Source organism: Parasutterella secunda (genome assembly GCF_023336895.1).
Taxonomy (GTDB): domain Bacteria; phylum Pseudomonadota; class Gammaproteobacteria; order Burkholderiales; family Burkholderiaceae_F; genus Aphodousia; species Aphodousia faecalis.
This window is the reverse complement of record NZ_JAMBLT010000002.1, coordinates 230,686-288,356: the sequence shown is the minus strand read 5'-3', so window position 1 is coordinate 288,356 and position 57,671 is coordinate 230,686. Positions and strand designations below refer to the sequence as shown.

Annotated in this window: 46 protein-coding genes, 1 tRNA gene and 1 pseudogene (2 of these 48 only partly in view); 22 read left to right on the top strand and 26 right to left on the bottom strand. The window is 47.1% G+C overall.

Annotated features, from left to right (window positions below; genetic code table 11):
• From dcuC to greA, 4 genes are all read left to right on the top strand, one after another.
• Positions 1 to 886 carry the 3' portion of a C4-dicarboxylate transporter DcuC gene (gene dcuC, locus M3080_RS03990; RefSeq protein WP_249091996.1) on the top strand. It extends 401 nt beyond the left edge of the window, so only the last 886 of its 1,287 coding nucleotides appear in the window; its start codon lies beyond the left edge, outside the window; its stop codon occupies positions 884 to 886.
• A 14-nt stretch (positions 887 to 900) separates the two neighbouring features.
• Positions 901 to 2,172, top strand: a complete 1,272-nt coding sequence (locus M3080_RS03985; protein ID WP_249091995.1) for an amidohydrolase — start codon at positions 901 to 903, stop codon at positions 2,170 to 2,172.
• 221 nt (positions 2,173 to 2,393) lie between these two features.
• On the top strand, positions 2,394 to 2,669 hold the full coding sequence (locus tag M3080_RS03980) for a helix-turn-helix domain-containing protein (protein ID WP_249091994.1): 276 nt from the start codon (positions 2,394 to 2,396) through the stop codon (positions 2,667 to 2,669).
• Between the two features lie 220 nt (positions 2,670 to 2,889).
• Positions 2,890 to 3,363: a transcription elongation factor GreA gene (gene greA, locus M3080_RS03975; protein ID WP_022472388.1), complete on the top strand. Its 474-nt coding sequence runs from the start codon at positions 2,890 to 2,892 to the stop codon at positions 3,361 to 3,363.
• A 99-nt stretch (positions 3,364 to 3,462) separates the two neighbouring features.
• Here greA and yhbY read toward each other — a convergent pair.
• Positions 3,463 to 3,864, bottom strand: a pseudogene (gene yhbY, locus M3080_RS03970) (ribosome assembly RNA-binding protein YhbY); the annotation flags it as partial.
• A gap of 57 nt (positions 3,865 to 3,921) precedes the next feature.
• On the opposite strand from yhbY, the gene M3080_RS03965 reads away from it, so the two are divergent.
• The 4 genes from M3080_RS03965 to sbcB all read left to right on the top strand — a co-directional run bounded on the left by M3080_RS03965 (position 3,922) and on the right by sbcB (position 9,174).
• The gene (locus tag M3080_RS03965; protein ID WP_022472386.1) at positions 3,922 to 4,572 is read left to right on the top strand and encodes an RlmE family RNA methyltransferase; all 651 of its coding nucleotides are present in this window, start codon (positions 3,922 to 3,924) and stop codon (positions 4,570 to 4,572) included.
• A gap of 121 nt (positions 4,573 to 4,693) precedes the next feature.
• Entirely contained in the window at positions 4,694 to 6,625 is a 1,932-nt protein-coding gene (gene ftsH / locus M3080_RS03960; RefSeq protein ID WP_283162528.1) for an ATP-dependent zinc metalloprotease FtsH, read from the top strand.
• Positions 6,626 to 6,699: 74 nt separating this feature from the next.
• Entirely contained in the window at positions 6,700 to 7,641 is a 942-nt protein-coding gene (locus M3080_RS03955; protein WP_249091993.1) for a DMT family transporter, read from the top strand.
• A 63-nt stretch (positions 7,642 to 7,704) separates the two neighbouring features.
• On the top strand, positions 7,705 to 9,174 hold the full coding sequence (gene sbcB, locus M3080_RS03950) for an exodeoxyribonuclease I (protein ID WP_249091992.1): 1,470 nt from the start codon (positions 7,705 to 7,707) through the stop codon (positions 9,172 to 9,174).
• Positions 9,175 to 9,409: 235 nt separating this feature from the next.
• Here the strand turns inward: sbcB and M3080_RS03945 are convergent, their stop codons facing one another.
• From M3080_RS03945 to cuyB, 8 genes are all read right to left on the bottom strand, one after another.
• Positions 9,410 to 10,270 (bottom strand): MetQ/NlpA family ABC transporter substrate-binding protein, encoded by an 861-nt coding sequence (locus tag M3080_RS03945; protein ID WP_022473790.1) that lies wholly within the window; start codon positions 10,268 to 10,270, stop codon positions 9,410 to 9,412.
• A 24-nt stretch (positions 10,271 to 10,294) separates the two neighbouring features.
• Entirely contained in the window at positions 10,295 to 10,975 is a 681-nt protein-coding gene (locus tag M3080_RS03940) for a methionine ABC transporter permease (RefSeq protein ID WP_249091991.1), read from the bottom strand.
• Positions 10,972 to 12,000 carry a methionine ABC transporter ATP-binding protein gene (locus M3080_RS03935; protein WP_249091990.1) on the bottom strand — a complete coding sequence of 343 codons (1,029 nt, stop codon included), beginning with the start codon at positions 11,998 to 12,000 and terminating at the stop codon, positions 10,972 to 10,974. The genes M3080_RS03940 and M3080_RS03935 overlap by 4 nt, the downstream gene beginning before the upstream one ends.
• A 536-nt stretch (positions 12,001 to 12,536) precedes the next feature.
• The gene (locus M3080_RS03930; RefSeq protein ID WP_249091989.1) at positions 12,537 to 12,929 is read right to left on the bottom strand and encodes an RNA-guided endonuclease TnpB family protein; all 393 of its coding nucleotides are present in this window, start codon (positions 12,927 to 12,929) and stop codon (positions 12,537 to 12,539) included.
• A 207-nt stretch (positions 12,930 to 13,136) separates the two neighbouring features.
• Entirely contained in the window at positions 13,137 to 15,215 is a 2,079-nt protein-coding gene (locus M3080_RS03925; protein WP_022473786.1) for a glutamine--tRNA ligase, read from the bottom strand.
• A 404-nt stretch (positions 15,216 to 15,619) separates the two neighbouring features.
• Entirely contained in the window at positions 15,620 to 17,974 is a 2,355-nt protein-coding gene (gene feoB, locus M3080_RS03920; protein WP_249091988.1) for a ferrous iron transport protein B, read from the bottom strand.
• Positions 17,975 to 18,315: 341 nt separating this feature from the next.
• Positions 18,316 to 19,209: an NAD(P)-dependent oxidoreductase gene (locus M3080_RS03915; protein WP_249091987.1), complete on the bottom strand. Its 894-nt coding sequence runs from the start codon at positions 19,207 to 19,209 to the stop codon at positions 18,316 to 18,318.
• 64 nt (positions 19,210 to 19,273) lie between these two features.
• Entirely contained in the window at positions 19,274 to 20,695 is a 1,422-nt protein-coding gene (gene cuyB / locus M3080_RS03910; protein WP_249091986.1) for a cysteate racemase, read from the bottom strand.
• Positions 20,696 to 20,816: 121 nt separating this feature from the next.
• On the opposite strand from cuyB, the gene rfbB reads away from it, so the two are divergent.
• The 4 genes from rfbB (at position 20,817) to M3080_RS03890 (ending at position 25,199) form a co-directional block, all read left to right on the top strand.
• Positions 20,817 to 21,914 carry a dTDP-glucose 4,6-dehydratase gene (rfbB, locus tag M3080_RS03905; protein ID WP_249091985.1) on the top strand — a complete coding sequence of 366 codons (1,098 nt, stop codon included), beginning with the start codon at positions 20,817 to 20,819 and terminating at the stop codon, positions 21,912 to 21,914.
• Positions 21,914 to 22,462 (top strand): dTDP-4-dehydrorhamnose 3,5-epimerase, encoded by a 549-nt coding sequence (rfbC, locus tag M3080_RS03900; protein ID WP_249091984.1) that lies wholly within the window; start codon positions 21,914 to 21,916, stop codon positions 22,460 to 22,462. Before rfbB ends, rfbC begins: the two co-directional genes overlap by 1 nt.
• 64 nt (positions 22,463 to 22,526) lie before the next feature.
• Positions 22,527 to 24,896 (top strand): UvrD-helicase domain-containing protein, encoded by a 2,370-nt coding sequence (locus M3080_RS03895; protein ID WP_249091983.1) that lies wholly within the window; start codon positions 22,527 to 22,529, stop codon positions 24,894 to 24,896.
• Positions 24,897 to 25,122: 226 nt separating this feature from the next.
• Positions 25,123 to 25,199 (top strand) — tRNA-Val (locus M3080_RS03890).
• Positions 25,200 to 25,260: 61 nt separating this feature from the next.
• On the opposite strand, the gene M3080_RS03885 is transcribed toward M3080_RS03890, so the two are convergent.
• On the bottom strand, positions 25,261 to 27,600 hold the full coding sequence (locus M3080_RS03885) for a sulfatase-like hydrolase/transferase (RefSeq protein ID WP_249091982.1): 2,340 nt from the start codon (positions 27,598 to 27,600) through the stop codon (positions 25,261 to 25,263).
• 181 nt (positions 27,601 to 27,781) lie between these two features.
• Here M3080_RS03885 and M3080_RS03880 point away from each other — a divergent pair, with 181 nt between their 5' ends.
• Positions 27,782 to 28,453, top strand: coding sequence for a response regulator transcription factor (locus M3080_RS03880; protein WP_249091981.1), 672 nt, complete (start codon positions 27,782 to 27,784; stop codon positions 28,451 to 28,453).
• 8 nt (positions 28,454 to 28,461) lie between these two features.
• Positions 28,462 to 29,754 (top strand): sensor histidine kinase, encoded by a 1,293-nt coding sequence (locus tag M3080_RS03875; protein ID WP_249091980.1) that lies wholly within the window; start codon positions 28,462 to 28,464, stop codon positions 29,752 to 29,754.
• Here M3080_RS03875 and M3080_RS03870 read toward each other — a convergent pair.
• The 5 genes from M3080_RS03870 to M3080_RS03850 all read right to left on the bottom strand — a co-directional run bounded on the left by M3080_RS03870 (position 29,751) and on the right by M3080_RS03850 (position 34,811).
• Entirely contained in the window at positions 29,751 to 30,962 is a 1,212-nt protein-coding gene (locus tag M3080_RS03870; RefSeq protein ID WP_249091979.1) for an MFS transporter, read from the bottom strand. The two genes, M3080_RS03875 and M3080_RS03870, sit on opposite strands and share 4 nt — an antisense overlap.
• Before the next feature lie 36 nt (positions 30,963 to 30,998).
• Positions 30,999 to 31,592 (bottom strand): hypothetical protein, encoded by a 594-nt coding sequence (locus M3080_RS03865; protein WP_249091978.1) that lies wholly within the window; start codon positions 31,590 to 31,592, stop codon positions 30,999 to 31,001.
• A 295-nt stretch (positions 31,593 to 31,887) separates the two neighbouring features.
• A complete protein-coding gene (locus tag M3080_RS03860) occupies positions 31,888 to 33,399 on the bottom strand; it encodes a tripartite tricarboxylate transporter permease (RefSeq protein WP_249091977.1) in 1,512 nt (503 codons plus the stop codon).
• Between the two features lie 2 nt (positions 33,400 to 33,401).
• Positions 33,402 to 33,863 carry a tripartite tricarboxylate transporter TctB family protein gene (locus tag M3080_RS03855; protein ID WP_249091976.1) on the bottom strand — a complete coding sequence of 154 codons (462 nt, stop codon included), beginning with the start codon at positions 33,861 to 33,863 and terminating at the stop codon, positions 33,402 to 33,404.
• A 6-nt stretch (positions 33,864 to 33,869) separates the two neighbouring features.
• Complete coding sequence (locus M3080_RS03850) at positions 33,870 to 34,811, bottom strand: Bug family tripartite tricarboxylate transporter substrate binding protein (protein ID WP_249091975.1); 942 nt, start codon at positions 34,809 to 34,811, stop codon at positions 33,870 to 33,872.
• A gap of 122 nt (positions 34,812 to 34,933) precedes the next feature.
• On the opposite strand from M3080_RS03850, the gene M3080_RS03845 reads away from it, so the two are divergent.
• From M3080_RS03845 to M3080_RS03820, 6 genes are all read left to right on the top strand, one after another.
• Entirely contained in the window at positions 34,934 to 35,674 is a 741-nt protein-coding gene (locus M3080_RS03845) for a class I SAM-dependent methyltransferase (RefSeq protein ID WP_249091974.1), read from the top strand.
• Positions 35,675 to 35,726: 52 nt separating this feature from the next.
• Positions 35,727 to 36,977, top strand: coding sequence for an ATP-binding protein (locus M3080_RS03840; RefSeq protein WP_249091973.1), 1,251 nt, complete (start codon positions 35,727 to 35,729; stop codon positions 36,975 to 36,977).
• A 49-nt stretch (positions 36,978 to 37,026) separates the two neighbouring features.
• Positions 37,027 to 37,470, top strand: a complete 444-nt coding sequence (rnhA, locus tag M3080_RS03835) for a ribonuclease HI (protein WP_249091972.1) — start codon at positions 37,027 to 37,029, stop codon at positions 37,468 to 37,470.
• Positions 37,471 to 37,484: 14 nt separating this feature from the next.
• Positions 37,485 to 38,198: a DNA polymerase III subunit epsilon gene (gene dnaQ, locus M3080_RS03830; protein ID WP_249091971.1), complete on the top strand. Its 714-nt coding sequence runs from the start codon at positions 37,485 to 37,487 to the stop codon at positions 38,196 to 38,198.
• Between the two features lie 120 nt (positions 38,199 to 38,318).
• Entirely contained in the window at positions 38,319 to 39,434 is a 1,116-nt protein-coding gene (locus M3080_RS03825; protein WP_249091970.1) for an efflux RND transporter periplasmic adaptor subunit, read from the top strand.
• A 12-nt stretch (positions 39,435 to 39,446) separates the two neighbouring features.
• A complete protein-coding gene (locus tag M3080_RS03820) occupies positions 39,447 to 42,620 on the top strand; it encodes an efflux RND transporter permease subunit (protein ID WP_249091969.1) in 3,174 nt (1,057 codons plus the stop codon).
• 417 nt (positions 42,621 to 43,037) lie between these two features.
• On the opposite strand, the gene M3080_RS03815 is transcribed toward M3080_RS03820, so the two are convergent.
• Genes M3080_RS03815 through M3080_RS03790 form a run of 6 tightly spaced genes read right to left on the bottom strand, consistent with a single transcriptional unit; the run spans position 43,038 to position 51,262 of the window.
• Entirely contained in the window at positions 43,038 to 45,911 is a 2,874-nt protein-coding gene (locus M3080_RS03815; RefSeq protein WP_249091968.1) for a YidC/Oxa1 family membrane protein insertase, read from the bottom strand.
• Complete coding sequence (locus M3080_RS03810) at positions 45,904 to 47,205, bottom strand: CDP-glycerol glycerophosphotransferase family protein (protein WP_249091967.1); 1,302 nt, start codon at positions 47,203 to 47,205, stop codon at positions 45,904 to 45,906. The genes M3080_RS03815 and M3080_RS03810 overlap by 8 nt, the downstream gene beginning before the upstream one ends.
• 5 nt (positions 47,206 to 47,210) lie before the next feature.
• Positions 47,211 to 48,770, bottom strand: coding sequence for an ABC transporter permease subunit (locus M3080_RS03805; protein WP_249091966.1), 1,560 nt, complete (start codon positions 48,768 to 48,770; stop codon positions 47,211 to 47,213).
• A complete protein-coding gene (locus M3080_RS03800; protein WP_249091965.1) occupies positions 48,770 to 49,780 on the bottom strand; it encodes an ABC transporter ATP-binding protein in 1,011 nt (336 codons plus the stop codon). The genes M3080_RS03805 and M3080_RS03800 overlap by 1 nt, the downstream gene beginning before the upstream one ends.
• 4 nt (positions 49,781 to 49,784) lie before the next feature.
• Entirely contained in the window at positions 49,785 to 50,780 is a 996-nt protein-coding gene (locus M3080_RS03795; protein ID WP_249091964.1) for an extracellular solute-binding protein, read from the bottom strand.
• The gene (locus tag M3080_RS03790; protein ID WP_022473761.1) at positions 50,777 to 51,262 is read right to left on the bottom strand and encodes an adenylyltransferase/cytidyltransferase family protein; all 486 of its coding nucleotides are present in this window, start codon (positions 51,260 to 51,262) and stop codon (positions 50,777 to 50,779) included. Before M3080_RS03790 ends, M3080_RS03795 begins: the two co-directional genes overlap by 4 nt.
• Before the next feature lie 471 nt (positions 51,263 to 51,733).
• Here M3080_RS03790 and M3080_RS09280 point away from each other — a divergent pair, with 471 nt between their 5' ends.
• Positions 51,734 to 51,862, top strand: a complete 129-nt coding sequence (locus M3080_RS09280; protein WP_283162527.1) for a hypothetical protein — start codon at positions 51,734 to 51,736, stop codon at positions 51,860 to 51,862.
• 130 nt (positions 51,863 to 51,992) lie between these two features.
• Here M3080_RS09280 and M3080_RS03785 read toward each other — a convergent pair whose 3' ends face one another.
• The 5 genes from M3080_RS03785 to M3080_RS03765 are packed head-to-tail and all read right to left on the bottom strand — an operon-like array spanning position 51,993 to position 57,359.
• Positions 51,993 to 52,793 carry a PI-PLC domain-containing protein gene (locus M3080_RS03785; protein WP_249091963.1) on the bottom strand — a complete coding sequence of 267 codons (801 nt, stop codon included), beginning with the start codon at positions 52,791 to 52,793 and terminating at the stop codon, positions 51,993 to 51,995.
• A 21-nt stretch (positions 52,794 to 52,814) separates the two neighbouring features.
• Complete coding sequence (nadX, locus tag M3080_RS03780; RefSeq protein ID WP_249091962.1) at positions 52,815 to 53,618, bottom strand: aspartate dehydrogenase; 804 nt, start codon at positions 53,616 to 53,618, stop codon at positions 52,815 to 52,817.
• Positions 53,619 to 53,641: 23 nt separating this feature from the next.
• Positions 53,642 to 54,481 (bottom strand): lipopolysaccharide kinase InaA family protein, encoded by an 840-nt coding sequence (locus tag M3080_RS03775; protein ID WP_249091961.1) that lies wholly within the window; start codon positions 54,479 to 54,481, stop codon positions 53,642 to 53,644.
• Positions 54,482 to 54,524: 43 nt separating this feature from the next.
• Positions 54,525 to 55,310 carry an exodeoxyribonuclease III gene (gene xth, locus M3080_RS03770; protein WP_249091960.1) on the bottom strand — a complete coding sequence of 262 codons (786 nt, stop codon included), beginning with the start codon at positions 55,308 to 55,310 and terminating at the stop codon, positions 54,525 to 54,527.
• 9 nt (positions 55,311 to 55,319) lie between these two features.
• Positions 55,320 to 57,359, bottom strand: a complete 2,040-nt coding sequence (locus M3080_RS03765; protein WP_249091959.1) for a M3 family metallopeptidase — start codon at positions 57,357 to 57,359, stop codon at positions 55,320 to 55,322.
• 82 nt (positions 57,360 to 57,441) lie between these two features.
• Here M3080_RS03765 and M3080_RS03760 point away from each other — a divergent pair, with 82 nt between their 5' ends.
• Positions 57,442 to 57,671, top strand: partial view of an MBOAT family O-acyltransferase gene (locus M3080_RS03760; RefSeq protein WP_249091958.1) — the 5' portion only. Its footprint extends 1,234 nt past the window's final position; only the first 230 of its 1,464 coding nucleotides appear in the window; it begins with the start codon at positions 57,442 to 57,444; the stop codon falls past the right edge of the window.

The following is a 57,671-nucleotide window of genomic DNA, read 5'->3' as shown; positions in this document are numbered from 1 at the left end:
CTTTAAGCCCGCCATTGCCGGTGCGGCCATTATTGGCTCCATTATTCCTTCCGCTTTATCGCCTGGATCGAGTCACAATGTTTGGGTAGCAAAGATTTCCAACATGGAAGTGATGGATCTTATCGTTCAATTCGCACCGAAAATCCTCACTCTTTGTGCTTTAAACATCATCATGGTGACGGCTATGATTTTTGTTTTCCGTGATTTTAAGAAACGCACGGAAGAACAAAATGATGAAGTGTTTGAAGTGGCTAGCGACTCTCGCGGTGAATTGCCCGATCGCGTCAATATTCTCTATGCGATCGCACCGATTCTTCCGATCGTCATTTTGATGCTTGGGGCGACCTGTGTTCCGGCTCTGAAAATGGGCGTGGCCGAAGCGATGATTTACGGCACGATCTACACGTTGATTGTGACGCGTGCCAATCCGGAAAAAATTACCAAAGAGTTCTTCGGCGGTATGGGTAAGGGTTATGCCAACATTCTCGGCATTATCGTTGCAGCCGGCTGCTTTGCCGGTGGCTTACAGGCCGCTGGTGTGATCGATGCGTTAATCGTTCAATTGAAAGACTCTAAAGAAATCGCCGCCTTGGCTGCCAATTTCGGTCCGTTCCTTATGGGGGTGTTAACGGGATCAGGTGACGCTGCGGGACACGCATTTAATCAGGCGGTTACTCCCTATGCGGCAGAATTTGGCATGAAGGTACCGAATCTTGGTGTTGTTGCCTCTTTGTCTGGCGCCTTAGGTCGTATGTGTTCCCCAATTGCGGGTGCAACACTGGTTGTTGCCGGCATGATTAAGGCCAGTCCCCTTGAAGTCTCTAAGCGCATGGCAATCCCAATGATTGTCAACGTGATTTTGTTGGGCTTTATCTTCGAACTTTAGACAGGATTTGGAAAATGAGTGAACATCATTACAAAGATCAAATGGTCAAAGACCGCCGTTGGCTTCATGAACATCCAGAAGAAGGGTGGTGTGAATTTGAAACAACGTACTTTATCGTAAAGCGTATCGAAGAGTTGGGGCTTAAAGCACTCTGTGGTATCGAGGTAATTGAGCCAACAGCGGTTATGGGTAGAAATGAAGAAACGGTTCAAGCCGCACAAGCTCGTGCGCAAGAGCATGGTGTGCCTGCTGAATTTTTAAAACGTCTTGGCGGTTACACGGGAGCGATGGCTGTTTTGGAAACGGGGCGTCCAGGACCCGTGACGGCTATTCGTGTGGATATTGACTGTTTGCCGATTGAAGAAACAAATGATCCAAAGCACGAAGCCAATCAAGGTCATTACCGTTCAATCTATCCCGGTTTTTCCCATGCTTGTGGCCACGATGGACACACGGCTGTTGGGTTGGGTGTGGTTGCATGGCTAGCGGATAACAAAGAACACTTGAATGGGACGGTTAAAGTTCTGTTTCAACCGGCTGAAGAAGGGGTTCGCGGTGCGGCAGCGATGGCAGCTAAGGGCATCGTTGATGATGTTGATTGGTTTGCCGGGGCTCACATCGGATGCTCAGCTCGTTTAGGGCAAGTTGGTGTTTCACACCACGGCTACCTTGCTACAACCAAGTTCGACTTGGAATACGATGGCATTCAGGCTGCAGCGGGTTCTCCGGAAAACGGCAGAAGTGCTCTCATGTGTGCGGCAGCAACGTGTATGTCTTTAGGGTCTCTTCCGGGCCACAGTAAAGGCATTACACGAGTGCAAATCGGTAAGTTGATTTCTGGTGTCGGTCGCAATATTGTGGCGCCTCATGCCTATATGCAGTTGGAAGTTCGTGGTGAAAGCACGGAAATCAACGACTATATGGCCGCCAATGTTGAGATGACGGTTAAGGGAATGGCAGCCGCTTACGGAGTGCAATACCGCTTAACCCGTATGGGTGAGGCAGTGACCTACAAAGGTGACGAAGAAGCGGTGGAAGCCGTTAAGCAGGCTGCTCGCACTGTCGAGGGTGTCGACTCTGTGGTTGACATGAATGCGAAGGTTGGGAGTGAAGATTGCACCATGCTTATTCGTCGAGTTCAACAGCACGGCGGTAAGGCAGTCTTTTTCTACTACGGTTGTAACCATCCGGGACACCACCGGGGGGATTTCTGTATTCAGGATGAAGTATCCCTGCCCATCGGTTGGGGAGTGTTTACGGGATTCATTAAAGGTCGAAACAGCTAATGTGACCTAATTGACAACGATCCTCCTCGGCGTAATGCCGAGGACTCTCCACAGGCCGACATGCGCTGCCCACGCCCCCGAACGATAATGGCTGGTGCAGTCATTATCATTAATGTGAACTTTTATTCACATTTTGGTTAAAATTACTAAAAATTGAAGTAAACTACACATTATTGATAATTTATCAAGATGTTGTACTTTACTTCAATTTTTTTTGTGCTATGAAAAATTTTGTCCATGCCAACGCATTAAAACTTGAAGAGATTGGAGAGCGTATCCGCCTTCGTCGCAAAAAATTGAAATATACATTAGAAGATATCGAGAAAGCGACAGGTATAAGTCGTAAGACGTTGATTAAGTTAGAAAAGGGAGGGGATGTCCGCTTTTCTACACTGACAACAGTTCTCAGCATTTTAGGTTTGACATTGGATTGGTCAGATCAAACTAAGTATATGTTTAGTGATCGGCTTGGAGACAGAAATGACGGTTGGTACTAAATGCTTTTTGTGGATGGGGGAAAAAAAGGTAGGAGAGTTTGTATGTAATTCACAATCGAACCAAAATGTTTTCCGCTATTCAGATAGCTGGGTTAAGGATTCGTCTTTTTTCTAAAAATTGATTTTGCGGTAAAATAAGCGGCGTTATGAAGGGATGCCTGAGCTTAAGTTTTGGCTCGGGCTTCTTTGTTCCCTGTTGAGAGAGAAAGAGAAAAATACTATGGCGATTCCCATTACTGTACGTGGTGCCGAATTGTTGAAGGCCGAATTAAAACGCTTAAAGAGTGTGGAGCGTCCTGCGGTTGTGCAGGCGATTAAGGAAGCCCGTGAAAAAGGTGATTTGTCTGAAAACGCTGAATACGATGCTGCAAAGGAACTTCAAGGGCATATTGAAGGCCGTATCGCGGAGTTGGAGGGTAAATTAGCTTCACTGCAGATCATTGACCCGAAGGAGTTGGACGCCGGTGGTCGTATTGTTTTTGGCGCAACGGTTGAATTGGAAAATCAAGATACGGGTGAAGTGGTAACTTATCAAATCGTCGGTGACGATGAGGGCGACATCAAACGTAATTTGGTTTCGATTTCCAGTCCTATCGCTCGTGCATTAATCGGTAAGTTTGAAGGCGATGAGGCTATCGTGCACGCCCCGGGCGGTGATCGCGCATACGATATCTTGACAGTTCAGTATATCTAATCGAATACTGAAGCCGAGGATTTAAGCTCGGCTATCGAAGATAAAAGGCTCGAACTTTGGTTTCGAGCCTTTGTCGGTTTAGAGGTTGGCGTAAGCCTTTTTGGTCGTTCGACCTTTAGCTTGTGCGCGGGTTTTGCGGTGAGCCGTCGGACCGCCGCGCATGCCGCGTCGGGCTTCAGCCATTTTGCGACGCTTGGCCCGTTCAGCTTCTTCTTTTTGCTTTTCGGGGTTTGGACGCCACAAAACCAAGAGCTTGCCGATCATTTGAATTCGAGCGGCATTTAAGCGGTCGGCGATTTCGTTATAAATTGCCTCGCGCTCTTCACGTTCATCGCCGGGAACGCGAATTTTGATTAATTCGTGAGCCAAAAGAGCGCGGTCAATTTCTTTTAAAACCGCGTCAGTGAGGCCATTGGCACCCAATAACACAACAGGATCGAGTCCGTGAGCCTGTCCACGAAGTGCCAAACGAGTGTCGCGGTCAAGTAGAAGTTCAGCCATAATACGGTTTGAGTTGATAAACAAAAATTTAAAAACGACGAATTTTATAAAAAAATCATGCCAGTAGCAACAAAGAAACTGCGTTCCAATCGCGCTTGGATTGAGCGCCACATTAATGATCCTTTTGTGAAGCGTTCACGCCAGGAGGGCTATCGCGCCCGCTCGGTTTATAAACTTATTGAGCTCAATGAGAAGGAGAAGCTAATCCGTCCGGGAATGTGTGTGGTGGACCTGGGAGCCGCTCCCGGCAGTTGGACGCAGGTGGTTCGTGAAAAATTAGCCGGTAAAGACGGAGAAGTTCGCGGCACGATCATTGCCATGGATATTTTGCCGATGGATCCCATTGACGGTGTGACGTTTCTTCAGGGAGACTTCCGTGAGCAGGAAGTGGCTGATAAATTAACCGAAATTATCGGCGATAAACAGGTCGATTTGGTGCTCTCCGACATGGCTCCGAATCTTTCCGGTATTGCGGCAGCCGACGCAGCCCGCTGTTTGCTTTTAAATGAGTTGGCTCTTGAGTTTTGCTTGGAGCACCTCAAAGATAACGGAGTCTTTGTGACCAAAGTATTCCAAGGTAGCGGTTTTTCGCAATATGTCGAGACGCTCAAAAAGCACTTTAAGACCGTTTTGACCCGTAAGCCTGAAGCTAGCCGGGATACATCGGCTGAAGTTTACATGGTGGCCAAACACATAAAGAAACGCTGAGAAAATTCTTGTTAAAAAGGATGAAAAACATTTCCAACTCAAGGAATTGTCGGTATCCTTAACAGTCTGGAATTTGCATCCGGAAAATAGCGTTATCAGAAGAGGCGAAGGAGCCTGAAAATTGAATAGAAATTTCTTTAATCGTATCGGTATTTGGATCATTTTAGCGCTGGTGTTTTTCACGGTGTTTCGGCAGTTTGAGCCTGAAACATCGACCATGGCGACCTCAACGAGCTACACGCAGTTTATGGATGACGCCAAGGCGGGCAAGATTGCTCGTGTGGACATCAAAGGTCGTGAAATCACCGTTACTCCGGTTGAAGGACAAAAATATGTCATCACGAGCCCGGGTGACTTGTGGATGGTGGATGACTTGAGAAAAGACGGTGTGCAGGTGTATGGAACGCCGGAGGAAGAGCCGTCTTTCTGGATGACAGTATTGATTTCTTGGTTCCCGATGTTGCTTTTGATCGGCGTGTGGGTGTTTTTCATGCGTCAGATGCAGGGTGGCGGCAAAGGCGGAGCTTTCAGTTTCGGTAAGAGCAAAGCCAGAAAACTCGATACTTCCAACAATAAGATCACCTTTGCGGATGTCGCCGGTTGTGATGAAGCCAAGGAAGAAGTGCAGGAAGTGGTTGACTTTTTGCGCGATCCCTCGAAATTCCAACGATTGGGCGGTCGTATTCCGCGCGGTATTTTGTTGGTGGGCAGCCCCGGTACCGGTAAGACTCTTTTGGCTAAAGCCATCGCCGGTGAGGCGAAAGTGCCGTTTTTCTCTATTTCCGGTTCAGACTTTGTGGAAATGTTCGTCGGTGTTGGCGCGGCTCGCGTTCGCGACATGTTTGAAAACGCCAAGAAGAACGCTCCCTGCATCATCTTCATTGATGAAATTGATGCGGTAGGCCGTCAACGTGGAGCTGGTTTAGGGGGTGGCAATGATGAACGCGAACAAACCTTAAACCAAATGCTTGTCGAAATGGATGGCTTTGAAACGGGCACCAATGTGATTGTGATCGCAGCCACCAACCGTCCTGATGTGCTCGATCCTGCGCTATTGCGTCCGGGTCGTTTTGACCGTCAGGTGGTGGTGCCTTTGCCTGATGTTCGCGGTCGTGAACAAATTCTCAATGTCCACATGAAGAAAGTGCCCGTTGGCCGTGATGTTGATCCTGAAGTCATTGCACGCGGAACGCCCGGCATGAGCGGTGCGGATTTGGCCAATTTGGTTAATGAAGCCGCACTTTTTGCCGCTCGTCGTGATGCCAAAGTGGTGGAAATGGTTGACTTTGAGCAGGCTAAGGACAAGATCCTCATGGGGGCTGAACGCCGCAGCATGGTGATGAGCGAAGACGAAAAGAATACGACGGCTTATCATGAATCCGGTCACGCTGTGGTGGCTTGGATGCTGCCAAAGAGTGATCCTGTGCACAAGGTGACGATTGTGCCCCGTGGCCGCGCTTTGGGTGTGACAATGCAATTGCCGGAAAAAGATCGTTTCAATTATGACGACGTTTACCTCACTTCCCGTCTGGCGATTATGTTTGGCGGACGTGCGGCCGAAGAAGTGTTCTTGAATCAAAAGACAACCGGTGCGTCAAATGACTTTGAGCGCGCCACCCAGATGGCTCGCGATATGGTTACCCGTTACGGTATGAGCGATGCCATGGGTGTCATGGTCTATGCGGAAAATGAAGGCGAAGTGTTCTTGGGTCGTTCTGTGACCCGTACAACGCACGTTTCTGAAGCTACCATGCAAAAGATTGACGCCGAAGTGCGCCGTATTTTGGAAGAACAGTACGCACGTGCTTGCGACATTCTTAAAGCTAATCGTGAACGTGTGGAAGTGATGGTTCAGTGTTTGATGAAGTGGGAAACACTTGATGAAGATCAGATCACTGACATCATGGAAGGACGAGAAGTTCGTCCTCCGAGACCGGGAGCTTCTGCCAAGGCCGATCAAGAACGTCAGGCACAACCGGAAATGAAACCGGTTGAAAATGAAGCGACGCCGCAAGTTCAAGAAAAAGATAACAACGATCAATCGGGTCAATAACCGATTTAAAGAAAAACAGGGCCGGGAGCAAAAACTCTCGGCTTTGTTTTGACAGACAAAAAAGTACAGCAGCCATGTTCTTGGGTTTACTTTATGCCGTGATTGCCTGTGCGATCTGGGGGCTGATTTATATCTTTCCTTTGATTCTGCCTGAGTACGATCCGGTCATGATTGCCTCAGCCCGCTTTGCCGTTTATGGAATGGCATGCCTGCTTTTTGTTCCTTTCCAAATCAAAGAACTGAAAAAACTAACCCGCAGTGACTGGTTCTTTGCCATGAGACTCGCCTTTTTCGGCAGCCTCGTCTACTACTGGTCTTTGGTGACCAGTGTACAGCTCTCTGGTGCGCCGATTGCCGGGATGTTGATGTGTTTAATTCCGGTTTTAGTGGCGGTGGTTTCTAATTTACGAAATAAAAAAAAGGGCGCTAATGTTCCTTGGAGTCGTCTGATTTTGCCTTTGGGACTGATTTTATGCGGGATGGTTGTGGCCAATTGGACAGAGTTTTACTATGCCGTTCATGAGCAGGCCGCCACCCCTTTACAATTTTGGATCGGTGTAGGCTGTGCGGTTCTTTCTCTGCTTTTGTGGACTTGGTACCCGATTCGCAATGCCGATTGGTTATTGGCTAATAAAACAAAGGGGCCTAAAGTTTGGGCTACGGCGCAGGGCTTGGCTATTTTGCCTTTCACCTTACTGGGATTTGTGTTCGTGAGTATGTGGCTTGAGCCGCCGCAGGTTGGTATGTTGGGACCTAAACCGTTGAAATTTGTGGCGGTCATGTTGGTGGCAGGTATCGTGTGTTCGTGGGTAGGCGCGGCGTTCTGGAATGCTATGAGCGAGCGGCTTCCGACGGCTTTGGCAGGGCAGCTCATTGTATTTGAAACGATTTTTTCAGTGATTTATGCATTGATGTGGCGGCAAGCCTGGCCCACATTATCGATGAGCATCGGTATGGTGATGCTTCTTTTAGGTGTTCTGGCTGCGTTGCGAGTTTTTCGTAATGTTAAAGTCTAACTTTTGGCTAATGGCTTTTTTTTGCCATAATGCGACTGTTGAACCATTTTTCGCGGATTTTCCATGACGACATTTCTTTGGCATGACTATGAAACGTTCGGGCTAAGCCCGAGTCAGGATCGACCGGCTCAATTTGCGGCTATTCGCACCGATGACAATCTTAATATTGTTGAAAAACCGATTTGCCTGTACTGCAAACCGTCGATGGATACCATGCCCAGCCCTCAGAGCATCAACATAACAGGTATTTTGCCTCAGTATTGTGAGCAACACGGTTTAATTGAGGCAGAGTTTGCCCGATTTATCCACAAGGAAATGATTCGTCAGGACACAATCAGCGTCGGCTACAACTCCATGCGTTTCGACGACGAGGTCTCCCGATTTACTTTTTGGCGCAATTTTCTTAATCCCTATGACAGAGAGTATGACAACGGGTGTTCTCGCTTTGACCTTTTTCCTTTAGTCGTTGCGACTTGGGCATTGAGACCACAGGGGATTCATTGGCCGCTTACCGATGAAGGGGATCGACCGAGTTTTAGACTTGAAAAATTGTCTCAGGCCAATGGATTGACCCATGAACATGCCCACGATGCATTAAGTGATGTACAGGCAACCATTGAAATGGCCCGATTGATCCGAGAAAAACAGCCCAAACTGTGGGAGTTTGCTCTTAGAAATCGATTTAAAAATTCGATTGTAGAGATGATTCGCAGCGGTAAGCCACTGCTGTGGGTGAGTCCCATGCACGGAATTGAACGGGGATATATCCGTTTGGTTCGAGCGTTGGGAACGCTGCCCGGCAGAGCCAATCATGTGTTGATGTGGGACCTCAGTGAAGATCCTCGTGAATTGCTGACATTGAGTGCCAAAGAGGTGCGAGATCGCGTTTTTGTTAAAGACGAGGAGTTGCCTGAAGGTAAGAATCGTCTGCCGATTTTTGTTTGCAAAATTAATCAGTCGCCGTTTATTGTGAATCATTGGGGCGTGCTCAGTGAGCAAAGGGCTCAGGAGTTTGGAATCAATAAAGCGGCCGCTCTTCAAAATGACGCTCTTTTGTTACCTCATTTAAATCAGCTGATGGGATTGTGGGCTGAAGCTTTTGAAGAAGATGAGAAGAGTTCGGAAACGACTCCCGATGTTGATGCAGGGTTGTATTCGGGAGGTTTTGCCTCTTTTAATGATAAAAAATTGATTTCGGCGGTTAATCGTTTATCACCTGAAACCCTGGCCGAGTGGGTGCAAGAGGGGCGTTTTGCTTTTGAGGACAAACGATACGAGGAGTTACTTTTCCGATTTAGGGCAAGAAATTGGCCGCAGATTCTGACGCAAGAAGAAAAGAATCGCTGGCACGCATTGCGAGAGGAACGTCTTATGCAAGGAGTGGGCGGCGCCAGAACACTTGAGACTTTTGCTCAAGAAATCGAAGAAATGGCAGAAAGCTGTGGTGAGGAGCCCGATGAACGAATGGAAAATATTTGCGGGGCGCTCTACGACTGGATGGAGATAGTCGGTAATTCGCTGGATGATGTATAACGTAAGCTAATTTAACTTAAATCGGTTTAACGTAAATATCATTGACGTTAATAGGACTCATGTTGAAATTTCCGTAAAAATAGTAAGAGTTTGCAAGCGTTTTTATGGAAAAGTAGAGGAAATTTCAGCGTTGCGGACCTTTTGGGGGAACTGTTAAAAGTCAGAATGTTTCTCAGATGGTTAGTGTCATTTTGCGAAGCGCCGTTAAGTGTTTGCGGCGCTTCGCAACTTCAAATTAATAGGTGTACTTTTCAGCTCCCTTCCAAGCCGGTGTATAGGCTCCCTTATAGGCTTTCATCAAAGTCGTAGCTGTCTCGTGGGTTTGATAGGCCTGGACAACTTTTTGGTAGATAGGATTATCTTTATCGGCTTCACGCGCAGCAATAATGTTGACAAGCTGAGCGACCTGAGGGTTGGTGCTTGGATTTAAGTCTTCAGAAAAAATAGAGTCTGAAAAAGCGTCAAGACCGGCTGTATAGGCATTTCCGCCGTTGATGATGGCCGCTGCGACATCGGGTAATAAGCGAGCGAGGATGCCGGATTCAGCTTCACGGATTTTAATTTTGACTTTGTACTCGGTGATGTCCAGTTTAGTTGGCACGTAACCTTTCGTTGGGTCAACTTTGATGAGACCTGCGGCCTCTAAGAGTTTGATAGCTCGACCGCCGTTGGTCAGATCCGAGGGGATTGCGATGATATCACCGTCTTTGAAGTCGCTCAGTGACTTAATTTTTTCTTTGTTGTTATAGATTCTCAAGGGAGTCAGAAGCGTGTCGCCTATTGAGACGATCTTGTAGCCGTTTCTTTCAATGTCATTGGCAAGATAAGCTTTGTGCTGAAAGGCGTTTAAATCAATTTCCCCGTCAGCCAACGCTCGGTTAGGCGTGGCGTAGTCACTGTATTTGATGAGTTTTACACGGATTTTTTCCGGCGCTAAAAGTTCATTGACAGTATCCCATTGCGCGACGTAGTCGCCGACAACCCCAACTGTCACCTCTCGGAATTCTTCGGCACAGGCAGAAGAAAAAGAACCCAGAGAAAAGGCGGCCACACATCCAGCGGCTACCAAAGACTTTAAAAATGTACGTTTATTCATGATGATCATCTCCAAAGTAAAAAGTTAGTGAGAAGTTTTGCGGATAATCCATTGACCGAAACACTGCACAATCGTGATGACAGCTAAAATGATGATGACGGTGAGCCAAATCATGTCACGGTAACCCATTTGGTAACCATAGCGAATGGCAAAATCACCAAGACCACCGGCTCCGATTGCGCCGGCAATGGCGGTGATACCAATAAAGCTCACAAAAGTGATGAGGGTGACGCGAGTGATGCCAGGGATGCTTTCTCTTAAGTAGACACCAAAGACGATTTGCGGGATGGAAAAGCCCATGGCCTGGCTCGCTTCAATTAGACCATCGTCCAGATCGCTTAACACGGATTCAATTTGACGGGCAAAAAACGGAACTGTGCCAAAAACCAGTGCGACGAAGGAGCCGGTGACGCCGGATCCCGTACCCACTAAAAAGCGACTCAAAGGAATCAAAAGAACGATCAGAATGATGAAAGGGATCGAACGGATAATGTCGATACTTTTGTCAAAAAATAGGAAAAGCCAACGTTTCTCCCACAGACCGTCTTTTCGAGTAATGACTAAAAGGACACCGATTGCAACGCCTAAAAACCAGGCAATGGTGCCGGAGACGGCGACCATGGTTGCGGTCTGCCAGAAACACTCAACAAGTTCCGGGCCGAGTCTTTCAATATGCGGTAAAAGAAAGGCAATAATGTCGTTCATCTGAGGACCTCCACACGGACTTTTTGTTCAATTAAAAAGGCTTTGGCTTGAGTGATTTTTTCTGCCTCACCTTCTATGGCTACGCCGAGTTTGCCGACGATGCATTCCTTGAAATAGTCGATATTTCCGTAAATGATGTTGGCTTTGACTTCAAAGCGCCGATAAAGTTCACTCATTAAAGGTTCTCCGGCGACGCTGCCTCTGTAGGTCAGAAACCAGACCGGCTGATCTGGGTGGATACCGGTGATGGAGCTATTTAATCGGATGAGGTCGTTGAAAGTCTCAAAGTTATCGGCTGCTTGGATAAAGCTTTTGGTAATCGGTGCCTGAGGATTGCTGAAAATATCAACGATATTGCCTTTTTCTACGACTTGGCCGTTTTGCATGACGGCTACTCGATCACAAATTTCTTTGATGACTTCCATTTGGTGGGTGATTACAACAATGGTCAGTCCAAGTCTGGCGTTGACTTCCTTTAACAGTTGCAAAATCGAATGCGTTGTCTGAGGATCTAGGGCGCTTGTTGCTTCATCACACAGAAGAACTTTAGGGTCATTGGCAAGGGCCCGTGCAATGGCAACGCGCTGTTTTTGCCCACCGGAAAGTTGTGATGGATAATTTTGAGCCTTATCGATCAGGCCGACCAATTCGAGCAACTCATTGACCTTACGAGCCCGATTTTCACTACTTAGGGCTGTCAGCTTCAGGGGAAGTTCAATATTTTCAAAAACCGTGCGGCTTGGCATGAGATTGAAATGTTGGAAAATCATGCCTATTTTCTGGCGCAGTTGCCTGAGTTTGAGACCGCTGTAATTGGTGATGTCCTCGTTGTCAATCGTAATCCGTCCGCTTTGAGGCTTTTCCAATAAATTAATGCAGCGAACAAGAGTGGATTTACCGGCGCCGGAAAAACCGATAATGCCGAAGATTTCACCTTGTCGAATTTCTAAACTGACGTCTTTGACGGCTTGAACCGTTTTTCCACCAATTTCAAAAGTTTTGTTGATATGTTCCAGTTTGATCATTTCTTATCCTTCAGTCACACCGAATGCGAAATGCATCAAACTTTTTTGAGCGTCTAATCAACGGTGTCTAACGGTTGATTTCTCATAACCAAAAAATTTGGTGTGACGTTTTAATTGTTTAAGTGAAGGGGAAGAAATATCGTTCGTTATGAGACCTTCCGAACGATACTTGAGCGGAGCGCGGTGCTCCGAAGGTCCTTAGAGCACCATCGTCATCATGCACATTCGCATTTCAAAAAGACGCAAAAAGCATCGAACCGAAGACTCGGCCGAAGCGAAGCGTACATTTTGAAGTGCCTGTTGCATGGTGTTTCCTATGCTCTAAAAATTGAAATCTCGAAAGAGACGGATAAAGGTTAGAGGAATTGAAAGCAATATTCAAGGGGGTAAGGTACAAAAATTTTGCCCACTTGAGCAGTTTGGCCTAGTTTTCAAGGAAAACCTTTAGGTAGTTATACCGAGAGTATTGGCGGCAAGATGGATCCATTTCGTGGACCAACCAGCTAAACAAAACGAAGCAGTAGGTGTACATCTTTTTAAAATATTTCATCAATTCGGAGTTTTCTTTTGAATCCTTGCGGATAGCGAAAGGCATCATTTGCCCCGTATTTTCTATGGAAAACGGGAAAAGCAGTTCTTCCTGAAAAGAAATTGCGATATGCTCGAGACAGATCCTTCATCGATTGCTGCAGGCACTGGGAATAGCATTCTGAGAGCCACAGCATCTCAGGATCTTTTTTCCAATCAGGCAATAAAGCAGAAAGATTCTTATAGGAGGGATGTTTGCCGGTTTTGTTCTCATATTGCTCTTTAGCCCAACTTAATCCTTTGTTGTAGACGAAGCGGCAGCAACCGGCAAAGCGCGACATCAGACGGGCTTGCCGACCGTTGGGTTTGAGTTTGAAGAGAAAACCTTGGCGGAACAACATGAGACATGATTTTACGGGAATTGAAAACAATTTTGCCCCAAAATAGCCTCAACGTAGCCAATTGACATTGGCGTTCCTTATATCCTCGGCATGAATGCCGGGGCTTTACGGAACTCTCGGTAATTTTTCACGTTTTTTCTGAATTTGATAACAAAAAGCCCCGATTGAGTCATTTCTCAGATCGGGGCGGTGGAAATTAACTAGTGATTATTTTTTCATTCGGTTTTCTTTTAATCCGACAGACAGGTTAAAGACCGGATGCTCTTGCGTATGATCTTCGCGGTCGGCCACAAAGTAACCTGTACGTTCCAATTGGAATTTTTCGTCAGGTTGAGCTTGGGCTAAAGCGGGTTCAATATAACCTTCCACAACCTTGAGGCTGTCAGGATTTAAAAGCGTGCGATAGTCCGCATCAACGGCATCCGGTTGAGGCACTGCAAAGAGCCGATCATAGAGTCGGAACTCAGCCTTAACAGCCGTCTTAGCATCAACAAAATGGATTGCAGCTTTTGTCTTAACCGTTTCAGAACCGGCACTGCCACTCTTCGTTTCAGGCAGGTAGCGGCAGTGAACGGCAACGACTTTACCGTTTTCATCCTTGTCAACAGAGGTCGGCACAACCACGTAGGCGTAACGCAGACGTACGGGTTTGGCTTCCGAGCCGTCAGCCGGAATTGTCAAACGACGATAACCCTTGGGAGGCACTTCTGCAAAGTCGCTTTCATCAATCCACAATTCACGCGAGAAACTGAGTTCTCTCGTACCTAATTCGGGTTTTTGCGGATGATTAGGAGCCGTCAGCGTTTCCGTTTGTCCTTCCGGATAGTTGTCGATAATGAGCTTTAACGGATGCACCACACCGATGCGGCGCATTGCACGGCCTTCCAAATCCTCACGCAGACAAGCTTCAAGCACCGAGTAATCAATCAAGCCGCCAGCAACGCGGGATACGCCGCAGCGTTCAGCGAACAATTGAATGGCTTCAGGCGTATAACCTCTTCTGCGTAAGCCGAAAATGGTGGGCATACGAGGATCGTCCCAACCGTTCACCAAATTTTCTTTCACCAATTGAATCAATTTACGCTTACTGACCACCACGTGCGAGAGGTTTAAGCGATTGAATTCATATTGGTGAGACAACAAGAAGAAGTTCGGGCGAACCACATCAAGTGCGGCTTGTAAAAGCGGCGTGTAGTGTTCCGGTTGCGTTAAAAGCAAAGCCCAGAAAGCTTCAGCACGAATACCCAAAACCTTTTCAGGTCCTAAGTTGTCGTTCCATGCGTCAAGAATTTCAGCCAAGGCTTTTTCCGGGCCGCTTAAACCCAATTTTTCACGGTGCTGATAGCAAGCACGCATGAAAGCTAAGGCTCGGTCATCTTCCCCCTTACTCATTTTGAGTAAGATTTCTTTGGCTTCTTCAAATTGAGGCGCGCGCAATACGGGGATGGAACGCTCCAAAGCCCAGTCGTAGAAGGCGCGTTGATCTTCAAATTCAAGCGTGCAGATTGAGTGCGTGATATTTTCTAACGTATCTTCAATCGGATGGGCAAAGGTGTACATCGGGTAGATGCACCACTTGTCACCGGTACGGTGGTGTTCAGCAAAACGGATACGGTAAATGGCCGGGTCACGCAGGTTGATGTTGGGGCTGGCCATATCAATCTTGGCGCGCACCACCATGGAGCCTTCGGCATGTTTGCCTTCCCGCATTTCGCGGAAAAGACGCAAGTTTTCTTCAATCGGACGATCGCGATAGGGCGAATTCTTGCCCGGTTCGGTGAGCGTGCCGCGATTGGCGTGCATTTCTTCGGGAGTTTGCTCATCAACGTAAGCAAAACCGGTTTTTACCAGATGTTCGGCGCAATCGTACATCCATTGGAAATAGTCACTGGCAAAGTAAAGATTGTTCTCTTCACCGTGCTTCCAATCAAAACCCAACCATTGAACGGATTCTTTAATGGAATCAACATATTCTTGGTCTTCTTTAACCGGGTTCGTATCGTCAAAGCGCATATGGCAATAGCCGCCGTAATCACGGGCTAAACCGAAATTCAAGCAGATGCTCTTGGCGTGACCGATGTGCAGATAGCCGTTTGGTTCCGGCGGAAAACGCGTGCGAATGCGTGCAGGGTCTTCAACGCCGGTTTGTGCCTGAATGCCGTAAGGAGCGGGGTGACCGCACCACAAACGCGGGCGATTGGCGTTGCGAGCCAAATCTTCATCAATAATGTTTCGAATAAAGTTGGTGACCTGTGCACCGTTTTCTTTGGTTTCCGTCGTAGACATACGATTGTTTCAAAAATAGCGATAAGAAATTTCTTATTTTAAAACCTTTCGGTATTTTTTGTTTAAAAACAATGACGGCTTCTTCCCTCTGTTTAACGAGGATGAGAAGCCGTATGTTAAAAAGGTTTAAAAAGGGTGTTCAACTTTTTGAAAAGTTTAAGTTTTTAGATGCTGGCAATCATCGTCCCATCTTTTGAATATGGATAATGTGCTCCTCTGAGCCGCTACAGTTGCCTTTTTTCTTTAAAGTTGAGCCGCAGGATGAGCAGGAGCCGCCACAGCCGCTTCCGTCGCGGTTTTTAATTTTGAAAACGATTACCCACACTACCGTAAGTAAAATCAAAATCAAAAGTAACCAGCTGATGCCATTCATCATTATCCCTTTTAAGAACGATTCTCAATAATTAATATCCTAGCATCATTCCGAGAAGTCGGACAATGAGGGCAACAATCCAGGCGATAACGCACTGGAATACGGCAACACCAATAGCCCACTTACCGCCCAGCTCACGATTGATTGTCGCAATGGAGGCTACGCAAGGGGTGTAAAGCAGACAAAATACCAAAAGGGTTAAAGCTGTCAGAGCGCTGAGCGCAGCAGTCAGTGCCTCAGTGGAACCGAAAAGTACGGAAAGACTACTGACGACACTTTCCTTGGCCATAAAGCCGCCGATTAGAGCAGTGGTGATTCTCCAGTCATCAAAGCCCAACGGAGCGAAAACAGGGGAGATCCAACCGGCAACCACCGCCAAAATACTTGTTTGAGAGTCTTCCACTGGATTGAGTTGAAAATCAAAGGTCTGCAAGAACCAAATGACAATGGTGGCCACAAAAATCACGGTAAAGGCTCGTTGCAGAAAGTCTTTTGCCTTATCCCACAACAAAAGCATGACGTTTTTTGCACCCGGCATACGGTAGTTCGGCAATTCCATGACAAACGGAACCGCTTCACCTTTGAAAAGGGTGTTTTTCATCAATAAGCCTAAAAGGATCGCCACGGCAATTCCTAAAAGGTAGAGACCGATCATGATCAGGGCACCGTTTCCCGGGAAAAACGCAGCGACAAAAAACGCGTATATCGGCAATTTGGCTGAACAGCTCATAAAGGGGGTGAGCAAAATAGTCATTTTGCGGTCACGCTCCGAAGGCAATGTTCGGCTAGCCATCACACCAGGCACGGTGCAGCCGAAACCGATCAGCATCGGCACGATGCTTCGTCCGGACAGTCCGATTTTTCTCAAAAGCGTATCCATGACGAAGGCAACACGGGCCATGTAGCCGCTGTCTTCCAAAAATGAAAGGAAGAAAAAGAGAACCACAATGGTGGGTAGGAAACTGAGCACACTGCCCACGCCATTGAAAATGGCATCAATAATCAGTGAATGAATGGAGGCATTGACCTGAAGTGTCGTCAACAGGGCATCCGTATAATCCGTGGCGCACCCAATCAGCCAGTCAAGTGCATCATTGAGCCATACACCGATCACATTAAAGGTGAGCCAGAAAACCAAAGCCATGATGGCAATGAAGGAAGGAATGGCTGTGTATTTGCCCGTCAACACTTCATCGATTTGAAGGCTGCGAATGTGTTCACGACTCACACGTGGTTTTACCACCGTTTGGCGACAGACCTTATCAATAAATGAAAAGCGCATGTCGGCGATGGCGGCTGCGCGATCCAGTCCGCGTTCGGCTTCCATCTGCTTGACAATGTGGGCCAAGGTTCGTTTTTCATTGATGTCTAAATCGAGTTGATCAATGATGAGCGTGTCGCCCTCGGCAATTTTGCTAGCTGCAAAACGAAGGGGAATATTGGCTTTTTGTGCATGATCCTCAATGATATGCATGATGCTGTGCAGACAACGGTGCACGGCACCACCATTATCTTTGGAGTCGCAGAAATCCTGAACCGCGGGAGGCTCTTGAAATTTGGCAACGTGCAAGGCGTGGTCAATTAATTCTTCAATGCCTTCGCCTCGGCTTGCAGAAATTGGCACCACCGGCATTCCAAGAAGCGCTTCCATCTCATTGACACGAACCGAACCTCCGTTTGCCCACACCTCGTCCATCATATTAAGTGCGAGCACCATGGGACGGCCCAACTCCATCAGCTGCATGGTCAGATAGAGGTTTCGTTCAATATTGGTCGCATCAACAATATTGATGATGGCTTTAGGATTTTCCTTCAGAATAAATTCACGCGAAACGATTTCTTCGTTTGTGTAAGGTGAAAGAGAATAAATGCCCGGCAAGTCCGTCACCAGTGTTTCATTGTGGCCGATGATGCAACCGTCTTTTCGGTCAACCGTGACACCCGGGAAATTGCCTACATGCTGATTGGAGCCGGTTAAGCGGTTAAAAAGGGTAGTTTTCCCGCAATTTTGGTTGCCGGCTAAAGCAAAAGTGATGGTTTCGCCTTCTGGAAGCGGGTGCTCGTGTTCCTTGACATGATACTTACCGCCTTCGCCATAGCCCGGGTGCATGATTTCTTCAATTTCAGCTCGCGTTTCTTTTTGAGGCAATTCATCCCGAATATCGGTGATAGTGATTGCTTGAGCTTCAGCGACACGAAGAGTGAGTTCGTAGCTTCGAATTCTCACTTCAATGGGGTCGCCCATTGGGGCGCGTTTGACCATTGTAACCGTTGCCTGGGGGATTAAACCCATATCAAGGAAATGCTGACGGAGGGCTCCAGTTGCTCCGACTGATTCAACGGTTGCGCTTTGGCCGATAGGAAGATCATTTAAGGTAACGGGCATCTTTTATTTTCTTTCGCTTTTTTTTTCGTACGGTCTTGTTGTACGAAATTTTGTTCGTGCATTTTAGTGCAGTCGGACTAGAGGTGCTAATGAGAAACAGGGGTTGTATCACTTACCGATATTTTAAAATTTGAAAATTTCATTAAATGAAAATTAAAAATTAATATCAATGAAAATTCAAAATTATGATCAATGGAAATTAAGAATTTGAATCAATAGAAAAACTGAATTTAACTCAAAGAATTTTGTAATGCATTGATTAATAAAGTAATTGAGGAGAAATGTTCAGTTAATCTAAAGAAAAGGCAGACCGAGCGAGTTATCTCGCTCGGCCACTAAGATTAATGAGGAAGTCGTTTAATGAGAACGGAGGTATCGCTTCTGCCTTCGCCTTTGGCTTGCAGTTCACCGTAAAACTGATCAATCAGTGCCACGGTTGGCAAGCTAGAGCCGTTTTTCTTAGCTTCCGCGAGACACAACCCTAAATCTTTTCGCATCCAATCAATCGCAAAACCAAAATTGAATTGGTTATCGATCATCGTGCCACCTCTATTGTCCATTTGCCAACTTTGGGCGGCTCCTTTGCCGATCACTTCCAAAACTAGTTTCATATCAAGACCGGCATTTAACCCGAACGCAATGGATTCAGACAGCGATTGAACGATGCCGGCAATGCAGATTTGATTGCACATTTTGGCTAATTGTCCGCAACCAACTTCACCGATGCGGGTGACCGCTTGGGCAAAGGCCATGATAACGGGACGAGCGGCCTCAAAAGTGGCTTGTTCAGCTCCGCACATAACGGTGAGTACGCCGTTGACAGCTCCGGCTTGACCGCCAGAGACGGGAGCATCCATGAACCCAAGACCCATTTCTTGGGCTTTCTGTGCCAACTCACGGGCAACTTGTGCACTGTCAGTTGTGCAGTCCACCAAAGTCGCACCGGCTTTCATGCCTGCAAAAGCGCCGTCTTTTCCCAAGACAACGCTGCGAAGGTCGTCATCATTGCCCACGCAGGTGAAAACAAAGTCCGCATCTTCAGCGGCCTCTCTCGGTGTTGAGGCACAAAGACCGTTATATTCCGAAGCCCACTTTTGGGCTTTGTGAGCTGTTCGGTTATAGACCGTGACACGGTGACCCGCACGGGCAAGGTGACCCGCCATGGGATAACCCATGGTTCCTAATCCAATAAAAGCAACGGTTTTAGGATCACATGCTTCATAAACTTTGTCCATCTCGGACTCCCTATATGAAAAGCGCTTGAGAGTTCTCAAGCGCCTTTTGTCTAATGATTAACGATTAACGAACACCGCGTTCCTTGATGGTCGCCTCGGCGATCTGCACGCACTTGCGGGCAAGGGTGGCTGTCGGGTCAACGATGGCAACGGTCTTACCGGCCACTTCAAAATTATCCGTTTCATGGAAAATCAACGGCAATTCCGTGCAACCTAAAATCAAAACGTTGCAGTCGTAGGTCTTCACCAGGTATTCGGCAGCGCTATAGAGGTCGTCATAGCATTCACCGGTGGTGTAGCCTGCCTTGGCACCCTTCGGACCATAAATGGCGCTCATCACGCGCTTTTGATGTTCTTCATCAGGCGTGAACATCTTCATATCCATCTTGGCGGCTTTCTTGCCATAGATACCCGTGGCAATCGTACCGCTTGTGGCCATCAAGCCCACGCGTGCATCTTTGCCGAACTTGGCTTGGATTTCATCGAGCATGGTTTGTTGCATATCGATGAAGGGGACATCCAAGTGGCGAAGCAATCTGGGCAAGAATGCGTGAGCGGTGTTGCACGGAATGATGATGTAGTCACAGCCGTCTTTTTGTAAACGCTTGGCGCAGTTATACATGGCGATTGTAGGATCGGGACCGCCATTTAAGAGGCAAGCCGTGCGGTCATCGATTTGCGGATTTTGTTCAATCACTACCTTAAAGTGTTCTTGGTCGTTCTTGGCAGGCGTTGCCTTGACGATCTTGTCGTAAAGGTCAACCGTTGCGGCCGGTCCTAAACCGCCGATAAGACCAAGCTTAAAGGGCTTCGGAAGCTTCTTCGTGCAGTGGGTCAAGGCGGCCTTGGCAAACATTTCGAAGACATTCATGACGGGCAAGCCCATCTTCACCAATGCAGCGGCATTCAAAGCAAATTGCGTGCAGTTGGGGACGATGACCTGGGTTCCTTTTTCAACCATATGCTGGCAAATAGGAGCCAGTGTTTGAGCCGCCTCATCGCTTGCACCCTCAGCGCGAATCTTTTCGCGCAACTCATCGAGCACCTTCGTTTCCTCTTCTGAGGGGAAGACGAGCTTCATTTGCTTAGAGAGATCACAAGCACCGTCAACGCAAGCCGATGCATTGCCGGCATCAAGCACACCCATAACGGGCATTTCGGTGCCCATTTGGCTCATCAGGGCGCTCTTCATGTCAAGAATCGGCGTTTGAATTTCGCGTTGGATTTCATGAATGTAGGAGCCACACTTGAAGTCGGGGACCAAAATGAGGTCCACGCCCATGTCAGCTAAAAGTTCCGATTCATTGAAGATGAAAATCTTTCGGTCGCTGACAGCGAAAACAGGATCAGGATCGATCTTGAAATTATCTTCGGTCATGACGACACTCAGATCATCATCTCCCAAAGCAAGCAGTTGTGTTTTAACTTCCATGGCGGCACGGCGATTCAAGCCGGCCAGAATGCCTAGTGTTTTCTTTTGGGTCATAGACAGCTCCTCAAGACTTCTCGTAATAAAGTAAGCGCACAAAATCCAACCTGCGGTCGGAATTACTCGCTTCGCTACAATCAAGTGTAATACAATCCGTTCAGTTCAATTAAAGAATTTGTTGGCAAAAAGTAACGCAAGCGATAGGCAGGCCATGATGCAAAAAGAAAAAATACTGGTGACAGGCGGGGCGGGTTTCATCGGATCGCACTTTGTTGACGCCGCTTTGGCAGCGGGCTACAGTGTTTTAACGGTCGATAAACTGGACTACTGCGGCAACCTGCTCAATCTTGAAAAAGCACTTCAAAATAAATCGCATAAGTTTCTTCAGGCCGATGTTGCCGATGCCGATGCAATGCTTGAGGCGATAAAAAGTTTTAAACCGAACGCCATTGTCCACTTGGCAGCTCAAACGCACGTTGATCGTTCTATTGACGATCCTTCGGTTTTTATTGCAAACAATGTGACGGCGACACAAAAGTTGCTGGAAGTGGCACGTACCTATTGGAAGGCGATGCGAGGAGCAAGAAAAGAGTCCTTCCGCTTTATCTATGTTTCAACCGATGAAGTGTACGGATCTCTTCAGGCTAACGATCCTCCTTTTGCCCTCACGAGCCGCTATCGGCCAAGCAGCCCCTATGCGGCAAGTAAAGCTGCAGGCGAAATGATTGCTCTCAGTTATTGGCGAACATTTGGCTTTCCGGTCATTGTGGAGCATGCCTGTAACAATTACGGGCCAAGACAATTTCCCGAGAAATTGATCCCGCTTATGATTGATCGAGCCCGAAGCGGTTTGACTTTACCCCTATACGGCAATGGAGAAAATATCCGCGAATGGATGTATGTGACCGATCATGCGGCGGCTCTCTTGCAGATAGTTAAAAAGGGCAGAGCAGGGGCCACATACAACATAGGAACCGGTGAAGAGGTACCGAACATCAAACTGATTCGTGCGCTTTGCACTTTGATGGATTCAGCCTGCCCGGGTTTATTGCCTCATGAGGAAGCCATCACGTTTGTCAGTGACAGACCCGGACATGATTTCCGTTATGCCATGGATAGCGTGGACAGTGAGCGTGAATTGGGATTTGCTCCGAAAGTGCGCTTGATCGAAGGTCTTCATCGAACGCTGCAGTGGTATTTGGAAAATGATGCCTGGCTTGATTCCGTTAAAAGCGGTGTGTATCCGGATTGGGTAAAACGTTATGGGAAGTTGTGATGAAAATTGAAAAAACAGCGTTTGAAGGTTTACTCAAAATTTTTCCCGATCTGCATCGGGACAACCGCGGTACTTTTTGCGAAGTTTGGCAGGCGGCCCGTTATGAAGATTTGTGGCCGGAATTAACCTTTGTGCAAGATAATTTATCCGTTTCTAAAAAAGGAACGCTCAGAGGGCTGCATTTTCAAAAAAAACATCCTCAGGGCAAGCTGATTACTGTTGTTCAGGGTGAGATTTATGACGTAGCGCTGGACTTAAGGAAAGAATCTGAGACATTTGGACGGTGGTTTGCCACAACACTCTCTGATAGAGATTTCAGCCAACTCTACATTCCGGAAGGCTTTGCCCATGGTTTTCTGACGCTATCTGACGTGGCTCGGGTCTGGTATCGTTGCACGGATTTTTATTATCCAGAAGACGAGGCGGCCATTGTTTATAACGATACTAATTTAGCCATTGATTGGCCTGATGTCGGTCCCTTGACCGTCTCCGAAAAAGACCGATTGGCACAAACATTTTTTGCCTGGCGTCAAAGCGAAAATTTTTGAGAATTTTCCTTTCTTTTTTTGGCACAATACTGCCTTTTCATTGCCTGTTGAATGAGAAGTAAAGATGGTGAGTTTTATCGATAAATTAAATCCTGAACAGAAAGCAGCCGTAACGCTTCCAGCAGAGAGCGCCTTGATTCTGGCTGGCGCCGGATCGGGCAAAACCCGCGTGCTTACAACCCGAATTGCATGGCTTATTGAGCAGTCAATGGCCAGTCCCTTGGAAATTCTCGCCGTGACTTTCACCAATAAAGCGGCAAAAGAAATGCTCACTCGCATTCAGGCGTCCATCCCCGTGAACACTCGTGGTATGTGGGTGGGGACATTTCATGGTCTTTGTAACCGCATGCTCAGACGCCACTTTAAGGAAGCGGGCCTGCCACAGACATTCCAAATTCTGGATCAAACCGATCAGCTCTCGGCGATTAAACGACTGATGAAGGCGCATGGTATCAGCGTTGATGAGTATCCGCCTAAAGACGTGCAAAACTATATCGCCAGCGCTAAAGAAGAGGGGTTGCGTGCGCGCGACATGACCGCGGAATTCGGTAAAAAAGAAAATATGGCCAAGATCTACGCACTCTACGAAGAGCAGTGCAATCGTGAGGGCGTGGCGGATTTCGGCGAATTGTTGTTGAGAAGTTATGAGCTTTTGGCTCGAAATGAAATGATCCGCAGGCATTATCAGGATCGTTTCCGTTTTATTTTGGTCGATGAGTTTCAGGATACAAACCGTCTGCAGTACAAATGGCTTAAATTGCTTGGTGGTTTTTCACCCGCCGGTGTCAGGGAATTTGACGGCAACTGTGTCTTTGCCGTGGGTGACGATGACCAATCCATTTATGCTTTCCGCGGAGCCAACGTCGGCAATATGATGGATTTTCAAAGGGATTTTCAGATCCGTCACCTCGTTAAGCTTGAACAAAATTACCGCTCTTTCGGTCACATTCTCAACGCCGCCAATGAATTGATTGCGCACAATGATGACCGTTTGGGTAAAGACCTTTGGACGAGTTCCGGAGACGGTGAGCGTATTCGAGTGTTTCGTGCCAGCGATGATCGCGATGAGGCACAGTATTGTGTTCAGGAAATCCGTGAGGCCGTGGGGCGCGGTGTTAAAAAACATGAAATCGCTATTTTGTATCGATCCAATGCCCAAAGCCGCGTGATTGAACAGGCGCTTGTGGGAGCGGGTATCCCCTATAAGGTTTACGGAGGATTGCGCTTTTTTGATCGAGCCGAAATTAAACACGCTTTAGCCTATTTGCGTTTGATTGAAAATCCGAAAGATGACACGGCCTTTTTGCGTGTGGTGAATTTTCCGATGCGTGGAATCGGCGCTAAGAGCATTGAAACGTTGCAGCAAAAAGCCATTGAAGCCAGTGAAAGTCTTTATGAGGCCACGCAAAGTCTTGAAGGCGCGGCGGGAACCAAGCTTCGCGCCTTCACGCAGCTTATTGATGCGATGCGCTTTGAGTATTCGTGTTTGCCTCTGCCTGATATGATCGCGGCGGTGACGGATCGCTCAGGACTAAATGATCATTACAAAAAAGACCGTGAAGGGCAGGAGCGCCTTGAAAACTTGGAAGAACTGCAAAATGCGGCTCAGGCCTACCTCAAGGAAGAAGGCATAAGCATTGAAGCGCGCAGCGACGAAGTGGAAGCCGACGGCGCCGATGATGAGATGACTTCATTGGCGGGCTTTTTGTCTCATGCGGCGTTAGAAGCAGGAGATAACCAAGCGCAAAAAGGGGAAGACGCCGTGCAGCTGATGACGGTGCACGCCGCCAAGGGTCTTGAATTTGACATTGTGTTTATTACCGGTGTTGAAGATGGGCTTTTCCCGCACGCAAACAGCGCCAATGACCCCAAGGGACTTGCTGAAGAGCGCCGCTTAATGTACGTGGCTATTACCCGCGCGAGAAAAAATCTGCACTTAAGTTTTGCTCTTTCAAGAATGCTTAGAGGGCAATACATGGATTCCGGTCCCAGTCAATTTATCAATGAAATTGATGAGGAGCATTTACTATTCCTCTACGATCGCAAACGTTCCGTGGCTATCGAAGATGAGGATCAGTCCTTAAGTTGGAATGAGGGCTATTCATCACCTCGTTATGGTCGTTCGGCTGGTTTTCGTTCATCCGCAGGATACGGCGGTCGCTCTGGTTCTTCTTCAGGGTATGGGCGCGCCGGCTCTTACGGGGGTTCCACCGGTTTTGCACGAGCCAAAATGGATCCTGCAGTCAAGAAGATGGTCGCGAAGGCAGAATTCAAAGGGTTTTCCATTGGCAATCGCGTTCGTCACGCCCGTTTCGGAGAAGGTTCTGTAGTGGGCCTGACAGGTTTGGGAGACGATGCGCGCATCCGTGTGCAGTTTGATGATGTCGGAACTAAAGAGCTGCTTTTGTCTCTGGCTAAATTAACTAAACTCTAAATTCTGACAAGACTTGGGGAGGAAAAAATCCTCCCTTTTTCGTTGTTGATCGATTACATATTTTCTGGGAAAAGTCCGACCAATTTTTTGGAGTAATCGGCGTATTTTTTGTGTTGCGATAAAAACGCCTGACTGGATTGCTCCAATTTTTTCTTGTTTAAGTAAATTTTTTAACATAGCCTCTTGCAAACCGAAAAAACCTCTGATAATATACGCAACTCGCAACAGGCACGTAGCTCAGTTGGTTAGAGCATCACCTTGACATGGTGGGGGTCGTTGGTTCGAGTCCAATCGTGCCTACCAAAATTTTTGAAAAAGGAATCTGGATTTCAGGTTCCTTTTTCTGTTTCTAGTCCGCGCTTTCCTAATTTGCCCTTAGTTTCGCATGGTTAGCACTTAAGTCCCATTGGGAGTCATAAGTGTTGGAGCGGACATTCAATAGCCCCAAAATGGTGTGATAAAGGTGGTCGTGTGTGACGGGCTTGTGGCTATTTTCTTCAATCACCCGTGTATCAATGGTGTAGTTTTTCTTAAATGGCTCTGAAAACCACATCACCATCGGTACGATTTTTTGTTCGTCTGGTGCGATGTAGTATGGGGCTCCATGAAGGTATAGACCGTTTTCGCCCAAGCTTTCTCCGTGATCAGATAGGTAGATTAAGGCGGTGTTGATATCCGTTCTATTCTGTAATTTGCGGATCAATTCCGCGACAACACGGTCGGTGTAGCGAATGCTGGAGTCGTAGGCCGCCCGAATGCTCTCCTTTGAGCAGCTCTTAAAGGTTGGATCGGTGCATTCTTTGCCGAATACTTTTTCGGACTCGGTGGAGCGCTTATAGTAAGCGGGGCCATGCGAACCCATCATGTGTAAAAACAGTACGGCGTGGCTTTGAGTGTTTAGGGCATCGAAAGCCTCGTCAATCGAACGGTTGAATACACCGTCCATGCAGGCGCCTGCATGGCAGTAAAGAGGATCCGGAGTGGGTTTGATGACGCGAACACCATCGCACGTTCCTTTGCAGCCGGATTGATTGTCGATCCACGTAACAGAAAAGCCCGCGCGGTATAGCAAAGAAGGCAGTGACTCTTCGGTGAGAATTCTTTTTCTGTCGTAATCCCGACGTCCGACGCGGCTTAACATGCAGGGCAGAGAAACATCAGTGCTGGTGCCGCAAGCCTGAACTTTGGGGATATTGATGATATTGAGTTTTGACAACTCAGGATTGGTCGGTTTTTTGTAGCTTGCCAACTGCCAGTTGGCAGAGCGGGCTGTCTCACCGATCAGAACAACGAACAGGGTCGGCTTATCAGACGTGAAAATAGCTTTCGGGGATGCGTCAACAATCACTTTCTGTGCTTTTTCCGGATTTTGATCTCTAAGCAGGGTGCTGCTTGTCGAGTACACAATGTTGACGGGGGCAAATAAGTACCTCAGGCTTTTATCTCCCCTCATAAGGGCGGAAAAAGGTTGAAGCTGCAGAAAAAGTACAAAGACTCCGCATAAAAGCGTGACAACACATACACCGATTCTTTTCAGTTTGGATTCCGGACGTCTCGAAGAACGAAGTCTATTAATTAGAAACAGTCCGGGTAGAGTAATAAAAATGAAGTTGATGGCCAATGATGGGGACCAGTAACCGCTTGCCTCACGAAAGTCTGTGGCTAAAAAATTTCTGATCATGTCCGGCGTCATGGCAATGCCATAGTAGAGCCAAACGATCAGTGAAGTCGCTCCCAACAGAGTCAGCAAGACCATCAGCCCTTTGAAAATTATCCGCGGCAGCAGTCCGAGCAGGGCAATTACCGTCATTGAAAGGAAATAAACGGCGACACTGACAGCTAAGGCTAGAATAAGTGTCGGTAACAGATGATCTTTATTGACGGATGCGCCATTTAGGATTGAGCTCACGATGGGAGCGTTAAAGCAGACTGTCCAAAAGAGAGCCGTTAAAAATAAAAAATGATTGAAGGCGATTTTGCCAGGTAAGGTGAAAAGGCGCCGCAGAATGTTTGGGCGATCAAAACAAAGTACATAAAGAGCGGCGCAGATTATCCAGTCAATGAGAGCAGTGGCCAGGGTGTGGGAGAGAAAATGCGCGCCTTGTGTGATGCGGGTCAAAGAACAAATGGCTCCGAATAAAAGAACGGCCGCCAGTATTTTTCGGGCCAATTGTGGATACTTGTCTCTTAATGCAAAAAATAGGGCAAAAAGACAAAAACCGGTTCCGGAGTGTCCCGAAGGCCAGCAGTGACCGTCTTGAAAGACCCAAGACCAAGTCGGCTCACGCAAAGCATGCTCTCCGGAAAAATAAGAAACAGACCAAGGACAAAAAACTCCGGTGCTAGCCTTTAACCACCAAACCACTAAAACACAGGCCAGCATGGCGATCAGCACGTAAAGCGAGCGATAAGTCCGAAAAGAATCTGTCGGCAGACCCCTACGATAGGCGATCAGATTTTTCGCTAGAACGTACACTGAAGCCAAAGCAACGGCAACGGGAATGATTTTGCTCGATTTGTATAAAACGGTAAAGAAAAAATTATTTTTCAACGGCCACCCTTGTCCGTCAAAAAATAAACCACTGATGGCTATATCCAAAGACTGGGGTGGGAATAAAATCAAAAGACTCAGGCACCACAGAGGTAAAAAAATCCCGATCCAGAGAGAAAAACTGTTTCTGTTTTCGCTTTGCAAAATATTCATCTCCAAGCAACATTTCAGATGCTTGCAGTATCCATTCCGGATAGCTAAAAGCGCGTCAAAGCGATGTGAAAGAAGTGTCAAAATACTTGATGGGTATCAAGATTGAGCGGTTTGAAATTGAAAGTCGTACGTCTAACGTGCAGACTGTATTGAGAATCGAAATCGTATGGAAGGGGTTGAGATGAACCCGATTGTTTTAGTAGTTGATGACAATACGGATATCCTTTGTAATGTTCGTGACTACCTTGAGATGAACGACATGTCGGTCGAAACGGCGGTCAATGGTAGGCAGGCTTTGGATAGGATGAGCCAAAAATCCTACGCCGTCTGTGTTCTTGATATTGGGTTGCCGGACATAGACGGCTTGTCTGTTTGTAAAACGTTGCGTGCGAACGGTGATAAAACACCGATCTTGATGTTAACGGCGCGTGACAGTATTGATGATCGGGTAAATGGTCTTGGAGTTGGAGCCGATGATTACCTGATTAAGCCTTTTTCGTTGCGTGAATTGAATGCCCGGGTTCAGGCGCTTATTCGCCGTGCCTATGGTGATAACACGATGAAACTTAAAGTCGGAGATCTGGTTTTTGATCTCTCAACAACACAAGTCTGCCGTGGTGGTAAACCGATTAAATTGAATCCGACCGGTTTAACCATCTTGAAAGAACTGATGCTAAGAAGCCCGGCTATCGTGAGCCGAAACCGCCTTGAAGCTCAAGTTTGGGGTGGGGGCGCGCCGGACTCAGATAGCTTGAGAGCCAACATCTATCTCCTACGCCAAGCAATTGACAAAGCCTATGATAAAAAATTGATTCACACGCATCCGGGCTTAGGTTGGTCCATTAATGAATGAGGCGCAAAATGCATAAATCGTTCGGGTTGGCACAGCGAATTTTCTTGGGATTTGCCCTTCAGCTTTTATTAATTGTGGGAATCTATTCGGTGGCGATGATGCAGTCGACCGAATTCATGGAAAATAATCTCGTGAGTGAAATGCTTCGCGAAGAGCTTGAAATGAGTGTGCAGGAGCTCAATTCCCACGAAGAGTTGCAATTGCCGCCGTCGATGAAAATATTCAGCGATGACCCACGGCTTGATCCCATCCCGGCAGCCTTCGCCCATGTCCCGGAAGGTTTTACGGAATTTGTCAATGACGAGTCTTCATTCGTTTATAGGCTGCAGCTCGGTCAGTATTCTTACATACTGATGCGAGATCAGTATGACTTCGAACGAAGTGAACAGATTTATAACGTTGTCATTTTAATATGCAGTACGTTGGTTTTAACCTTAGGGTCGTTTTTCGCTTGGTGGTGGGTGAGCCGTCGTGTGATCAAACCGGTACATGATCTGTCCGCGCAAGTGCGAACAATTGCGGCAACTCGTACATATCACCCGCTGCAAGCGGATTTTGCCGATGACGAAGTCGGGGAACTTGCCCGAATTTGTGATAATGCTTTAAAACGATTTCACGAAGCGCTGTTACGGGAACGACTTTTTACCGCAGATATCAGTCACGAGCTTCGCACACCGCTGACGATTATCCAAACCAGTGCAGAATTACTGCATATGAAGGGCGCCAACGTCGGTGAAGCAAAGCGCGATGAGTTATTAAAAAGAATTTTGGGATCTTGCCAGTCGCTTCAAGATCTCTTGAATATTTTCTTAAATCTTGCCCGTAACACCTCTTTCGAGATTCAGGAAAGTGATACGGTTCACGATACGTTAAATTCGATAGTCGAGTACTACCGCCCTAATGCAAAAGCCAAAGGGTTGGAATTGACTTTTGAAGTCAACGACAATTGCCCGGGATTTTATTCGCCGGTTGTGATCGGTGCCCTAGCCGGCAATTTAATTAAGAACGCCATTTTGTATACCTCAGAAGGGTGCGTGAAGGTGACGGAAACGGCCACAGGGTTTGAGGTGCAGGATACGGGCCCCGGCATCGATTCTGAAAATAAAGATCGTATCTTCAGTCCGCATACACGGGCAACCGATCAGCAGCAAGGTAGCGGCATGGGCTTATCCATTGTTAAGCGGTTGTGTGACCGCTTTGGCTGGACGGTTGAGTTAATGTCCCTCAGGTCACAAGGGTCGTGCTTCAAAATCGTGCTCTTGACCGGAAAGCAGGTGGAACGAGTCGATCAGGGTCGTTAACCGATGAGATGCCTTCGCATTAAAACGGTCAGTAGCAGAAGTGAAAGAAGCGCGAAAATGGCTCCGGCGGCAAAAGTGTAAGCCGGGCTATACAGTTCCCAAAGAAAGCCCGCAAGAAGTCCGGCCATTAAAGTTGCCAAGCCGGACAGAAAGTTAAAAACACCGAAGGCGGTCGCTTTGAATGCGCCCGGAGCAAGCTTAGCGACCATCATGGAGAAAATACCTTGTGATGCGCCCAAGTGTAATCCAAAAAGCGCGACGCCGACGGCAACCGCATAAGGTGTTTGCCACAGCGCGAAGACACAGTCTGAGGCGATCAGAAAGAGAAGACCTAAAGCCAGAAGTTTTGACGACGGGATGCGATCGGCCAGTTTGCCCAGTGGATAGCTCGAGGCGGCAAACACAAGATTGCTTCCGACCAATATGAGCGGAACGAGAGCCGCGGGTACACCACTATCAGCCGCTCTTAAAATCATAAAAGCGTTTGAAAAGCGAGCCAGGGAAAAAACGACTCCTATGACTAATAAGCACTTAAAAGCTAAGGAAGTCTGTAGAAAAAAGGCTTTAAATTTGAGTGGTTCTTTAACGTATTGCTTTTCTGTTTCAACGTTTTCTACACCGAACAGAATGAGCGCTAGGCAACAGAGTCCCGGAATTAAGGCAAGCCAGAAAACGGTTCGGTAATTTTCCGTGAAAAACATCAAAAGGATTGTAGCCAGAGCGGGACCGATAAAAGCACCGGCAGCATCCAAGGATTGACGTAGCCCGTAAGCTGCGCCTCTGACAGATTCCGCAGTGACTTCGGCCACTATAGCGTCTCGCGGCGCACCACGTATGCCTTTGCCGATTCGGTCAAAAAATCGTGCCGCAAATACGACTGGCATACAAGTCGCCAGTGCGAAGAAAGGCTTTGAGAGAACTCCCAAGGCGTAACCGGTAAATACCAACCATTTTTTCTTACCAAACGTGTCAGCAATGACACCGGAAAAAACTTTACTGATCAACGCCGCAGATTCACCGACCCCCTCGGTCAGACCGATCCATACGGCACTGGCTCCCAGTGTCGTGGACATAAAAAGCGGCAAAAGCGCATGGATCATTTCAGAAGAAATATCCATAAGCAGACTGACAAAGCCCAAAACCCAAACGGTTCGAGGAATGCCAGAGTCGGACTGTTTATTCAAACGGAAACGATGAAAAATAAACATCTTGATAACGCACTCCTTCTTGGATTGTAGCGCTGATCAACATATTGATTTAGTTGAAAAATGCGTCGAAATAATGAAGGCAAGGTTTCTGAAAATGGCGTAGCTGATGGAAGCGATGAGCCACATGAATAACCAGTCCTCGGTGGCGATGAACCAAAGATGGCTTTGAAGCATGTCACCATTAATAAGTAGGCTCAGCACGACAAGAACGAGACTTGCAATGAAGTATTGAATAGACTTCTTTGGCCGTGTATCCCAAAAGAAAAAGAATAAAACAATCGGGAGGTAGATGGCATTGACGCCAAAACCGATCCATTTTGCCAATAATCCAACACTCATGGCAAGTAGCGCATAAATGGATCGAAATGTATCCGTGCAATTAACCTGAACAAAAGGAATGTCGCGTTCAGCATTGACAGAACACCAACAGGAAGCGCAGATATCAGCAAAAGCCAAAAGAAAGCCTGCCCACAAAATAACGCTGTCAATGCTTTCCGAAAAGAGGAAAATATTGTCGCAGTCGTCTATCCAATAACAGGCCATCCACAAAAAGAACGGGATCACCGTGAAACGCCAAAAAGGCCAATTTCCCCGGAAAAAAATAGGGAAGTTTTGAATAACAAAAGACATTAGGGATTGTTGCATCTTCTGACCTCTAGCCATCATTTTTATGCAAGCCATTATTTAACGGGTCAGGTAAAAATCGCGTTAAAAAGTCAGGAAATAATTGTTACGCAATGTTCTTCAAGGCTAGACCTCTTAATAGAAAATATAGTGAGGCGCTTTCAATAAGAGATCTAAAAGAACATGGCAACTAATTGAATTTAAGTGTTTTTTATCGTAAAAACCGGCGAGAAAGTTTCAGGTCCTTTTTGTTGCTCGGTACAGTTACTAGGGCTATTAACTTTGACACTAATGCTGTTTCTTAATCTTCAGTAAAAGCCTCTTGTCTTGTTTTTTGCCACTTTGGCAAAAGCGTGACGGCCAACAGAGCAAAAGCCATGATGAGTAAGAGAGCGGAAATGGGACTCGTGAAAAATACTGTCGCGTCTCCTCTGGAAAGAAGCATTGCGCGGCGTAAATTCTCTTCCATCATTGGTCCCAAAACAAAACCCAGGATCAACGGCGCGGGTTCACAGCGAAGCTGATAGAAGATATATCCCAACAGGGAAAAAGCGGCCATGAGCACGATGTCGTAGTTGTTGTAGTTGATGGAATAGACACCCACCGCGCAGATAGCCAAAATGGCAGGGAAAAGGAAGCGGTAGGGGACTTTTAAAATCTGTACCCAAAGGCCGGCCAAAGGCAAATTTAAAATCACTAAAAAAAGGTTGCCGATCCACATGGAGACAATCAGCCCCCAGAAAAGGTCGGGATTGGTGTGGATGACTTGGGGGCCCGGGGTGATGTTTTGAATGATAAGAGCTCCCATCAAGAGTGCCATCACGGCGTTGGATGGAATGCCCAAAGTGAGCATCGGGATGAAGCTGGTTTGAGCGCCCGCGTTGTTGGCGGCCTCAGGGCCGGCAACGGCCCGGATGTTGCCTTCGCCGACCGGTGTTTCGTTTTCAATTTTTATTCGTTTTTCTAGTGTGTAGGAGGCAAACGAAGAGAGCATGGCTCCGCCCCCCGGGAGCAATCCCATGATGCTGCCTAAAAAGGTGCCTCGCGCAATGGCTCCTTGACTTTGAGTAAAGTCCTTTTTCTGCGGCCACGGAGACTTAACCGCAATGGTGCTGTAAGAGCCAGATCCGACAATCGCCTGGAGGTTTTTAAGGATTTCTGCGACGCCGTAAAAGCCCATGGAAATGACGGCAAAATCGATGCCGTCTTGAAGCGTGAGGGTCTCGAGCGTAAAACGCAATTCACCCGTATTGATGTCCGTGCCGACCAATCCGAGCAACAGTCCGACAATGACCATGGCGATTGCTTTTAAAATGTCGCCGTTTGAAAGGGCAACGGCTCCGACAAGCCCCAAGACCATCAGACTGAAATACTCAGTGGCGCCGAAGTAAAGAGCCACTTCAGATAAAACGGGGCTGGCAAGGGCGATTAAAAGTGTGGCCACGGTGCCTGCGATGAAGCTTGCGACAGCGGCAATCCCTAAAGCACTGCCGGCGTGGCCTTTACGGGCGAGCTTATAGCCGTCAATACAGGTGACAAGCGAAGCCGCTTCGCCCGGTATGTTCATCAAAATGGCCGTGGTTGATCCTCCGTATTGGCTGCCGTAGTAGATGCCGGCAAGCATGATGACGGCCGCGGTCGGATCAAGCGCATAGGTTAGCGGAAGTAAAAGCGCGAGTGTGGCAACCGGTCCTAATCCCGGCAATACTCCTACGAGTGTCCCGATCAATACGCCCACGAAACAATAGCCGATATTGGCAATGGTGAGTGCGCTTTGAAAGCCTAAGGCAAGATTGGTAAAGAGATCGGTCATGATCACTCCCACGCTGGCAATAGGTTGATTTCAAGACCGATTGCACCGACAAAAACAGCCGTTACCAGAAGGTCAACAACGACAGTCAGAATCAGCGCCTCACGAATGCTTCTTTGCTCGGAAGCAAATGAAGAAATAAAAACCAAAACGGATAGGGCAATCCAAAGCCCCGCGGGTTCAAGCAAAAAGGCAAAGGCTAGAAGAGCTATGCCAATTAAAAAGACTTTTTTCAGAGCAAAGCGATAAATGATTTCATGAGACTTTTTTTCAGAAAAAGTTCCTCGGATACTGATCACTAAGCCGATAAAAATGAGGCAATAACCTAAAAGGCGGGGGAAGTAACCGGACGCCATGCGGGCGGCCTCTCCCATGGGTAAATGGTTTGAACCCAATACGAAAGCCAGGCCAATAGCGGCAAAAAAAAGTCCACCCACTGTGTCGCGGGCCAATCGAGCATGAAGCATGAATAGTTAGATTTTCAACGCACTGAGAAACGAGCGATATTTTACCTGTTCGTTTTGAATCCATTCGTTAAATTCTTGCGGCCCCAAAAGCTTCGCTCCCCCCGATAGTCTTTCAAACGTATGCATAGTTTCGTTTGACTCAAGAGTTAAACAAATTTCTTTAAATAGGTTTTCTCGGATTTCGGTTGGCGTCCCTTTCGGAGCCATTAGGCCAAACCAAGTGGATATATCGCAGTCAATACCTAAAGAAGAAAGCGTGGGGGCTGGAATCCGTTTATCCGCCGTGCGGCTTGTTTGCGCAAGCACCCTGACTCGACCGTCTTCAATAGCGGAGCGAGCGCTTGCGAAATTATCAAACATGATGTCTGTTTCTGCCGACAGCAATGAAAGCTGCGCGGCCATGGCGCCGGCATAGGGCACATGAACGGTCTTAAGACCTCTGGTGTTTAATAGGGCATTGGCAATATGACCCGCCGATCCTGTACCGCCGGAGGCGCAATTGAGCTGATTGGGATGCTTTTTGACAAAATCGATAAAGTCTTCGGCTGAATTAATCCCCCGCTTTTTCATGGTTGCCGGGGTCATGATCAGGACATTGGGGGTATCGCTTAAAAGGCAAACCGTCTCAAAATCTTGAGGCCTATAGGGCAAGTCATTAAACATCAGCGGATTAACCACCAGTGTGGCCAGTGCCCCGACAACAAGCGACTGTCCGTTGGGTTGGGCATTTTTAACTTCCAACATGCCACGGGCGCCGGCGGCTCCCGGACGGTTTTCAACAATGATCCGACCTAATTTTGTTTTGAGTTTATCGGCTAGGAGCCTAGAGCAGGCGTCAAGAGGGCCTCCCGCAGGATAAGGTACAACAATCCTCATCTGCTTAGGTTTTGCCCAAGCAGGTAAGGCGGCAGCAGCTAGTGTCAGAGCAAATGAACGTCGACTGAGCATCTTTAAAAAGGATTTAATTAACGAAGTTTATCCCATTTGAAAACGAAGTTTTTCAATTATGGACTGTTAATGCTCGAAACTTTGTGTTTTAATTCTTCGTGTGATTAACGAGCTTATAAGCGATGTCGTCTTTTGCTGAATTTTTCTCCACTTCTGCCGGTATGTTACTCAGGCGCTGGGAATTAGCCCAGATGGATGCTCTTTTGGCAGAGTGCGCGGGCGAGACGGCACTTCAGCTCGGGGCACCCTACGGCAGCTTATTGAGAAATGCTTCCCATGACAGCAGGCTTTTAGGAGCGAGAAACTTTATGCAAACTTCGCAAGCCTGTGCCAATGTTCGTTTGGATTTTGACTCGTTGCCTTTTAGAGAGTCCACTTTTGACTTAGTGGTTAGCGTTCACGCGTTGGAGTGGTCTAAAAATCCCTCGCAATTTTTTAGCGAAGTTTTCCGCGTGCTTGCGCCGGAAGGCCGATTGATTGTGCTTTGCATAAATCCATGGGGTCCCTGGTGGGTGAGAAAGAAGGAAAAGCTTTTTGAGTGTCCGACCGAGACGTCGTTTTCTCCCTTAAGCGTCACCCAGGTTAAATCATTTTGTGAGCGCTACGGCGTTGTGGATCGAGGCCGTTTTGGTGTTTATTGCCCATCGTTAAGTGACAATCCTCAGCATTTGGCACGGTGGGGGTGGTGTGAGAAAGCTGGAGATCGTTGGTGGCCTGCGCTAGCCAATGTCTTCATGTTAAGTTGTGTGAAAAAAGTCGAGAAACCTGGTTTGTTTGGAAAATTGATCCCGGAAGGTGGTCTTTTGAAAAAGAATTGGGCTGGTCAAACCATCGCAACGCGAAACCAGACCAAAAATTTTTAATGCCATTGATTTTTTCACGTAAAATTACGTGAAAAAATCAATCTATGTAATCATGCTCATTAATCGTAATCTTTATCTTCAGCGTTTGGTTTCTCGAATGCATAACGGCATGGTGAAAGTCATCACCGGTATTCGTCGGAGCGGAAAGTCATTTTTGCTTTTTGAAATTTTTAGACAATACCTTTTAGATCATGGTGTTAGTGCCGATCATATTTTAGGTCTTCAACTGGATCGTTTTGAAAATCGTCGTTACCGAGATCCGGAAGAATTGCTTGCTTTTATGAATGCTCAAATTGTTGATGATGGTCGGTATTACATTCTGCTTGATGAAGTTCAGATGTTGGAACATTTCTCGGAAGTTTTGAATTCATTCTTGTATAGAAAAAACGTTGATTTATACGTGACAGGAAGCAATTCAAAATTTCTATCTACCGATGTTTTAACGGAATTTAGGGGGAGGGGAGACGAAGTTCATATTTTCCCACTCTCATTTTCTGAGTTTATGCAGGTTTACCGTGGTGAGTCCGCTGATGCTTGGTTGGAATACGCGACTTATGGAGGATTGCCTCAAGTCGTTTTGATGTCTGAATATGAACAAAAATCGGGATTTCTCAAGCGGCTTTTTGAAGAAACTTATATTAAAGACATTATTGAACGCAATGGAATTTTAAAGACTCAGGAAATAGAGGATGTGGTTAACATCGTGGCTTCATCTATAGGATCGCTCACCAATCCTACAAAAATAGCGGACACTTTTAAAAGCAAACTTAAATCATCGATTAGCCCGAACACGGTTCGTTCTTATATTAAGTGCCTTAAAGAGGCTTTTTTGATTAGCGAGGCTCAGCGTTTTGATGTCAAGGGCAGAAGGTATATTGGCTCGCCGACGAAGTTGTACTTTGAGGATGTTGGCCTTAGAAATGCTCGGTTGAATTTCCGACAAATGGAAGAAACGCATTTGATGGAAAACATCATCTATAACGAGCTGAGAATGTGGGGATATTCTGTGGATGTTGGTTCAGTAAATAAAAGACAAATGCTCGAAGGGAGGAACTTAAGTCATCAGCTTGAGGTTGATTTCGTGGCGAATTTGGGCAATCGACGGTGTTACATCCAATCGGTATTGAGTTTGCCCGATCAGCGCAAACGTGATCAGGAAAAGGCTTCGTTATTGGCTATTAAGGATGCGTTTAGAAAAATTATCATCATCAAGGACGGACTTGAACAAGGCTATGATGAGGACGGTATTCTGTACATCAATTTAAAAAAGTTTTTGTTGAATCCTGAAGCTCTTTTAGAATAGAGATTGATTTATTTGCGTAAATTTACGCAAATAAATCAAAGTGCTAAAAATGAATAAAAATCGAAAATTACAAATTTGGACAGACGGCGCTTGTAAAGGCAACCCTGGCCCCGGTGGTTGGGGAGCCTACCTCGTATGGGGAGAAAAAGCGTTGGAACTTTGCGGCGGAGAAGTTGAGACAACCAACAATCAAATGGAATTGACAGCGGTTATTGAAGCTCTTTCGGCCATTAAGCGTCCTGTGCCCATGGTGGTGAGTCTGGATAGCCAATACGTGAAAAACGGAATTTTGGAATGGATGCCCCAATGGAAAAAGCGTGGTTGGAAAACGGCGGCCGGTAAACCGGTGAAAAATATTGAGCTGTGGCAAAAGCTTGATCAATTGGTGAGCACTCACAACATTGAGTGGAAATGGGTCAAGGGACACGCGGGAGAACCCGGCAATGAAAAGGCCGATGAACTCGCCAATCGCGGTGTTCCTAAAAAAGCGTGAAGGATAGAAAACAAATGGCAAAAACTTACAACCGTCAGGTTGCGTTGGATACCGAAACGACCGGTATGGAAATTGAAGCGGGAAACCGTTTGATTTCTATTGGCTGCGTGGAGATTGTGGGGCGCTCGATCACAAAGCGCACGTTCTACAAACTCATTAATCCAGAGCGTGAAGTTGAGGAAGGCGCCGCAAAGGTTCACGGCTATACGTGGGACAAGTTAAAGGGCAAGCCGCTTTTTGTCGACATCGTGGACGATTTCCTTGCTTTCATCAAAGGCAGTCAGCTGATCATTCACAATGCGGCTTTTGACGTGGCGTATCTCAACATGGAATTGGAACGTCTGGGTAAAGGGCGGGTGACGGATTACTGCGAAAGCGTTCTCGATACTTTGCCGTTGGCCAAGTCGCTTCGTCCGGGGCAGCGCGTGAGTTTGGATGCTCTGTGTTCAGCCTATGGCATCAATAACACAGATCGTACGTTGCACGGCGCCTTAATTGACGCGAAACTGTTGGCTCAGGTGTATTTGGCCATGACTCGCGGTCAGGAGTCACTTGATATCACATCGGTGGATATGAAAAGTCTTCCGCCGATGCCGGATGTGACTAAGCTTCGGGTGGTCAAAGCCAGCGCTGAGGAGGAAGCTCTTCACGCGGAAACGCTTAAAGCGATTGAAAAAGAAAGTAAGGGTAATTTGGTTTGGAAGACCGAAGAGACCCCTGTTGCTTGACTTCCGACATATCTATTAGAGAGTTACAAAATGTCACTTTAGGGCCGTAGTGGCCCTAATGTGCTTTCAGGTTGCATTCGGTAACATTGATTTGTTAAATCATTGAGAGTTTTGCGAATAATGCAGTTAAAAACCGTTTTTGTTATTTCAGTTATGGCGGCCGCGGTGCTTGCCGGATGCGGTGATAAAAAAGCATCGGTTGAGCGTGCCCCCATTGAAGTGGCGACCATGACGGCAACGCCCACGACGGCGTTTCGTTGGGTGGATACTTTCGGGCAAACGGAAGGTGCAGAAGAAGTTGAGGTGCGTGCTCAGGTTTCCGGAGTCTTGCGTAAGCTCAATTTCAGAGAAGGCGAACGAGTCAAGGCCGGGCAAACGCTTTTTGAAATTGAAAAAGATCCCTATGAGGCCCAATTAAGACAGGCTCGAGCTCAAACACAACAAGCAAAAACGCAATTGATTAAAGCTCGTCGAGATGCCAAACGAGCTTCAGAACTCATCAAAGTCAACGCCGTGAGCCGTCAGGAGTATGACGATGCGCAAAGTGCACTCGCGGTGGCTAAAAGCGCCTTAGCCTTAGCCCAGGCTCAGGAGCAGAATGCGGAAATTGATCTTTCCCATGCAATGGTTCCCGCGCCGGTTGACGGCATTGCCGGTAAAAGTGAAGTCAATATCGGTTCATTGATTTCAGCCGGTACAACACTTTTAACGTCTATCACACAACCCGATACGCTACGCGTTTCGTTTGCAATCGGTGATAAGTCGCTTGCCGGAGCAACACTGACCAAAGATAATCTGGTTCGAGTCTTTTTGCCCGACTCCAAAGAATTTTTACCGGCTAAGTTGGATTTCATCAGTCAACAAGTCGATGCAAATCGCGGCACGCTGAGACTGCGTGCGGTTTTGCCTCCCACGGATAAATTCCTTCCCGGCCAGTATGTTCAAGTTCGGCTTATGATGGGTGAGTATCAAAATGCCTATCTTGTGCCGCAGGGTATTGTGCGTCAGAAATCCGACGGCACTTATTCGGTCTACGTGATGGAAGAAGGCGTGGCGCGCGAGCGGGGTGTTTTACTTGGAAACTGGGAAGGCAAAGACTGGATTGTCACTGGTGGCTTAAAGCCGGGCGATAAAGTGATTACCAATCAGATTCTGCGGCTTAGAGAAGGAATCAAAGTGAAGGAGAAAAACGTTTCCGAGCCTCAGAACGCCGCCACCGGGGACACCAAGCAGTAGCCGGAGGACAAGATGCTGTCGCAATTTTGTATCCGCCGTCCGATTTTTGCATCCGTGATGTCCATATTGATTGTGCTCGCAGGCTTGGTTTGCGCGCGCATTTTGCCTCTGTCTCAATATCCGGACATTTCTCCTCCAAGTGTATCCATTTCAACAAGCTACGAAGGGGCAGACGCTCAGACGCTTGCTCGTACCATTGCCGCTCCAATTGAAGATCAGCTCTCGGGTATTGAGGGACTGCAGTATTACACCACTTCTTTGCGCTCTAACGGTGATGTGCGCATTTCCTGTACGTTTGAAGTCGGCATTGATCCGAATGACGCCATGCTTGAAATCAATAACCGTGTGCGTACAGCCGAAAGACGGCTACCCGAGACGGTTCGTCAAAACGGCGTGACGGTGAGAAAGCGCTCCGAAGAAACCCTTTTGATGATGGCGTTAACATCGCCCGATGGGTCGATGAATCCAACGCAAATGGCTGACTATGCGACGCTTAACATTGTCGATGACTTAAAGCGTATTCCGGGCGTGGGCGACGTAAGTATCTTCGGTAACGTTCAAGGGGCCATGCGTATTTGGCTCAATCCCGACAAAATGGCTCTGTTGGGTGTGACGGTGGGCGACGTTGAAAATGCCGTTGATATTCAAAACCAACAGTATGCGGCCGGCCGCGTGGGCGCAGCGCCGACGGCTCCCGATCAGCAGCTTTTTTACACGGTGACCACCGAAGGTCAGCTTTTAACTGAAGAGGAATTCGGAAACATTACGATTCGCTCCGATGGTCCCGATGGCATTATTCGCTTAAAGGATATCGCTCGGGTTGAAGTCGGTAAACGCAGCTACGATTCCTACAACCTTTTAAACAGTGCGCCGGCTATTACCGTGGCTGTGTACCTGCAAACGGGTGCCAACGCCATGAGTACGGCTGAGCTTGTGAAAGAGCGCGTGGCAGAACTGGCTCAGCACTATCCAAAAGGCCGCATTACCCACACCATCACGGACGATACGACGATCTTTGTGTCTGCCTCATTGCACGAGGTGGCAAAGACATTGGTTGAAGCCGGTCTTTTGGTGCTCCTTGTCGTTTACCTTTTCTTGCAAAGCTGGCGCGCAACCCTCATTCCGATGATCGCGGTCCCTGTCTCTTTGATTGGGACGATGGTGGGATTGTGGGCGTTTGATTTTTCACTCAATACGCTTACGCTTTTTGCCATGACGCTAGCCATTGGTATTGTGGTCGACGATGCCATTGTGGTGCTAGAAAACGTCGAGCGCATCATGGTCTCTGAGGGGGTCTCAGCGCGGGTGGCTGCCAAACGGGCTATGAAGGAAGTGGCCGCTGCCCTGGTGGCTATTGTGTTAGTGCTCTCGGCAGTGTTTGTGCCGGTTGCGTTTTTGGGCGGCATGGCCGGTGAACTTTATCGTCAGTTTGCTGTGACGATCACGATTTCCGTCGCCCTTTCAGGCTTTGTGGCCTTGACGCTCACACCTGCGCTTTGTGCCATTTTGCTTAAACCCCGAACCAAAGATCCGGCGAAATTCTTCCAACGCTTTAATTTGGGCTTGGGACGCTTTACGAAGTTATTCCAACGCCTGGTGGGTTTGGCTCTTCATCATCGAGTGGCAAGCGGCGTGTTGCTTTTAGCGGTCATGGCGGCCTGCTGGCAGATGGTTCAGATTACACCGACCTCTTTTGTGCCCAGAGAAGACCAAGGGGTTGTTCGTTTGAGTCTTTCGTTACCGGAAGGTGCTTCACAAACCCGTACCGAGCGAGTTTCCGATGAACTGCAAAAGAAAATGGGTCAAATCGAGGGGGTGGAATCCGTTTTGACCCTGACGGGCTTTGATACGGTTGCCAATGACACACGACAAAACGCCGCCACTTTTGTGCTGAAGCTTAAGCTTTGGGATGAGCGTAAGAATACGGCCAATGACGTTGTTCAAATTCTCACGAAGATGGCCGAAGACATTACCGAGGGCAGAGCCACGGCTTCAACCCCGGCGCCAATCAGAGGTCTGGGGTCTTCGGGCGGTTTCTCAGGATTTTTGCAATCTCGAGAAAGCGATGATCCGGTTCAGTTGCAGCAAGTGGCCGATAACTTTATTGATGAGTTGAGCCGTTCGCCCCTTTTAACCGGTGTTCGTCACACGGCCATGGCCGAATCGCCCATGTTATTGGTCAATGTTGACGAAGCAAAGGCCTTGGCCATGGGCGTATCTATTTCAGACATCTACGATACGCTCTCAGCCTTTATGGGCAGTACCTATATCAATGACTTCACGCGTAACGGCAAAATTAATCGCGTAATTATGCAAGCGGACACCGACTACCGTATGAAGCCTGAGGATTTGGGGCGCTCATGGGTAAGAAACAACGTCGGTGAAATGATTCCGATGTCTACATTGGTGTCTTGGGAGAGAACATCAGGTGCTGAGACCATGTCGCGCATGAATGGCTATCTTGCTGCGCGCTTTATGGGTGAGGCGGTTCACGGGGTGAGTTCCGGTGAAGCCATCGCGGAAGTGGAACGCATCGGAGATGAAATGCTCCCGGAAGGTTACGCTATCGGTTGGACCGGTCAAGCCTTCCAGGAAAAGCGTTTAGGAGCTTCAGCTTCCACAGCTTTCATTTTCGGCATTATTGTGGTGTTTCTCATTTTGGCTGCTCAGTATGAGCGTTGGTCGTTGCCGATCGCCGTTGTGCTCGCGGTGCCATTTGCCGCGTTGGGGGCGTTGCTCGCAACTTATTGCCGGGGACTCTCGAACGATATTTACTTCCAAATCGGTTTATTGGTATTAGTGGGCCTATCGGCCAAGAATGCCATTTTGATTGTGGAATTTGCCGCCCAGAAGTTAGAGCAGGGTAAGAGTGTCTTTGATGCGGCTCTTGAGGCAGCCTCTTTACGGTTGCGTCCGATTTTGATGACCTCTTTTGCTTTCATTCTTGGTGTGGTGCCTCTGGCTTTGGCTACCGGTCCCGGTGCGGCTGCTCGCCAATCCATGGGTACCGGTGTGTTAGGCGGAATGTTGGTTGCCACATTTATCGCCATTATCTTTGTGCCGGTCTACTTTACTTGGTTCGTCTCTAAGAATCCGGTACGGCGAGATGATGACGATGAGGATGAACGTGCTTCACCTTTCTTGAGTCATCCGGAAAAGCCGGAAGAACCAAGCGACGGTAAATAAAGAGAGTAAAGAGGCCCGTGCGAGTGTACGGGCCTTCTCTTAGGAAAATTCTATTTCAGAGGCTTCTCGGTCGACAGACTTGTTTTTTTCAGAAATTAACAAAGCTTCAAAACTATAACCAAATGGTTCGCTAAAAAAGCGCCAAGTAGTGTGTTAAAAAATTGCCAAATAGTTCGATGAAAAATCGTCAAATAGTTCGTTGATTCTGAATGAATTGCAATAATGTTATTCCAATATGTATTAAATCATGTATTAGATCATGTAGATGGTGTATTGGTTGTCCCCATTGGATGCCTGAAAGATTAAAAAATCGTCGGTTTTGTCAAAGTACGTTATCTCTTTTGTTTTCAGTATTAAACCGTTAATCAAAAAGCCGCCGACAATGCTTTGAATTTTGTTTGTCGGCGGCATTACTTGTCAATGGGAAATATCCTTCCAAGAGCGCTCATCAAACATTGAGCCTTCAACTTTCCAGAACTTCTCCTCGCGGTACTGATTGGCGGTCAGCCCATCAGGGACAAACGTATAACGAGTCGCTTTGTTGACGCGAATGTTTTGGTTATTGAGCGATGCAAAGATAAATTTCATCGTATCCACAATCCCGACGTAATCATCACTAATTTGCAGCGGAGCATTGGCGTTTGCTTTTTGCGGTTTAATCAGTAAGAGCGAGCTTGGACGGCCCACAGAGCCCTTTCGGTTAACGGCGGATAACTCCGGCACGAAGCCAGAGCTATGGTCCGATACCACCACAATTGTGGTGTTATCAAAGATTTTTTCTTTTCTCATCCAATCAAACCAATCACCCAAGGCTTGGAGGGAACAAGTTTCTGCCGCCATTTGCCCAATCGGAATTCCATCCGGACGCGTTCCGGGGGTTTCGTAAGGCAAGAGTTTGCAGCTACCCGGTTCAGAAAACCACGGGTAGTGACTTAATTCCGAATCGATGAACTTGAACGTATTTTTTTGCGCACGGATGTTGGATACCGAGGGCAGGAGCTTGAATAACGCCAGATCACGGTAGGTGTTGTAAACCAAAGCGGCAGTACTTTCACCCATCAGACGTTCAATCCAACGGCCGTCCTTGTAGATCATGTTTTTAAGTCCCCAAGGAACGGCATTAAAGAAACTCACAGCAATCAAGAAACTGTCGCTGTTGCCGCGGTCAATTTTGAGATTGTTTTCGGCCGCATAACGGCGAATGTAGCTGTCGCCGATGTTGCGGATTAATAATGGCTGATGGCTTGTGTATTTGGCCAAGCGGTTTCTTTCCGTCCAGTTTCTTTCGTAAAGCGAGACATCAAAAGACGGTCCGAAACGATTAAGTGTATTGGCAAAGCCACGATTGACTTTTTCAGCCAGTGTCAGGTTTTCGTCCTTATTTAATTCCCAAGGGGTACAAGCTTCTTCACAAATAATGGACGGAAGGCTCGAAATAGTGGAAGGACCGGTTGCCAACGCTTCGCGATACCAAGTAAAGCCTTTGTATCGGTTTTTTAATGCTGGTGTTTCTTGCATGATGCGATCTAAGTGACGTCCCGCGAAAGCATCAAGCATCACGACAACCACATTTTGCCCTTCTTTGCTAAAACCGAACAGTCGATCATTATAGTCCGGTAAATCGACTGTTTGTGTGTTTTCGGCGTCTCGAGACCAGGCTTCCTGTGTGGACCAGAGAATAAAGACAGAATTAAAGAGACTGCCCGCAATGCACAGTATCAAAATATTTTTAATCCAGACGACTTTATTGCTGCGGATAAGCCAAACGAAAACAATGGAAAATAAAGTGATCACCACGACATCAACCACAACGTTGACATTGCGGAAAAGGGGCTCTGGGTTGGCGATGATAAACGCATTGATCGTTCCGACGTTCAAAGGCAGCAGGAACGCATAGACGGTCATTAAAAGCGAAATGAACGCAAAGGTGTAGCCAGCGAAATCCGCGTAACGGGTCAATTCAAAAAGCTTAGTCAGGCACCAGAAAATGACGCCTGCGACGCACACACAGGCTAAAAGCATGGCGAGCACTTCTTCAATACGCGAGAAGCCTTCCGGAGCCGTGCTGAAAGCTTGAATCGGCAGATAAAACGCTAAAAGAATAACAAGCCAGATAGCACCCGGTGTTAAGAGCGCAGCGGGCTTGGACTCACTCGGATAGAGCAGATTCTTTAAGCCAAACTTGAAATTAGTAAGCGTGAGCGAAATGATCAGGAACGCAAAAGAGGCGCTCAGAGCAAAGTAGCGTCGATTTAAGCCGAGACAGCTCCATTTGTACCAAGTGTTGAGTTCATAGTACAAAAGCAATGCAATGAGAATCAGGGCAATGGGGTGCTTCCACATGCGCAGTCTGACGCATTCGATAACGGCGCATGCTGCGAGCAAAAGAAAAGCGTAGTCAGAATAGGCACTTAAAGAAAGCTTGAGACCATCGCTAAACCAAGTGATCTGATTACTGCTTAAAACGGCCAGAGCGACAGCCAAGCCCCAGAGGTAGACAAGATAACCGTTTACGATAGAGGGGCTGCTTTGAAAGGTTGTGCCGCTATCGGTGAAGGCAAAAATCTTAAGCCAAGTGCTTTTAATAAGAAGACCCAACCCACGAAGTTTGTTGGCAAAGTGGCGCACCAGGTCATAAACAATATTCTTGCCAAGCGAGAAGATATTGTTGAAGGTCCAGTAAAGCACCAGGCCTGAGGCGGCGTTATATAAAAGCACCAAAAAGAGCGCGGCCATGCCGTAGAGTTGGTACTTGTCACGCTTGGAGAGATTTTTGGTGTAAATCAGGGCACTGGCGATATTGATGACCGTCATCAGTATCGGCATGAAGTTGATCGCAAAGTCTCCGATTTTGAAAAGTTCGTCAGGCTTTGAAAGATCGGTCAATCCTAAAAACGAAATGCCTTGTAACGGTTCAAAGTGGCTTAGGAAATGGTAAGCCGCAAAGAAAAACGGAATCTGCAGGAAAAAACCGATGCTTGATCGCAGGGTCAATAGCGGTGAGTAACCGGCCTGTCGATGCATCGTCGTGATCATGGCAAAGCGCTCTTGACCCTTATAGGCGCGCTTAATCATTTGCTCCTTAGCTTCAAAGCTTTTGCGAAGAGCTCTTTCTTCTTCCTGCCAGGCTTCAGCCTTCATGTAGATGGGCAGAATCACAAAGTTGACGATAAGACTCATCACGATGATGGCCCATCCCCACTGTTGGGTGATATCGAATCCCCAAAGCAGGGCCTTGTGCATCCAATATTCAAGCGGAGCGATGAAAAGGGTATATAAAAAGTCAATCATTTTTGTGAGTCTTCTGAGTGTGAACGGAGTTAGCCATATCAATCAAGGCTTGGGCGATCGGTTCTCCCGCGTGCCCGAAATTGACAACGTTTTCACGTCGAATGGCTTCAATGCGGCTTGCCATGTCTTCGTGACGCATCAAGAGATCTTTAACCAAAGCGGGAATATTCTCTTCATTTCCCGGCAAAACGCGTTTGCCGAGACTATCGAGCGCTTGCATTTCCCAGGCTTCGTGAGGAATTTCCCAGGCTTCAAAGCCATCCTTTAAGGGACCGTTGCCAACGGAGATAACCGGACGCAGGAAGATGAAAGCAAAATCAAAAATAACGCCCGAGACGTCAGAAATCATCAGTTGGGCGCGGCTCAAACTCTTAAAGCCATCGGGATTTCTATCCCACTCGATGTTGTCAAACGCTTTTAATTCCGACTGAAGTTTTTCCATAAGCTCTTTATCGGAAATAAAGCTTTGCGGGTGGGGGCGCAAAATGACGTGATAGCCCGCCTGCGCTAAAAGTTTCGGAATCATGGATCCCGTTCTGGTCAATAAGCCGTTTTTACCCCACGTCGGCGCAATAAGGATGGTATCGTCATCGGGCTTTAAGTCGGCTGTTTTTCGGCTAAGCATGCCATCGAAATAGGGGCAGCCCAAGAGAGGCAATTCCTTGGGTTTGGTGTGCCTTAAGGATTCCAGTGCACGAAGGCTTTTGGCCTGTGCGGGGCCCGCGCAGAAAAAGGCATCATAGTAGTCGAAGCTATAGAACTTATAGGTGTGGATGTCGCCTGCGGCATGGACAATGTGGACGTACTTTTTAACGCCAGCGGAACGTCTGATTTGAAGAACGTCAACGCCCGGGGTTGTCAGAGCAAACACATCGGCTTCTAAAAAGCCCAAAGCGGTGTAGGCGGTTTGCCCTTTACCGATAAATTTCGCGTGAACCCATTTATCCAAGCCGTTTTTAAAAACGGGATCGTTTTCATCGCTGGTGAGATAGGTGCAGCGAACATTTTTAGCGGCAAGCGCTTCCAAAACCGGTTTAAAGGTTGACCAGTAGGCAGCCGACTCGGCGTAAAACACGATGGAATTATTCTTCAGATCGTCTTTTTTACCCGTGAATTTAAAAAAGACTGAACGCACCATACTCGGCAGTTTTCTCACCAGAAAGTAAGCGCTCGAAGTCAATCCGATCAATACAGACAAAAGCATGCTGCCCGTGCCAGGATCAAGATAGGCATAGGCATTAATCGGTAAGTAAACGAGCAAACCGATGGAGACGAATTGAAGTGCTTTATCCAAATACATCATTTTGTTTGAGAGATTTGCAAAACAATTATTCTGACTGCCAGTGCGGAGACAAAAATCAAAGTTGACATGGCGGCTCCTTCGGAAATAAAACCGCTGTCAATCATTTGAATCGCTGCCACGGCAGCGGGCATTGTCTCCGGCGTATACAAAAACACCACCGCAGAAATCGTTGTCAGGGCGGAGGCGAAAAGGTAGCAGAATACCTCACCAAGCCCAGTTTTGCATAACGGCAAAATAACCTGCCTGATGGTCGAAAGGGGACTTACTCCCAAACTTTCCCCCACGGTTTCGTAACGAGGATCAATTTGGTTGAAAGTATTGCCGGCTGTGATATGGGCGACGGTGTAAAGGTGAATGAGGGTATTAAAGACCAATAAAGTCATGGCGCCAGTGGCACTTGAGAAAATCGAGCAGCCGGAAAAAGCCAAAGCGAAGGCTAGGCCCAACACCGTACCCGGAATACAAAGGGGAAGAAGAGCGGTGGCCGAAAAAAGTTTTGTGAGGGCGGGCGGGATGTTTTTGACGCGTCGAGTCAAGTAAGTGCCGACAAAACTCACAATGGTGCCGATGGCTGCAACGCTGGTTGCCAATACAAAACTATTTATCCAGGGATCAATGCCATAGGTGGAATTTTTAAAGCTGTAGTTGGCGAGCGTCATCTCGGGGACATAAGGCCAGAATGTCACAAAAGAGCCGTAGATGACAACAAGCACGCACGAGGCTTCGAATATAAGAAAGAGCCAGGCAGCGATACTCCAGCCGATGGGATGCTCAGAGAAGGGACGGGCGGGGATATCACCCGGTTGAGCAACAGTCATCGGATACTTGGATGTGAAATAAAAAGTCAGGATGCAAGGCAGCATCAGCCATAAACTCAGAAAGCCCGCGGCGGCCCAGTCTTGATTGCCGATGGCTTGGTTATAAATTTCGGTGGCAAGCATGCTGAAGTTGCCGCCTAAGAGCTTTGGGACACCGAAGTCAGTGACCGTCAAAACAAAGGCAATTAAAAAGGCGTTAATGAGTCCTGCGCGGCAATGAGGAAGAATAATGGTTAAGAAGCCCTTTAGCGGCGAGGCTCCCAGTGAGCGGGCGGCCAATATCAGGCCGGCATCTAACCTTTCAAGACTTAAGAGCAATTGCAAAGTGGCATGAGGAAGTGTGAAAACAAGCGCTCCCAAAAAGACCCCGGTTGCACCGTAAAGGGGCGTTTGAATAATCAAGCCGTTGTTGCCGATCAAATAGATAAGACCGATGGCGGGCATGACCGATGGGGCAAAAAGCGCGATGGGGAAAATGGTTCTTGCGGTTTTGGATGCAAAACCTTTGGTGTTTACGATCGTGTAGGCGATTGTAAATCCTGCAACACAGGCTGAAAGGCCAACGGCAAGGCCCATGACCATCGTATTAAAAAAGGCCCTCAGATTAAAACCCGTTATAAATGAAGTCAGTGCCGGTCCATCGGACAAAGTTGAGAAAAGACTTATCGCGGCAGGCAAGAGCCCGGCAAGCAGAAATAAAAGGCAAAGAGTCAGAAGGGACGCGGCGTGTTTGAGCATCAGTCCTGCTCCCAGGTGTGCCAACGTTCTTGAGGCAGTCTTATCGCATAAAGTTCGCCGATGGATAACGAGTCGGCTAACGGTGATGTGCGGGGAATACGGGCAGAAATTTTTGTTTTAAAGTCATTTAAAAGGAAATGCGCCAAGACGCTTTCCCCTGAAAATTCTTTGGCTAATAACTCCGCCGTAAAGGTCAATGCTTCACTTAAAGTTCTTTCAGTAGCCTCAAAGACTTCAACATCACTGTGGCGGATGCCGGTGAGTTTACCGTTATTGATTGCGGGTACACGAATGAGATTCATACCGCCGGCAAAGGTCGCTACAAAAGGCGAGGCCGGATGATCAAATATCGCTTGAGGTGTGCCGGCTTGTTCTACTTTGCCGTTATGAATAATGACGATGAAATCCGAAAGAGAAAGGGCTTCATTGCGGTCATGAGTCACCATCACGGTGGTGATACCGGCTTTTTGTTGGATTTCACGCAACTCGCGCCCGATGGTTAAACGGTTTTGAGCGTCAAGCGCAGAAAGCGGTTCATCCAGAAGCAAAAAACGTGGATTGATAGCCAAAGCCCGTGCAATAGCCACACGCTGCTTTTGCCCGCCCGATAGCTCATGAGGATAACGGTTTTGAAGTTCTTCCAAATGAGTCAGTGACAAGAGGTGCGCGAGCTTTTCTTCCTTAATCCTTTGATCAACCTTACTGGAGACGCCAAACAGAATATTGTCCCTAACCGTAAGGTTGGGGAAAAGCGCATAGTGTTGAAAAACAATGCCGGCTTTACGGTTGGGCAAGGCAATATCGGTAATGTCTTCATCACCGAAGATGATTCTGCCTTTTGTCGCTTTTTCAATTCCGGCTAGCACCATGAGAAGTGTTGTTTTACCGCTTCCCGACGGTCCCAAAATGCTGGTAAAGGCACCTAATGGAATCGAGAGATTAATCTCGGAAAGCACGTGCGTGGAGCCGAATGATTTGCTTAAGTTTTCAATCAATAATTGGTTATCCATGGGCTCACCTTGATGCGATGCTTTGCCATTGGTCTGTTATGGTCTTTTTTTCAATGGCCGCTTGTCTGAAATCCAAAGTTAAAAATCGGGCAACCAGTTTTTTGCCGGTTTCGGTTGAATAGCGGTCAATAGAGGAAATGCCGCTAAACGAGGCGGCAATGTCGGCGACGGGTTTGGATGCGCAAAAGTCAAGAAAACGTTTGGCTAAAACCGGATGGGGGCTGCCTTTGGGCAAGGCGCAGCCTTCAGCGTCCCAAGCGATACCTTCTTGCGGCTCAACGGTGATCACCGGTATGGAAAAGCGCATAAAGGGTCTGACAAAAGCCTCTGAGGTAAGCGCAATCGGAATTTCACCTTGAGCGGCCATGGCGGCTGGCCTTGCGCCCGAAGCGGTATAAAAAAGGATATTTTCGTGAAGCTTTTCAATGTAGCGCCAGCCGGCTTTTTCACCCTTTGACTGAAGCCAACCCATCAAAAACATAAAGCCGGTGCTTGAGGCAACTGGATTGGGCATGACGATTCGACCTTTATAGATGGGATCCAGAAGATCGTCCCAAGTCTTAGGTATCGGAAGTTTGTACTTTTTAAGTAGTTCCGTGTTAATGCAAATCGATCCACCCCAAGCATTAATGCCAAACCATGAAAAATCACGAGCCCTCATTTTTGAATTGATGGCGGATGCGTTTTGGGGACTGTAGGAATCTAATAGCCCGGCCTGATTGAGCCTTTCCAGAGCAATGGCAGAAAGACCTAAAATGACATCGGCTTTGGGATTGTCTTTTTCGGCCATAAGCCTAGCCGAAATGGGGCCTGCTGAGTCACGAATGTAGGTAATCTCAATATCGGGGTTTTCTTTTTCAAAGGCCTCTTTATAAAGAGGTAAAAACTCCGGTTCCACTGCCGTGTAGACAAGCAACCTCTCTTTGGCCGAAACGCAGGATGCGTTTGCTAAAAATAAAAGGACAATGAAAGAAAGGAGAGCTTGAAGTACTCGGCTCATTCGAGTCGGAATTCCTTTTTAATGGACTCGATTAAGAATCGAGCGACCTTATCTGAGGCCTTAGAAGGCTTCGCGTCCGTGTTCATTTCAATTAAGCTATCCAAAACTCGCTCTCTGAGCGTGGAGGAGCTCACGCCTTCTGTGCGCGGGAAAATCACGAGATTTTCCTCCGGGATATGGTTGGAGTTGTCAGCACCGTGCACCAATAGGTCGCAGTGATGTTCCTTCATGTAGTCAAAAGAAATAAGCCAAGGACTGGGAACCACTTCCGAGACGTACTTGATGGACTCTAAAATTTCTTTTCGTTCTTCAAAATTTAATTCCGGGGTATAGCCTTTTTTCTGTTTAATTTCATCATCAGTGGTCAGGGCAACAACCACATCGCCAATTTCAGAGGCCTTCTTTAAAAGACGGATATGACCGTGGTGGATGAGTGTGGCGGACATATCTACCATGACGCGCGGGCGTTTTTTCTCAGACATTGCAACTCCTTGGTTTTGTGCTCTTTGAGAATGTTACTCTCACTCGTTTGTTAAAAGAGAACAATTCTCGAACTATAGTCCTAAATTTTATTTTTTTGGCGTGAAAATGGTGTCAAAAAATTGTTATATGGTCATCAAGAGAAAAACAAATTTATCTGTGTAATTAGCGTCTTGTTTATTGATGTTTTGGTGCTTTGTGTTTGGGTTATTTGTTCTGCTTTTATAAAGGGTCTACAGATTTTTATATTTTAGTAAATCTCTAAAGATTGTCATGTTTAAATGCCGACCGAGCCGATTGAGGAGACATTGTCGCCAGTCATCTCTGCCCTGAAACTTTCCGCCGAATTCTTCAATATTTTTCGCACGAAAAGAATTCCGGCGAAAGCCGAAAGGGTCCCCGCAAGGGGTGTGAAATTGACAAAGCCCAGCGCTACTAACACTGGGCTAAGTCTTTTGACATGAGGTGACGTGATGACATACGTTCTCTCCTCGTGCTCGTTGGTTATCGCACACTTTGATGTAAGTGTCACGGGCGATATCAGGCTCGACCTGATGCTCGCAAGCTTTGTCATTTGGGCGATGATCCGCACGAAACCGTAACTGGTGGGGCCGATTTCCGAATGGGCTTGACCCTTGTGCGTACTATCACGTTTGTTCCTCAAGTCTCCTTCAAATTTTTGGACTGCCCTTCACGAATGGATTCAAGTTCAAAATTTCCTTAAAACGAAAGTCATTTTTCATCAATGTAAAAAAGCGCATTGAGTTTAAGAAAATCAGCGGGGATGTCTTTTGCGTTTTTAAATCCGGTGATCAATAAAAGCCCGCCTTTATCACAATACTTTTGCAGATAAGGATCATTAGGATCGATGCCATCGTCCAAAACAAGGATCTTGATGCCAAGTTCTTCAATGATTTCCTTATCGTATCCATCAAAAGCCACGTAGGGGAATCCTGCAGCGCGGGCAGCGATGTAACGGTAAGGTGTGTTCGTTTCAATAATCATTCGCTCAGGACGAGGGCATTCCTGAAGCATTTTTGGATAGTCCTCTCCTTTATCAATATCAATCATCACATGAGGGTATTTATCCAAAATTTCATCAATATCGGCCAGTAAAAGCGGGGTATAGCGATTGAGAATTTTGCGCTCACGAATTTGAGAAACCGTTGGGGGAATTAACCATTGGTATGGATGACCGGTATTGTCGTTAAAGTCATCAATGTAGTGAGCACCGAAATAGTGACCGTCCAAAGAAAGTCTTAAATCAAATCCAATGAAACGATAGCCATCGTCAATGGCTTTAATGAAAGCCTCAGACGAATTAGTGTACTGAATGCCATCAATAGCGCCTCCGCCATGAGCGATGTATCTATCTTCATCGATATTCAAAATAGGCGCAGGTTTAAGATCAAGCAGACCTAAATGATAGGCAAGACCGTAGTGCCATTTGTAAGAGTGTGCGGTTGCCCAGAGCAAAATAATGGTGAAAATGACACCAACAAGAACAAAGGGGCGGATGACGAATCGCTTCATATTGGCTTAGGAAATGTTGCCTTAGAAAAATTGTACAGGGGAGGCTAAATTTTTCAGCAATGCGACAACACTCCAAGCTGTCGAGGTACTGGATTTCGGGTTGGCAGGATCGGGCTTGCCCGCCACCGTTAATTCTGCTCGCATGAGATTGTTTTTGAGACGGATACGGTGAACGTTTTCAGTACTGTCCGGGTCGCTTGTAATTTGAACCGTGGCATCATAAAGGGCTCCGGAAGCCAAAGCGGCTGCAACCGCGACATTGACATTTTTAGGAAAGCCATTGATAGCGTCAGGTACGGATCCAGTAAAAACGACTTCTTTTTTGTCGGTCGAGAGAGTTTTCCCCTTTAGGTAAGGAGCGCCTTCCAAACTTTTGGGCGCTTTTGTGTTACCGATCACCACTTCCGCATTGCCCATTAAAGCAAACGTTTGCATTAAGTCCAAAGCACCGATTGCTCCATTGGGCAGATAGACCTTGCGGTGGCTGTCTTTTGCTACTGCTTCAAGGTGTTTTCTAAAAGCATCATCAGCCAATGCTCCAATTGAAGCAATCACAAGATCGGAGCCATGTTCAAGAACACGTTGGGCGTATTCTTTCACGGCTTCCCTGCCGGCAAATTCAACAACAATGTCAGGAAAGCTTGAGAGGAGATCATCAAGCGTAGTACAGGCATCAGCATCCAAAGACTCAGCTAATTCGTTGGCATGCTCTTCATGACGGGCCATTACGGCGACAATGCGATAGTCGTCAGAAAGCAGTCTTTGCGTTTCTCTGCAGAAAATATGAGCCAGCGCCCCAGCGCCGATTACTGCCACTGTTTTCATATGAGAGGACTCCTTAAGAAGAATTAACCGAAATCGTGTTTGAGTTTAATTTTTTTGAGCCAATAACTGTAATAAGACGGTAAAAAAGTCTGGACATCAGTGCCGTAGGCATCGGCCAATACCTGGGCAATTTCAGGAGCGTTCCTGAAGTAATCCTGTGTTTGGGGCATGTCATCGACTGTGAGAATAAAAGATGATAACAGTCGTCCCAAATCTCGGATGATCCATTTTTGAGGTGTTTGACCGGAAAACACCATGGCGGAATCCAGGTCCCAAAAGCCCATGGAGTCACCTTGGACATAAAAATTGGCCAGTTTTATATCACCGTGGGTGATACCGGCATCGTGAAGGCGTCTTAATAAGCGGCCGGCATTTTGCAACAACTCATAGCTATTCGGTTGACTCCGTAAAACTTTATCAGCGGTATAGGCATCCTTAAGAGCTTCGGTAATAATGTAAGAGTCCGAAATAAGTTGTAGTGTTCGTCTCTCTCCCACAGCTAGAACTTTAGGAGTTCCAAGTCCGGCCTCTTCAAGTTTTTTTGCGACTACCGCAGTCCAAAAACTGCGGGAGGGTTGTAAAAAATAACGGAAGCGGAGTCCAAAAGCTTTTTGGTGAAAACGAACATGTTTGCCGAACACAATCGTTTCACCAGCCTTAAATAGACTGGCGGTTGATTTCTTAGAGTGCTTTTGGACATTTCCTTCTTCAATTAAGCTATCAAGCTTGGGGGCTACCTCTAGTAATGCGGCTTGCTCATCAGAAGGCAAGACATGGTACTCAAGATTGCTAATCCTGAGAGACTTCGTTCCGTAAGAAGGCTCAAGAAGCGAGGTTAGTTCTGAACTCCAACGTGTATACATAGCTCTTCCATAAACAGATATCAACTTCAATTATCTGCTTCTTTTAAATTTCAATCCAATAAGGAGTGTGATCACTGGGTTTTGGCCATTTGCGGGGGGCTTTATCAATGTCCGCGGCTTTGACTTTGGACTTTAACGCATTAGAAACCAAAATATGGTCAATTCGCAATCCATGATTTTTCTGGAAACCCAGCATCCGATAATCCCACCATGTGTAGCGCTTTTCGGGTTGATCGAAAAGTCGGAAAGAATCAGAAAGCCCGAGAGACAGGAGGTTATTGAAAGCTTGACGTTCTTGAGGAGAAACCAAAATATTGCCTTCCCACCCCTTGGGATCCCAGACATCACGGTCATCGGGGGCAATATTAAAGTCGCCCAAAAGCGCCAATTGGGAGTATTCACTCAATTGATTATTTAACCAATGATTAAGAGCGGCCAGCCATGCGAGTTTATAGGTAAATTTGTCCGATCCCACCTCTGAGCCATTGGGGAAATACCCACAGACAATCCGAATGTCTCCTGATTCTGTTTTAAAAGTGCAGGCAATCAGGCGCTTTTGCTCATCAGGAAACGTGGGAATATTTTTTTGAATGGATTTCGGCTCTCCCAATTTATCTTTGCGGTAGACAATCGCCACGCCGTTATATGTTTTTTGTCCTGACCAGACTGCGCCGAATCCGTTATCTTCAAGAGCCTGGATCGGAAAGAGATCGTCGGTCATTTTGAGTTCCTGCAAACATAAAATGTCCGTTTTGGACTGGTCAAGCCAGTCCAAAACATGAGGAAGTCTCATTTTGAGAGAATTGACGTTCCAGGTGGCAATTTTCATACGGCCTCCTTACTTGGCAATAGGTTTAATGCCACTGTGTCGGAGCAGGGCGTCAATTTTAGGAGCGCGTCCTCGGAAAGCAATAAACGAATCCATTGCAGGACGGGAACTGCCAACGGCCAGTACTTCATTTAACCATTTCTTACCGGTTTCGGGATTTAATACCCCGGTTTCTTCAAATAAGGAGAAAGCATCACTGCTTAACACTTCAGCCCACTTGTAGCTGTAGTAGCCTGCGGCGTAGCCGCCCGCGAAAATGTGGCTGAAAGAATTGGGGAAACGGTTGTAATCTGGCTGTTTAGTAACGGCGACTTCCTTACGAACTTGGGCCAAAAGATCAAGAATGTTGTCTTTCTGACTATCAAACTCAGTGTGAAGCAGCATATCGAAGAGCCCAAACTCAAGCTGGCGCACCATGGCCATGGCACTTTGGAAATTCTTGGCGGCAAGCATCTTGTCGTATAGCGACCGTGGAAGCTTCTCACCGGTTTGTACGTGGCTTGTAAGGCATTCAAGCACAGTCCAATCCCAGGCGAAATTTTCCATAAATTGACTCGGGCACTCCACAGCATCCCATTCCACACCGTTGATACCGCTGGCGGATGGCTCTTCAATGCGGCTTAACATATGGTGTAAGCCGTGTCCAAATTCATGGAAAAGTGTGAGCACATCATCGTGCGTGAGAAGCGCAGGCTTGTCGCCAACAGGTTTGGCAAAGTTGCAGACCAGATATGCAACGGGTGTTTGTAATGATCCGTACAAACGGTTTCTTGTTCGGTCGTTATCCATCCAAGCGCCGCCTCTCTTATTGGGGCGAGCATAGAGGTCGACATAAAACTGCGCAATCTTTTCACCCTGATCGTTTTCAATCCGGAAGAATTGAACATCAGGGTGCCAGACCGGAGCGTTGTCTTTAACAATGCGGATGTTAAAGAGCGTTTGCACCAGCCCAAATAGACCGTTAAAGACAGCGGGAAGTGTGAAGTATTGCTTAACCTCTTGGTCAGAATAGGCGTAACGAGCTTCTCGAAGCTTTTCGCTTGCATAGGGAAGATCCCAACTTTGAGGATCGGCAATACCAAGGTTGTCTTTAGCAAAGGCCTTAACTTCAGCCATGTCCGCTTTGGCTTGAGGCAAGCTTTTTTGCGCGAGATCTCGTAAAAAGGCCACAACTTCTTGTGGCGTTTTCGCCATCTTGGTTGCCAAAGACACTTCGCCGTAATTTTTGTAACCTAAAAGTCTGGCTTCCTGAGCGCGCAATTCTACAATGCGGCGCATCACATCGTTGTTGTTGAATTTGCCATCAAAGTCCAATTCAGAAGCCCGAATGACATAAGCGTGATAAAGCGTTTCGCGCAATTTTCTATTTTGGGCGTACTGTAAAACAGCTAAATAATGGGGGATTTGTAGCGTGATTCGGTAGCCTTCTTGATTGGCCGCTTGAGCCGTTTCTTTAAAGGCAGCAATGTCATCGGCAGGGATGCCGGCCAACTCTTTTTCATCGTCAACTAAAAGACCGTAAGCATTGGTGGCATCCAATAAGTTTTCGGAAAACTTTTGGCTTTCTTGAGCTAACGTTTCTTTAACTGTTTTAAGTTCAGCCTTTTTATCTTCTGGTAAGAAAGCACCGGCTAACTTAAAGTCAATTAATTCTTCATTAATGATGCGTTGGCGAACGGCAGAGAGATTTTTAAAACCGTCACTTTCTTTAATCGCTTTGTATTTTTGAGAAAGCGAACTTTGTGATAAGCCAATCCAAAATTGAGTGACAATCGGTAAAGCTTCGTTATAGGCTTTACGAAGTTCCGGTTCATCACACACGCTCATTAGGTGACTGACCGCGCCCCAGGCGCGAGATAGGGCAAGTGTCTTTTTTTCTAATGGGGTGATGACATCATCCCATGTTGCAGGGGTTGAATCCTGAGTAACTGCGGTTAAAGTCTCTTGAGCGTCGGCAATCAAAGATTTCATTGCGGGGACGACGTGCTCAGGTTTGATAGCTGGAAAATCAATTAAATCGTTGATGGATAAAAGAGGGTTGTTGCTCATGATGTAAACCTATAAATAAAACAGGTCAATATTACAGTTCCTGATGTGATTTTGTTTTCATTTGAATGGAATTTGTGTTGATTTGTATAACAAACTGGGTAAACTTCGGTTCAGTTTCGTATTAGCTGTATTTTTAGAGATGGTTTTTTCCTCTACAACTTTTCTTTTTTTCTTTTTGCCAGTTTTTCTTCTTGCTGATTTAATCAGTAATAAGTCCTACTTTCGCAATGCGTTATTAATTTTTACGAGTCTGTTGTTTTATGTGTGGGGCGAAGCAACGGGTGTTTTTTTATTGGTCATACTGGCTTTTAT

Excerpts from the sequence above, each read along its gene's own strand:
- M3080_RS03775 (WP_249091961.1), bottom strand. The coding sequence starts at position 54,481 with ATGTATACACGTTGGAGTTCAGAACTAACCTCGCTTCTTGAGCCTTCT.
- M3080_RS03870 (WP_249091979.1), bottom strand. The coding sequence starts at position 30,962 with ATGTTTATTTTTCATCGTTTCCGTTTGAATAAACAGTCCGACTCTGGC.
- cuyB (WP_249091986.1), bottom strand. The coding sequence starts at position 20,695 with ATGACCCAAAAGAAAACACTAGGCATTCTGGCCGGCTTGAATCGCCGT.
- M3080_RS03880 (WP_249091981.1), top strand. The coding sequence starts at position 27,782 with ATGAACCCGATTGTTTTAGTAGTTGATGACAATACGGATATCCTTTGT.
- M3080_RS03945 (WP_022473790.1), bottom strand. The coding sequence starts at position 10,270 with ATGAATAAACGTACATTTTTAAAGTCTTTGGTAGCCGCTGGATGTGTG.
- M3080_RS03845 (WP_249091974.1), top strand. The coding sequence starts at position 34,934 with ATGTCGTCTTTTGCTGAATTTTTCTCCACTTCTGCCGGTATGTTACTC.
- M3080_RS03790 (WP_022473761.1), bottom strand. The coding sequence starts at position 51,262 with ATGTCTGAGAAAAAACGCCCGCGCGTCATGGTAGATATGTCCGCCACA.
- M3080_RS03795 (WP_249091964.1), bottom strand. The coding sequence starts at position 50,780 with ATGAGCCGAGTACTTCAAGCTCTCCTTTCTTTCATTGTCCTTTTATTT.
- M3080_RS03965 (WP_022472386.1), top strand. The coding sequence starts at position 3,922 with ATGCCAGTAGCAACAAAGAAACTGCGTTCCAATCGCGCTTGGATTGAG.
- nadX (WP_249091962.1), bottom strand. The coding sequence starts at position 53,618 with ATGAAAACAGTGGCAGTAATCGGCGCTGGGGCGCTGGCTCATATTTTC.
- M3080_RS03825 (WP_249091970.1), top strand. The coding sequence starts at position 38,319 with ATGCAGTTAAAAACCGTTTTTGTTATTTCAGTTATGGCGGCCGCGGTG.
- M3080_RS03935 (WP_249091990.1), bottom strand. The coding sequence starts at position 12,000 with ATGATCAAACTGGAACATATCAACAAAACTTTTGAAATTGGTGGAAAA.
- M3080_RS03785 (WP_249091963.1), bottom strand. The coding sequence starts at position 52,793 with ATGAAGCGATTCGTCATCCGCCCCTTTGTTCTTGTTGGTGTCATTTTC.
- M3080_RS03885 (WP_249091982.1), bottom strand. The coding sequence starts at position 27,600 with ATGAATATTTTGCAAAGCGAAAACAGAAACAGTTTTTCTCTCTGGATC.
- xth (WP_249091960.1), bottom strand. The coding sequence starts at position 55,310 with ATGAAAATTGCCACCTGGAACGTCAATTCTCTCAAAATGAGACTTCCT.
- M3080_RS03860 (WP_249091977.1), bottom strand. The coding sequence starts at position 33,399 with ATGACCGATCTCTTTACCAATCTTGCCTTAGGCTTTCAAAGCGCACTC.
- M3080_RS03980 (WP_249091994.1), top strand. The coding sequence starts at position 2,394 with ATGAAAAATTTTGTCCATGCCAACGCATTAAAACTTGAAGAGATTGGA.
- M3080_RS03855 (WP_249091976.1), bottom strand. The coding sequence starts at position 33,863 with ATGCTTCATGCTCGATTGGCCCGCGACACAGTGGGTGGACTTTTTTTT.
- M3080_RS03815 (WP_249091968.1), bottom strand. The coding sequence starts at position 45,911 with ATGATTGACTTTTTATATACCCTTTTCATCGCTCCGCTTGAATATTGG.
- rfbC (WP_249091984.1), top strand. The coding sequence starts at position 21,914 with ATGAAAATTGAAAAAACAGCGTTTGAAGGTTTACTCAAAATTTTTCCC.
- M3080_RS03895 (WP_249091983.1), top strand. The coding sequence starts at position 22,527 with ATGGTGAGTTTTATCGATAAATTAAATCCTGAACAGAAAGCAGCCGTA.
- M3080_RS03875 (WP_249091980.1), top strand. The coding sequence starts at position 28,462 with ATGCATAAATCGTTCGGGTTGGCACAGCGAATTTTCTTGGGATTTGCC.
- M3080_RS03765 (WP_249091959.1), bottom strand. The coding sequence starts at position 57,359 with ATGAGCAACAACCCTCTTTTATCCATCAACGATTTAATTGATTTTCCA.
- dnaQ (WP_249091971.1), top strand. The coding sequence starts at position 37,485 with ATGGCAAAAACTTACAACCGTCAGGTTGCGTTGGATACCGAAACGACC.
- greA (WP_022472388.1), top strand. The coding sequence starts at position 2,890 with ATGGCGATTCCCATTACTGTACGTGGTGCCGAATTGTTGAAGGCCGAA.
- M3080_RS03930 (WP_249091989.1), bottom strand. The coding sequence starts at position 12,929 with ATGTTGTTCCGCCAAGGTTTTCTCTTCAAACTCAAACCCAACGGTCGG.
- M3080_RS03915 (WP_249091987.1), bottom strand. The coding sequence starts at position 19,209 with ATGGACAAAGTTTATGAAGCATGTGATCCTAAAACCGTTGCTTTTATT.
- M3080_RS03820 (WP_249091969.1), top strand. The coding sequence starts at position 39,447 with ATGCTGTCGCAATTTTGTATCCGCCGTCCGATTTTTGCATCCGTGATG.
- rnhA (WP_249091972.1), top strand. The coding sequence starts at position 37,027 with ATGAATAAAAATCGAAAATTACAAATTTGGACAGACGGCGCTTGTAAA.
- M3080_RS09280 (WP_283162527.1), top strand. The coding sequence starts at position 51,734 with ATGACATACGTTCTCTCCTCGTGCTCGTTGGTTATCGCACACTTTGAT.
- M3080_RS03940 (WP_249091991.1), bottom strand. The coding sequence starts at position 10,975 with ATGAACGACATTATTGCCTTTCTTTTACCGCATATTGAAAGACTCGGC.
- M3080_RS03955 (WP_249091993.1), top strand. The coding sequence starts at position 6,700 with ATGTTCTTGGGTTTACTTTATGCCGTGATTGCCTGTGCGATCTGGGGG.
- M3080_RS03865 (WP_249091978.1), bottom strand. The coding sequence starts at position 31,592 with ATGTCTTTTGTTATTCAAAACTTCCCTATTTTTTTCCGGGGAAATTGG.
- M3080_RS03805 (WP_249091966.1), bottom strand. The coding sequence starts at position 48,770 with ATGCTCAAACACGCCGCGTCCCTTCTGACTCTTTGCCTTTTATTTCTG.
- M3080_RS03850 (WP_249091975.1), bottom strand. The coding sequence starts at position 34,811 with ATGCTCAGTCGACGTTCATTTGCTCTGACACTAGCTGCTGCCGCCTTA.
- M3080_RS03985 (WP_249091995.1), top strand. The coding sequence starts at position 901 with ATGAGTGAACATCATTACAAAGATCAAATGGTCAAAGACCGCCGTTGG.
- M3080_RS03840 (WP_249091973.1), top strand. The coding sequence starts at position 35,727 with ATGCTCATTAATCGTAATCTTTATCTTCAGCGTTTGGTTTCTCGAATG.
- M3080_RS03800 (WP_249091965.1), bottom strand. The coding sequence starts at position 49,780 with ATGGATAACCAATTATTGATTGAAAACTTAAGCAAATCATTCGGCTCC.
- feoB (WP_249091988.1), bottom strand. The coding sequence starts at position 17,974 with ATGCCCGTTACCTTAAATGATCTTCCTATCGGCCAAAGCGCAACCGTT.
- sbcB (WP_249091992.1), top strand. The coding sequence starts at position 7,705 with ATGACGACATTTCTTTGGCATGACTATGAAACGTTCGGGCTAAGCCCG.
- M3080_RS03925 (WP_022473786.1), bottom strand. The coding sequence starts at position 15,215 with ATGTCTACGACGGAAACCAAAGAAAACGGTGCACAGGTCACCAACTTT.